The organism is Xylanimonas oleitrophica, assembly GCF_003244315.1.
Taxonomy (GTDB): domain Bacteria; phylum Actinomycetota; class Actinomycetes; order Actinomycetales; family Cellulomonadaceae; genus Xylanimonas_A; species Xylanimonas_A oleitrophica.
On the sequence record NZ_QKWH01000010.1, the window covers coordinates 57,672 to 113,892 of the forward strand.

54 protein-coding genes, 2 pseudogenes and 2 riboswitches (1 of these 58 running past the window's edge) are annotated in these 56,221 nt (G+C 70.0%); of the genes and pseudogenes, 30 read left to right on the plus strand and 26 right to left on the minus strand.

The window, feature by feature from the left end:
* Position 1 precedes the first annotated feature (1 nt).
* The 5 genes from DNL40_RS12035 to DNL40_RS12055 all read right to left on the minus strand — a co-directional run bounded on the left by DNL40_RS12035 (position 2) and on the right by DNL40_RS12055 (position 6,290).
* Complete coding sequence (locus tag DNL40_RS12035; RefSeq protein WP_146252089.1) at positions 2–430, minus strand: hypothetical protein; 429 nt, start codon at positions 428–430, stop codon at positions 2–4.
* Positions 431–487: 57 nt separating this feature from the next.
* The gene (locus DNL40_RS12040) at positions 488–2,029 is read right to left on the minus strand and encodes a plasmid pRiA4b ORF-3 family protein (RefSeq protein WP_218926058.1); all 1,542 of its coding nucleotides are present in this window, start codon (positions 2,027–2,029) and stop codon (positions 488–490) included.
* A gap of 428 nt (positions 2,030–2,457) precedes the next feature.
* Positions 2,458–3,780: a DEAD/DEAH box helicase gene (locus DNL40_RS12045; protein WP_146252090.1), complete on the minus strand. Its 1,323-nt coding sequence runs from the start codon at positions 3,778–3,780 to the stop codon at positions 2,458–2,460.
* Between the two features lie 106 nt (positions 3,781–3,886).
* Positions 3,887–5,293, minus strand: a complete 1,407-nt coding sequence (locus tag DNL40_RS16635; RefSeq protein ID WP_218926059.1) for an ArdC-like ssDNA-binding domain-containing protein — start codon at positions 5,291–5,293, stop codon at positions 3,887–3,889.
* Between the two features lie 7 nt (positions 5,294–5,300).
* Positions 5,301–6,290, minus strand: a complete 990-nt coding sequence (locus DNL40_RS12055; RefSeq protein ID WP_146252091.1) for a hypothetical protein — start codon at positions 6,288–6,290, stop codon at positions 5,301–5,303.
* Between the two features lie 85 nt (positions 6,291–6,375).
* On the opposite strand from DNL40_RS12055, the gene DNL40_RS16965 reads away from it, so the two are divergent.
* The 6 genes from DNL40_RS16965 (at position 6,376) to DNL40_RS12085 (ending at position 11,983) form a co-directional block, all read left to right on the plus strand.
* Positions 6,376–7,023 (plus strand): glutaredoxin domain-containing protein, encoded by a 648-nt coding sequence (locus DNL40_RS16965; RefSeq protein WP_111251513.1) that lies wholly within the window; start codon positions 6,376–6,378, stop codon positions 7,021–7,023.
* Complete coding sequence (locus tag DNL40_RS12065) at positions 7,020–7,361, plus strand: hypothetical protein (protein ID WP_111251514.1); 342 nt, start codon at positions 7,020–7,022, stop codon at positions 7,359–7,361. The genes DNL40_RS16965 and DNL40_RS12065 overlap by 4 nt, the downstream gene beginning before the upstream one ends.
* Entirely contained in the window at positions 7,358–9,961 is a 2,604-nt protein-coding gene (locus DNL40_RS12070) for a hypothetical protein (protein WP_111251515.1), read from the plus strand. The genes DNL40_RS12065 and DNL40_RS12070 overlap by 4 nt, the downstream gene beginning before the upstream one ends.
* Positions 9,958–10,374: a hypothetical protein gene (locus DNL40_RS12075; RefSeq protein ID WP_111251516.1), complete on the plus strand. Its 417-nt coding sequence runs from the start codon at positions 9,958–9,960 to the stop codon at positions 10,372–10,374. The genes DNL40_RS12070 and DNL40_RS12075 overlap by 4 nt, the downstream gene beginning before the upstream one ends.
* 656 nt (positions 10,375–11,030) lie before the next feature.
* Positions 11,031–11,390: a Cd(II)/Pb(II)-sensing metalloregulatory transcriptional regulator CmtR gene (gene cmtR, locus DNL40_RS12080; protein WP_028708027.1), complete on the plus strand. Its 360-nt coding sequence runs from the start codon at positions 11,031–11,033 to the stop codon at positions 11,388–11,390.
* Complete coding sequence (locus DNL40_RS12085; RefSeq protein WP_030153505.1) at positions 11,387–11,983, plus strand: cadmium resistance transporter; 597 nt, start codon at positions 11,387–11,389, stop codon at positions 11,981–11,983. The genes cmtR (DNL40_RS12080) and DNL40_RS12085 overlap by 4 nt, the downstream gene beginning before the upstream one ends.
* Positions 11,984–12,049: 66 nt before the next feature.
* Here DNL40_RS12085 and merA read toward each other — a convergent pair whose 3' ends face one another.
* Positions 12,050–13,498, minus strand: coding sequence for a mercury(II) reductase (merA, locus tag DNL40_RS12090; protein WP_111251517.1), 1,449 nt, complete (start codon positions 13,496–13,498; stop codon positions 12,050–12,052).
* A gap of 78 nt (positions 13,499–13,576) precedes the next feature.
* Between merA and DNL40_RS12095 the strand changes: the two genes are divergently transcribed.
* The gene (locus tag DNL40_RS12095) at positions 13,577–13,966 is read left to right on the plus strand and encodes a heavy metal-responsive transcriptional regulator (RefSeq protein WP_111251518.1); all 390 of its coding nucleotides are present in this window, start codon (positions 13,577–13,579) and stop codon (positions 13,964–13,966) included.
* Positions 13,967–14,467: 501 nt separating this feature from the next.
* On the opposite strand, the gene istB is transcribed toward DNL40_RS12095, so the two are convergent.
* Together istB and istA are read right to left on the minus strand one after the other, a co-directional pair.
* A complete protein-coding gene (gene istB / locus DNL40_RS12100; RefSeq protein ID WP_111251519.1) occupies positions 14,468–15,274 on the minus strand; it encodes an IS21-like element helper ATPase IstB in 807 nt (268 codons plus the stop codon).
* The gene (gene istA / locus DNL40_RS12105; RefSeq protein ID WP_111251520.1) at positions 15,274–16,506 is read right to left on the minus strand and encodes an IS21 family transposase; all 1,233 of its coding nucleotides are present in this window, start codon (positions 16,504–16,506) and stop codon (positions 15,274–15,276) included. Before istA ends, istB begins: the two co-directional genes overlap by 1 nt.
* A gap of 373 nt (positions 16,507–16,879) precedes the next feature.
* On the opposite strand from istA, the gene DNL40_RS12110 reads away from it, so the two are divergent.
* The 10 genes from DNL40_RS12110 (at position 16,880) to DNL40_RS12155 (ending at position 25,631) form a co-directional block, all read left to right on the plus strand.
* The gene (locus DNL40_RS12110; protein ID WP_111251521.1) at positions 16,880–17,479 is read left to right on the plus strand and encodes a recombinase family protein; all 600 of its coding nucleotides are present in this window, start codon (positions 16,880–16,882) and stop codon (positions 17,477–17,479) included.
* Positions 17,480–17,482: 3 nt separating this feature from the next.
* Positions 17,483–18,883, plus strand: a complete 1,401-nt coding sequence (locus DNL40_RS12115) for a Mu transposase C-terminal domain-containing protein (protein ID WP_111251522.1) — start codon at positions 17,483–17,485, stop codon at positions 18,881–18,883.
* Positions 18,880–19,698 carry an AAA family ATPase gene (locus DNL40_RS12120; protein WP_111251523.1) on the plus strand — a complete coding sequence of 273 codons (819 nt, stop codon included), beginning with the start codon at positions 18,880–18,882 and terminating at the stop codon, positions 19,696–19,698. Before DNL40_RS12115 ends, DNL40_RS12120 begins: the two co-directional genes overlap by 4 nt.
* A 171-nt stretch (positions 19,699–19,869) precedes the next feature.
* Complete coding sequence (locus tag DNL40_RS12125; RefSeq protein WP_111251524.1) at positions 19,870–20,244, plus strand: ArsR/SmtB family transcription factor; 375 nt, start codon at positions 19,870–19,872, stop codon at positions 20,242–20,244.
* Entirely contained in the window at positions 20,241–21,293 is a 1,053-nt protein-coding gene (locus DNL40_RS12130; protein ID WP_111251525.1) for a cation diffusion facilitator family transporter, read from the plus strand. Before DNL40_RS12125 ends, DNL40_RS12130 begins: the two co-directional genes overlap by 4 nt.
* The gene (locus tag DNL40_RS12135; RefSeq protein WP_111251526.1) at positions 21,290–21,832 is read left to right on the plus strand and encodes a GNAT family N-acetyltransferase; all 543 of its coding nucleotides are present in this window, start codon (positions 21,290–21,292) and stop codon (positions 21,830–21,832) included. The genes DNL40_RS12130 and DNL40_RS12135 overlap by 4 nt, the downstream gene beginning before the upstream one ends.
* Before the next feature lie 115 nt (positions 21,833–21,947).
* Positions 21,948–22,988, plus strand: coding sequence for a thioredoxin-disulfide reductase (gene trxB / locus DNL40_RS12140; RefSeq protein ID WP_111251527.1), 1,041 nt, complete (start codon positions 21,948–21,950; stop codon positions 22,986–22,988).
* Positions 22,985–24,103 carry an ACR3 family arsenite efflux transporter gene (gene arsB, locus DNL40_RS12145; RefSeq protein WP_111251528.1) on the plus strand — a complete coding sequence of 373 codons (1,119 nt, stop codon included), beginning with the start codon at positions 22,985–22,987 and terminating at the stop codon, positions 24,101–24,103. The genes trxB and arsB overlap by 4 nt, the downstream gene beginning before the upstream one ends.
* Complete coding sequence (locus DNL40_RS12150) at positions 24,100–25,167, plus strand: metalloregulator ArsR/SmtB family transcription factor (protein WP_111251529.1); 1,068 nt, start codon at positions 24,100–24,102, stop codon at positions 25,165–25,167. Before arsB ends, DNL40_RS12150 begins: the two co-directional genes overlap by 4 nt.
* Before the next feature lie 23 nt (positions 25,168–25,190).
* Positions 25,191–25,631 (plus strand): arsenate reductase ArsC, encoded by a 441-nt coding sequence (locus tag DNL40_RS12155; protein ID WP_111251558.1) that lies wholly within the window; start codon positions 25,191–25,193, stop codon positions 25,629–25,631.
* Between the two features lie 92 nt (positions 25,632–25,723).
* Here DNL40_RS12155 and DNL40_RS12160 read toward each other — a convergent pair whose 3' ends face one another.
* Genes DNL40_RS12160 through DNL40_RS12170 form a run of 3 tightly spaced genes read right to left on the minus strand, consistent with a single transcriptional unit; the run spans position 25,724 to position 28,197 of the window.
* A complete protein-coding gene (locus DNL40_RS12160; RefSeq protein WP_111251530.1) occupies positions 25,724–26,380 on the minus strand; it encodes a cation efflux transmembrane domain-containing protein in 657 nt (218 codons plus the stop codon).
* Positions 26,377–26,733: a Cd(II)/Pb(II)-sensing metalloregulatory transcriptional regulator CmtR gene (gene cmtR / locus DNL40_RS12165; protein WP_111251531.1), complete on the minus strand. Its 357-nt coding sequence runs from the start codon at positions 26,731–26,733 to the stop codon at positions 26,377–26,379. Before cmtR (DNL40_RS12165) ends, DNL40_RS12160 begins: the two co-directional genes overlap by 4 nt.
* Positions 26,734–26,778: 45 nt before the next feature.
* Positions 26,779–28,197: an FAD-dependent oxidoreductase gene (locus tag DNL40_RS12170; RefSeq protein WP_111251559.1), complete on the minus strand. Its 1,419-nt coding sequence runs from the start codon at positions 28,195–28,197 to the stop codon at positions 26,779–26,781.
* A gap of 83 nt (positions 28,198–28,280) precedes the next feature.
* Between DNL40_RS12170 and DNL40_RS12175 the strand changes: the two genes are divergently transcribed.
* Positions 28,281–28,658 carry an ArsR/SmtB family transcription factor gene (locus tag DNL40_RS12175; RefSeq protein WP_111251532.1) on the plus strand — a complete coding sequence of 126 codons (378 nt, stop codon included), beginning with the start codon at positions 28,281–28,283 and terminating at the stop codon, positions 28,656–28,658.
* A 163-nt stretch (positions 28,659–28,821) separates the two neighbouring features.
* On the opposite strand, the gene DNL40_RS12180 is transcribed toward DNL40_RS12175, so the two are convergent.
* Entirely contained in the window at positions 28,822–29,868 is a 1,047-nt protein-coding gene (locus DNL40_RS12180; protein WP_146252093.1) for a class I SAM-dependent methyltransferase, read from the minus strand.
* A gap of 165 nt (positions 29,869–30,033) precedes the next feature.
* On the opposite strand from DNL40_RS12180, the gene DNL40_RS12185 reads away from it, so the two are divergent.
* On the plus strand, positions 30,034–30,591 hold the full coding sequence (locus DNL40_RS12185) for a DUF305 domain-containing protein (protein WP_111251534.1): 558 nt from the start codon (positions 30,034–30,036) through the stop codon (positions 30,589–30,591).
* Positions 30,592–30,700: 109 nt separating this feature from the next.
* On the opposite strand, the gene DNL40_RS12190 is transcribed toward DNL40_RS12185, so the two are convergent.
* From DNL40_RS12190 to DNL40_RS12200, 3 genes are all read right to left on the minus strand, one after another.
* The gene (locus DNL40_RS12190; RefSeq protein ID WP_111251535.1) at positions 30,701–31,657 is read right to left on the minus strand and encodes a F510_1955 family glycosylhydrolase; all 957 of its coding nucleotides are present in this window, start codon (positions 31,655–31,657) and stop codon (positions 30,701–30,703) included.
* A gap of 88 nt (positions 31,658–31,745) precedes the next feature.
* A complete protein-coding gene (locus tag DNL40_RS12195) occupies positions 31,746–32,393 on the minus strand; it encodes a DUF305 domain-containing protein (RefSeq protein WP_245885886.1) in 648 nt (215 codons plus the stop codon).
* Between the two features lie 69 nt (positions 32,394–32,462).
* On the minus strand, positions 32,463–32,903 hold the full coding sequence (locus DNL40_RS12200) for a DUF6153 family protein (RefSeq protein WP_111251536.1): 441 nt from the start codon (positions 32,901–32,903) through the stop codon (positions 32,463–32,465).
* Between the two features lie 279 nt (positions 32,904–33,182).
* Positions 33,183–33,340, plus strand: a riboswitch (cyclic di-AMP (ydaO/yuaA leader).
* A 76-nt stretch (positions 33,341–33,416) separates the two neighbouring features.
* Between DNL40_RS12200 and DNL40_RS12205 the strand changes: the two genes are divergently transcribed.
* From DNL40_RS12205 to DNL40_RS12220, 4 genes are all read left to right on the plus strand, one after another.
* Positions 33,417–34,313 carry a M15 family metallopeptidase gene (locus tag DNL40_RS12205; protein WP_111251537.1) on the plus strand — a complete coding sequence of 299 codons (897 nt, stop codon included), beginning with the start codon at positions 33,417–33,419 and terminating at the stop codon, positions 34,311–34,313.
* 280 nt (positions 34,314–34,593) lie between these two features.
* Positions 34,594–34,980 carry a four-helix bundle copper-binding protein gene (locus tag DNL40_RS12210; protein WP_111251561.1) on the plus strand — a complete coding sequence of 129 codons (387 nt, stop codon included), beginning with the start codon at positions 34,594–34,596 and terminating at the stop codon, positions 34,978–34,980.
* 279 nt (positions 34,981–35,259) lie between these two features.
* Complete coding sequence (locus DNL40_RS12215) at positions 35,260–37,548, plus strand: heavy metal translocating P-type ATPase (RefSeq protein WP_425450780.1); 2,289 nt, start codon at positions 35,260–35,262, stop codon at positions 37,546–37,548.
* A gap of 125 nt (positions 37,549–37,673) precedes the next feature.
* On the plus strand, positions 37,674–38,147 hold the full coding sequence (locus DNL40_RS12220) for a hypothetical protein (RefSeq protein WP_111251538.1): 474 nt from the start codon (positions 37,674–37,676) through the stop codon (positions 38,145–38,147).
* Between the two features lie 153 nt (positions 38,148–38,300).
* Here DNL40_RS12220 and DNL40_RS12225 read toward each other — a convergent pair whose 3' ends face one another.
* Positions 38,301–39,722, minus strand: coding sequence for an MFS transporter (locus tag DNL40_RS12225; RefSeq protein WP_111251539.1), 1,422 nt, complete (start codon positions 39,720–39,722; stop codon positions 38,301–38,303).
* A gap of 86 nt (positions 39,723–39,808) precedes the next feature.
* Between DNL40_RS12225 and DNL40_RS12230 the strand changes: the two genes are divergently transcribed.
* Entirely contained in the window at positions 39,809–40,444 is a 636-nt protein-coding gene (locus DNL40_RS12230) for a TetR/AcrR family transcriptional regulator (protein ID WP_111251540.1), read from the plus strand.
* 562 nt (positions 40,445–41,006) lie between these two features.
* Here DNL40_RS12230 and mobF read toward each other — a convergent pair.
* From mobF to DNL40_RS16640, 4 genes and pseudogenes are all read right to left on the minus strand, one after another.
* Positions 41,007–46,100: a MobF family relaxase gene (gene mobF, locus DNL40_RS12240; protein WP_146252094.1), complete on the minus strand. Its 5,094-nt coding sequence runs from the start codon at positions 46,098–46,100 to the stop codon at positions 41,007–41,009.
* Between the two features lie 5 nt (positions 46,101–46,105).
* Entirely contained in the window at positions 46,106–46,564 is a 459-nt protein-coding gene (locus tag DNL40_RS16800) for a hypothetical protein (RefSeq protein WP_245885887.1), read from the minus strand.
* Positions 46,565–46,702: 138 nt separating this feature from the next.
* Positions 46,703–46,858, minus strand: a pseudogene (locus DNL40_RS17025) (CGNR zinc finger domain-containing protein); the annotation flags it as partial.
* Positions 46,859–47,167: 309 nt separating this feature from the next.
* Positions 47,168–47,560 (minus strand): annotated as a pseudogene (locus DNL40_RS16640) (class I SAM-dependent methyltransferase); the annotation flags it as partial.
* A 238-nt stretch (positions 47,561–47,798) separates the two neighbouring features.
* On the opposite strand from DNL40_RS16640, the gene DNL40_RS12255 reads away from it, so the two are divergent.
* The 5 genes from DNL40_RS12255 (at position 47,799) to DNL40_RS12275 (ending at position 51,058) form a co-directional block, all read left to right on the plus strand.
* Positions 47,799–48,275: a hypothetical protein gene (locus tag DNL40_RS12255; RefSeq protein ID WP_111251543.1), complete on the plus strand. Its 477-nt coding sequence runs from the start codon at positions 47,799–47,801 to the stop codon at positions 48,273–48,275.
* The gene (locus tag DNL40_RS12260) at positions 48,272–49,039 is read left to right on the plus strand and encodes a DUF2637 domain-containing protein (RefSeq protein ID WP_146252096.1); all 768 of its coding nucleotides are present in this window, start codon (positions 48,272–48,274) and stop codon (positions 49,037–49,039) included. Before DNL40_RS12255 ends, DNL40_RS12260 begins: the two co-directional genes overlap by 4 nt.
* Positions 49,036–49,908, plus strand: a complete 873-nt coding sequence (locus DNL40_RS12265; protein WP_111251545.1) for a hypothetical protein — start codon at positions 49,036–49,038, stop codon at positions 49,906–49,908. Before DNL40_RS12260 ends, DNL40_RS12265 begins: the two co-directional genes overlap by 4 nt.
* 107 nt (positions 49,909–50,015) lie before the next feature.
* Positions 50,016–50,363, plus strand: coding sequence for an ArsR/SmtB family transcription factor (locus tag DNL40_RS12270; RefSeq protein ID WP_111251563.1), 348 nt, complete (start codon positions 50,016–50,018; stop codon positions 50,361–50,363).
* Positions 50,360–51,058, plus strand: a complete 699-nt coding sequence (locus DNL40_RS12275) for a cation efflux transmembrane domain-containing protein (protein WP_111251564.1) — start codon at positions 50,360–50,362, stop codon at positions 51,056–51,058. Before DNL40_RS12270 ends, DNL40_RS12275 begins: the two co-directional genes overlap by 4 nt.
* Positions 51,059–51,200: 142 nt before the next feature.
* On the opposite strand, the gene DNL40_RS12280 is transcribed toward DNL40_RS12275, so the two are convergent.
* The 3 genes from DNL40_RS12280 to DNL40_RS12290 form a co-directional block, all read right to left on the minus strand.
* Positions 51,201–51,734 carry a M15 family metallopeptidase gene (locus DNL40_RS12280; RefSeq protein WP_245885889.1) on the minus strand — a complete coding sequence of 178 codons (534 nt, stop codon included), beginning with the start codon at positions 51,732–51,734 and terminating at the stop codon, positions 51,201–51,203.
* A 38-nt stretch (positions 51,735–51,772) separates the two neighbouring features.
* Positions 51,773–52,297 (minus strand): M15 family metallopeptidase, encoded by a 525-nt coding sequence (locus tag DNL40_RS12285; RefSeq protein WP_179951068.1) that lies wholly within the window; start codon positions 52,295–52,297, stop codon positions 51,773–51,775.
* A gap of 384 nt (positions 52,298–52,681) precedes the next feature.
* Positions 52,682–53,377, minus strand: a complete 696-nt coding sequence (locus DNL40_RS12290) for a C40 family peptidase (protein WP_245885890.1) — start codon at positions 53,375–53,377, stop codon at positions 52,682–52,684.
* An 86-nt stretch (positions 53,378–53,463) separates the two neighbouring features.
* Positions 53,464–53,619: riboswitch (cyclic di-AMP (ydaO/yuaA leader) on the minus strand.
* A 453-nt stretch (positions 53,620–54,072) separates the two neighbouring features.
* Between DNL40_RS12290 and DNL40_RS12295 the strand changes: the two genes are divergently transcribed.
* On the plus strand, positions 54,073–54,474 hold the full coding sequence (locus tag DNL40_RS12295; protein WP_111251549.1) for a four-helix bundle copper-binding protein: 402 nt from the start codon (positions 54,073–54,075) through the stop codon (positions 54,472–54,474).
* A 150-nt stretch (positions 54,475–54,624) separates the two neighbouring features.
* Here the strand turns inward: DNL40_RS12295 and DNL40_RS16485 are convergent, their stop codons facing one another.
* The 3 genes in view from DNL40_RS16485 to DNL40_RS12305 are tightly spaced (at most 60 nt apart) and all read right to left on the minus strand, a layout consistent with a single transcriptional unit that may run on beyond the window.
* Complete coding sequence (locus tag DNL40_RS16485) at positions 54,625–54,774, minus strand: hypothetical protein (protein WP_179951058.1); 150 nt, start codon at positions 54,772–54,774, stop codon at positions 54,625–54,627.
* Positions 54,775–54,834: 60 nt separating this feature from the next.
* The gene (locus tag DNL40_RS12300; protein WP_111251550.1) at positions 54,835–55,110 is read right to left on the minus strand and encodes a metal-sensitive transcriptional regulator; all 276 of its coding nucleotides are present in this window, start codon (positions 55,108–55,110) and stop codon (positions 54,835–54,837) included.
* Positions 55,107–56,221, minus strand: partial view of an FAD-dependent oxidoreductase gene (locus DNL40_RS12305; RefSeq protein ID WP_111251551.1) — the 3' portion only. It continues 574 nt past the right edge of the window; the window shows 1,115 of its 1,689 coding nt (coding positions 575–1,689); the start codon falls outside the window, past its right edge; the stop codon is at positions 55,107–55,109. The genes DNL40_RS12300 and DNL40_RS12305 overlap by 4 nt, the downstream gene beginning before the upstream one ends.

The following is a 56,221-nucleotide window of genomic DNA, read 5'->3' on the forward strand; positions in this document are numbered from 1 at the left end:
GCTAGAGGTCGACGACGGTGACGACTGAGTCGACAGCGGCGCGGAGCTTTCCTCCGCGCGCCCAGGCCCAGCCGACGGCGTCAGCGATCCACAGCAGCGGTTCCTCGTGGCGCTTCTGGTGGTGGTAGGCAAACGGTGGAGCCGGGCGCCCCGCCTCGCGGGCACCCTGGATGAGCCAGGAGCGGTCGCGGTCGACGACCGAGTCGATCGGATCGAGCACGACTCGGGCGATGTCCATGGCGATGGCGTCCTGCGCCAGGCGGCGCACGCACCGGCCGCGGGCCTGCATCGCGGTCCGAGCGCGGTTGACGTCCTTGACTGCGACGACGGCGCACATCAGCAGGTAGTCGCCCGAGGTCGACTCGTCGACGAACATCTGCCCACCGCGCATCATCGAGGGCGCGCTCGACGGCGTCGGGTTGGTAGGCATGGCGACGATTGTGCCCGACCGTGGCGGGGAGGTCGGACGGCGGCACGTCCGAGCGGGCTACCGGAGGTGGAGGACGGCTCGTGCGGTGGCGCCGATGCCCGGGGCGAGCTCGTCGGTGTCGCGCCACCCTGCGCGAGCCTGGCCGCCCAGGAAGCCGAGGACCTCGAGGGTGGGGTTGTCGGCGCGCGGATCGGCGTTCGGGCGATGTGTACTGCGCCATCCGCGAAGGCCGAGCAGGACGCTCGTCTCGGCGCGCCATTCCGATGGGGGTGCGTCGCTGGCGACGACCGCGAGGGTCAGCCAGCCGGCGTCGATCTCCCGCTCCTTGGAACCCAGGGGGAGCCGGGTGACGATGTGCCGCCACAATGCGACCGGGTCGCATTTGGCCTTCCTGACGGCCGACGTCAGGGCGATCCGTCCCTTGCGTACCGAGAGCAGTCCGAGTGCTCGGGCCGAGTCGCGGAGCATCGCTACGGGGTAGGTCTGGTCCTCGCGGCTGTTCTTCCCGATGTGCCACCCGGCGATACCGGTGGCCTCGGCGACCTGGGCGACGATGCGCGGCGGGAGCCAGCCAGCGGCGGTGAGATCGACTCCGTCACCGAGCGCGTCGAGGAGGATCCGATACGCCTCGGTGAGGCGCGCCGCCTCGTCGGGCGCAACCTCGGAGGTGCCGTGCGAGCCGGGCCGCGCCAGGACCTCCCGCAGGAGTGTGATTCCGTGGCGGTCGAACTCCTCGGCGATCTCAACGAGGTGACCCGAGACGGCGACCGGCTCGGCCGTGATGAGCGCGAGCTCGTCGTTGACGTCCTCGGGACCGAACCGGTCGGGGTCCCAGCCGTCGGGAAGCCACCGGTGGGCGTCTGCCGCGGTGTCGAAAAGGCAAGGGAGCAGGGCGTCGTCGTGACCGCTGCGGACCCAGGCCGCGAGGTCGGCATACCCGCCCACCCCGCCGCAGTCCTCCGGCGGACAGGCGAGTCGGACGCCGATGCAGCGCACGAAGTCGGGGGCGGTGTCGAGCACCTTCTCGACCTTGAGCGAGTGCCGCCAGCCATCGCCAAAGTCGTACTCGTACCGCAGCGCATCGCCCTTGGTCGCGACGACCTGGTCGAGGCGAACATCATCCTCGAGCACGCCGTCCTCGCCCTCCATCTCGACGTCGTACCGGGTGACGAAGCACGGCGAGTCGTACCCGGGGCCGACTTGGAAGCGGTGCAGGTGGGAGTTGGTCCAACCCATCGAGCGCTGCACGACCTCGTGGAGCTCGTTCAACGTCAGATCCCCAGGAACCTCGATCCGCCGCCACACCGGTGGCTGGGTGTCGCGCAGATCGATCCGGAGTTGGGAACCGCGCGTCACCTCGGGAACCGGAGTGACCTCAGGGTGGGCGGGCTTGTCGAGTCGGTCGAAGATGCTCGTGACCTTGCCGCTCGCCAGCCCTTCGACTAGCGCAAGTGCCTCGGCTGGGCTCGCCGTGGCGAGCAATTGTTCGACCAGGGCGTTGATGTCCGGCGCATCAAGCGAGGCGACGAGGACGGGTTGCGAGGCACGGCCACAAGTCTTCCACGGGGGCTGGCCGCGCCGACGGCCCGACTGACCCACGGGCGAGTGCGAAGGAGTCGCCGCGGCGCGGTTCAGGCGATGACCTGCGGGAATGGTCGCCCAGGGGCTCTCTGCCGACTCTGCTGGGGGTTTGTGTTCCGCCCCCGGATAAACCCCCAGGCGAGCAAGAGGTCGCTCAGCGCACGAGCAAAAGGCCCTCCGACTTCAGCGTTTCCGCTGGTCAGAGGGCCTTTCAGCTGGTCGGGGTGACAGGATTTGAACCTGCGACCTCTTCGTCCCGAAGGGCTGTAACGGGTTCTTCGACCTGGGGAAACGCGCGAGATTCCGCGCTTCGTCGTCGTTGGCTGTCGGTCGCTGTCGGGACCGTGGGGATGCCGTAGATGCCCATTTAGATGCCCAGGCCGCCAGACGGCCCTCGCCACGCGAAAGCGTCGCTCGCGGCCGGGGGCGCCACTGATTCGGCATCGTCATTGGGGTGCCGCCGAGAATATCGTCGCCAACGGCGCAACGGCGCCAGGTAGCCGCCGTGCGTCCCCGACGAGCAGGACGACGATGCGCTGCCTCGCTCGGGAGAAGACGACGTACAAGAGTCTGCTTGTGTTCGGGTAGGGCTCTCGCTCGCTGCCCATGAAGTCGCTGTCGCGCAGGACGACGACCGTCGCGTCGGCTTCGCGTCCCTTGGTCTGGTAAAGGTTCATGAGTTCGACGGCGTGCGGCTCGCCGGCCAAGTCTGTGAGCGCGGACACGGTGGCTTCTCGGGCACTCGCCGCGATTGCGGCGACAAGCGCACGCTCGTCCCCGAGGCGGGTGTTGCGTCGCACAGCCCTCGCGCGTATCGAACCGAGCAGTTGCGCGGCGTGCTCCCACGCGCTCGACTTGGCCGGCAGGCCGAGTGCGGCGTGGGCCCTCGCCGCGGTAGCCAGCGCAGTCTCGACGTCCGGCGCCTCGTCGAGCTCGCTCCAGACATCCAGTAGGCGCGCCTGCAGAGTCGTGGCGCCATTCCCCGCCATGATGTCTTTCGCCAGTGGAGGGATCGCTGTTCCACGGACCGAACTGGTTACGAAGACGGCCAGTTCCTGCAGAACATCACGCCACTCGGCCTCGTTGAAGGCGAACCTCAGCATCGCGACCTGGGCGTCGAGCGCAGCGGCGAGGGCATCGCTCAGGCCGGCGATCTCGTGGTTGATGCCGGCCTCGTCCAGTCCATCGGACAGCGCGGCGAGCATGTCGTTGTGGTGTGTAAACACAGCGACCCCCAATCCATCGGCTCGCAGTGCCTGTACGGTCGCCGAGACGGCCTCTACCTCGTCTGCGAGCGGAATCCCTAGCCGGACCTCGAAGCGCCTCTGATTGATAGCCTCGGTGATCGCGTCCGAGTAGAAGTCCCTCCTTTGGATTGCGCGTGCGACGCCCGGGATCACGCCGGATGGGTCGCGGTGCGAAACGTCCGGCAGGACTAGCGTGTTCTCTGCGCCGGCCGCCGCAGCGGCATCCGTGATGCGCTCGACACGCACTCCGTCTCGTACGCGGAAGGTGTAGATGCATTGGTCGGCGTCGCCCAGAAGGATTTTGCGGGCTGTACATCCGACCAGGACGAGGCGCGAGGTCCACGCGAAGGCCGCAGTTTCGAGGTACTCCTCCCCATCGCGCTCCCACACGAGCCGGGCGCGGACGTCGATCCAGCCCGAGGCCTGTGTGCGGCGCGGCGGGATCTCGTGGGCGTTGAGGATCGCCTGCCAGGCCGTGACGTCGTAGGCGGCGGCGAGGTTTGCCGTCGCGGCGTCGTGCACGGACACGGTGCCGCGCGCCGAGCAGAGAGCGGAGCGCGGTCGGGCGAGGGGGGGTCACGGCGGAAATGTTCACGCTCGCCACTGACATCACCCCTGGCCGCTAGAGCTAGAATCCGAGGCCGGGTCCCGGCGGCTCAGAAGGCCGATTGAGCGGTTCGACGTCGGCAGGCTCGGGTTGCCAGTCGGTGTCGATGCCGGCGGTGCGGGCGAGCGCGCCGTAGTAGGCGTGGTGCTCGCTGTCCGGGCCGGTGGAGCCGAACGGCGGCAGGCCAGCGTCGAGTGCCGCGCGCTGGATCGGGCCGGCGAGGGCCTCGACGGTCTCTGAGTCCCACTCGCTATGCGCGCCGAGGTAGACGATCGCTTCCATGAGGTCGGTGGCGTGGCGGGGCATCTGCGCCATGAGAGCGTCGGCGGCGGCCTCGATCGTCGCGGGCGGCGGGGGTTCATTGTCGGGCTCGGGCGGGCGCGCCGACGCCGACGCGGGCACGTCGGCCATCGCGGTCACGGCGTCGGGCCGGGAGATGCTCGCCGCAGCAACCACTTGCGGGGCGGGGGCCGAGGTCGGGAGTTCGGTTCCTTTCGCCTCCGTGGTCGGGCGTTCGACGTCGATCCGCGCTGTGTGCGCCGCACCGTCGGTAGCGTCAGGCTCCGTCGTTGTGAGCGCGTCGGCGAGGTCGCGCGAGCAGCGCAGCACACGCTCGGCGGTGTCCTTGATGATCTGCGGGTCGCAGTCGGACCAGCTTGCGACGTAGCCGAACGAGTACTCGGCCGTACTGAGTCCGAGCAAGCCGGCGGTGACGTACGCGACCGACTCCGCCTCGGTTTCCTTGACGCCGCGGTGGACGACGTACTCCCCAGGCGCGTCGGAGGCGTGTAGGAGCGCGTGAGCAGCCTCGTGCAGCGCCGTCTTCGCCATTTGCGCTGGTGAGAGCCTTGAGTCGATGACGATGCGCTTGGTGTCGTCCAAGGTCGTGTAGCCGTTGGCCTCGCCGGGGATCGGCTCGCGGGTCACCGTCCAGCCTTGCGCGGTGAGGTAGTCGACGGTGGCGTCGTAGATCCCAGCCGGGTCGTCGCCGGTGAGACGGTTGACGACGATCGGGATGACGGCGGCGTCGGGGTCGATGGGATCACATTGACTGATGTCGAACACCGGGACTGCGAAGTAGAGCATCCGCCGCTTGTCGGCCTCCTCACCGGTGGCCGGGTCTTCGACGGCCTCGGTGACGGACCGGCCGCCGAAGATGCGGATGGCCTTCTCGCCCTTGCGGACCTGGTAGCCGCGTCCCTGCCAGGTCTGGTAGCCGGCCACCGCGGTCGCCTCGGGGTTGGCCGCGAGGATCAGCAGCAGGTTGTTCAGCGAATAGCGGTTCATGTGGCGGGAGAAGTCGAGGAAGCGGGTCCAGTTCGTCTCCGTGCGCAGGTTCTCGACCTCGGCGGCGATGGTCGCGTGGAGCCCTTCGGCCTCGGCCTTGCGCTGCTCGGGGGTCTTGCTGGTGCGGACCTTGCGGGCCATCGTCGCCTCACCACCCGAGCTCGGGACTGGGCACCGCGACGCCGGCCGGGCCGCCGTCAGGCACCACGTACGACGGCGGCGCTTGGCTGGTCGGCGCGGGAGACGGTGCGTCAGTGAGCTCGAACGTCCAGCCGAGGATGCTGAGGTCGTAGGTGCCATCGGCGCTCGGGGCGAGGGAGTCGCGGTCGGTGACCAAGCCGTTCTCGAGGTGGGCGAGGTGGAGGACGTCGTCGCCGTTGACCCAGCCGCGCAGCCATTGCGGGTCCAGGCGGCTCAGGAGGGCTTCGAGGGTGGACCGGTCGACGACGGGGGTCGCCCAGCCGTTCCACGGCTGGCGGTAGGCGACGGCGTCGAAGACGGCGCCGTCGAACGCCGGATGCGTGAACTTCGTCAGGTCTGACGGCGTGACGGCCGCTCGCGTGCGGTGCTCGGGAACCTCGGGGAAGACCGCGGCGATCGCGTCGGTCAGGTCGAGCTCGGCGGCAGTGCGCAGGTCCAGGCGGTTGATGCGCTCGGCGTCCCCGGATGTGGAGGTCAGCAGCCACGGGTATGGCGGGGTCGTCTGCCGGGTCTCGTAGTCGTAGGTGAAGTCGTCGGGCAGGTCGGTCAGCGGCCCGTTGTGCGATCCCATGACGGCGTCCCACCTTTCGGCGAGGTCTGCCGGGGTGCCGAAAGAGTCGTCGGCGATCACGGCGCCGTTGGCGTCGAGGATCGCACCGGGGGAGGAGTTCGAGCCTTCCTGGTCGGAGGGGTTGAGCTCGATGTTTGCGGCGGTGGGGAACTCCGCGAGGATCGCCAGCGCCGCGGCCTTCGCGGTCGCCTGGTGGTACAGGGCCTCGCCGACGGTCGTCGTGTGCCGCAGTCGGTGCTGCGCGACGTCGCGCAGTGTCCGGACGTCTCCGGCCGCGGCTGCGGCATAGGGATCGAACACGCTCACGGGGACCTCCAGCGTGACGGGGAGCCGCACCGTCTGCCCGGCTCCGTTCACCCGTGACATCGCCGCCCGCCTGGCAAGTGCGCCCTCGATATCGGGGCCGCGGTTGACCTCCGCCCGGTGATGTACCGGGCGAAAGGAGGTCGCGATGACCGACATCGAACGCGGCCCAGACCCCGGCTCGCGGCCCACTGGCCCGCCGAGCGACCAGCAGCCGACTGGTGCGCGGCTCGCCGCCGCGCGAGAGCGCAACGCCGGGGTCTACACCCTCGGTGAGCAGGACCATCTGCGGACCTTGGCCGACGACTCCTCGGCGCGCGTGATCGAAGGTCGCGACTCGTTGACCGGCGCTGGCACCGGCTACCGGGTCGCCACACAAGACGCCGCCCGTCCCAACACCAAGCTGACGCACGCCGAAGCGCGCCTGGTCGGCGCCTTGGCCGCTTCCGACGGCACGCTGCGCGAACTGGCCGACGCCGCGGGCCTGGCCGTCGATGACGTCGCCCAGGTGCTTGGCCGCGACAAGGTCACCGTCCTGTCCAAGCCCGGATGCGTCCAGTGCGACGCCACCGCCCGCGCGCTGACGACGAAGGGCATCGACTTCGTCAAGGTCGACGTCACAGACGACGACCAGGCCCTCGACCTCGCGCGTGGGCTGGGCTACCTGTCCGTGCCGGTCGTCGTCATGCCCGACGGCGAGCACTGGGCAGGATTCCGACCCGACCGCATCGCAGACCTCGACGGTCCTGGCCCGGAGCCGCCGGCCGCACCCGCGCTCGTGGGGCCGCGATTATGAGCGCCCACCGCGACACCGGTCCACGCGAAGACCGGCGCCGGGAGGCCTACCGGACCGCCCGGTCGACCCTCGCCGCGTTGCAGGCGACGCTGCCGGAGTTCTCGACGCTGTCGTACACCGAGGTGCTCCTGGCCCTCGAAGCAGCGACTGACCTCGCGGTTCCCGCGGTCGTGCCGGTCGAGACCTATGACCACGGCTCGCTGTACGTGCAGGCCCGGACCGCCGTCGAGCGGCTCGCCGAGCACGGCAACCGGCTGGGGCTCGAACTCGTGCTCGCCGACCTCGACGCCGTCTGGTTGGACGACGTCCGCACCGGCGGGGCAGGGGACCTGCCGTGACGTACGGGCAGAGCGCCGCGGCCCTGCGCGACGCGCTGGGCCGGCTGCTCGCGGCCCAGCGGGTGCGCGCAGCCCTGGACGGGCGTGACCCGCGCCGCGAGCTGGCAGGCAAGCTGTTCACCGCGGGCTACTCGTGGGACGAGATCCAACGGGCACTCGGCATTGGTCGGGAGCTGCTGCGCGAGTACCACGCCGCCTTCCGCGACGACGGACGCCTGTCGGAGGGGCCACGCCGCACCGCGAGCGAGGCACTGGAAGACGGCGGCTTCGACGTCCGTCCCTTCGCCGACCGCGAGGCGAACCGGCAACGCGCGATGCGTGACGCTGTCGCGCTCCTGGTCGAGCGAGGCTACGAGCACCAGCAGATCGCCAGAGCCATCGGCGCCAACGACCACACCGTCCTGCGCTACCGCCGGCTACTGGAGGCCGACGGCTGGAGGCCGACCGTTGTCACCGCCGCCCACGCGCTGGAAGAGGCGGGACTCGAGGTGCCCGATCGGGCCACGACACCACGCGGGGCCGAGCGCTCATCCGCCTACCGGCGCCTGATCGCGTTCCTGCGAGGCCGTGGCCACGAGCAGCAGGAGATCGCCGACACCCTGGGCCTGAACGTCGCCACGGTCCGCACCTACCAGCGGCGCCTCGAAGTCGCCGGCTGGACACCCGACCCTCGACCCGACCCGCGCGAGGCGCTCGCCGCCCACGGCATTGAGATCGGCCCCGACCCCGGCGAGCTCGGCGATGAGAACCGCGAGATGGTCACGTTCCTCACCACACGCGGCTACACCCAAGACGAGATCGCCGGAGCCATCAGCCTGGACCGCTCCTCGGTCGCCTACCACCAGTCCGTGCTGCGCTCGGGTGGCGAGCTCCCCCCGCGCGACGCCGCTCCCCGGGTGCCGATCGAGCAGGCCATCGCGAACCTGGCGATCGAGACCCCCGACCGCGCGACGCCCACCCAGCGCGTCGCCACCGCCGAGCTGATCATGCGCTACCGCGCCGAGGTGATCGCCTACCTCGCCGCAGTCGTCGACCACAGTGTCGAGCACCGCTTCGCGAGCCTTGCGGCCGGTGCGACAGACCCCACCTACCGGCTCCGTGCCGCGTTGCTCGAACTGCGCGACACCGGTCCTCGCGCTACGGCCGCGGACCTTGGCACCGTGCAACCGATCCGCGCCGTCGACCTGTGGCGACAAGCCGCCGTCGCAGCACTGGCCGGGCGCGAGCGTGACCTGCCGACGACCCTGACCGCCGACCAGCAGGCCGCGGCGCTGGGCGACGCGGTCGCCGTCTTGCGCGCCCTGGTCGGCCTCGACGAGCGGTACGCCGCCGCCCGCGGCTGGCAACGCCTGCCCTTGACCGTCAGCCCGGGGACCGAGACCTGGGCGCTGCCCGCCGTCGTCCTTGACGCGGCCGCGTGGGTGACCGACCACGAAGGGGCGGACTTCTCGATCGACCGGCACGGACCGCTGGCCGACGACCGGCGTCCGGGCCCGCCACCGGCCACCCTCGCGGCAGCCGCGGGCGCGATGACCCAGGCCGCCGCCTACCTGGCCGGTGAGTCGGAACCGGTCAAGGCCTCCGTGATGCGCTGGCTCGTGGATGCCCAACGCCGCATCGCCGCCTACGCCTGCCACCACGCCCGCACCCTCGGCCTCGACGATGCCGTCGCCGTCCACGAGGAGCGCTACGGCCGGTACGCCGACATCGACGCCGCGCTCACCGACGTCGCCGGCACCGCTGGACGCGAGACGATGGCCGTCGTAGAGATTGCCGGCGCCGTCCGCATCCTGCATCACGCTCGCCGGGCGAGCGAACCCGCGCTAGCCGACCTCACGACTGCCTGTCAGGACCTCGACCGCACCATCGCGCAGATGCTGCGTGTCGGGGCGGCCGGCTACTACTTCCAGCGCACCGAACGCCTCGCCCTCGACAACCTCACCGGCACCGTGACCAGGCGGACCGTCCCCGTCCACGACCCCATCAGCGGTGAGAACAACCCCGGATACGCGCCGGGTTGGATCGAGCTCGAACGGCTGGCCGCGCCCCGCGAGGTGGCGCGGTCGCCCGAGCGCGAAGCGTTCACCGCACGCGTGCACGCCCTGGCGGCGGACTCCCTGGCTGTGGCCCAAGCACGGAACCTTGCCCTCTATCCAAGCGACGAGAACCGGCGCGTGCTCGCCGACCACACCTCGGCGAAGGTGATCGCTGGACTCGACGAGTTGGACGTCGCCGGTACGGCGTTCGCCGAGGCCCGCGCACGGCTGGTTGGCGCATTGGCCGCGACCAACGGCACCCTCGCCGAGCTCGGTCAGCGCTGTGGCCTGGAGCCCGGGGAGATCGCTTGGCTCATTGAGCCCGCATGCGGCATCGACGCCGAAGCCCTGACCACTGTCGGGGTTGACCGCGACGGCGGTGAACTCGCGTCCGACGGCGGCGTCAGTGGCTCGGAGCGGACCGACGGAGTCGACGTCCCGGTGTTCGCCGTGAGGTCGGCCGACGGCGGGTTCGACGGACTCGAGGCCGGATGGGACGACCTGGCAGAGCCGCCGGCTTTCGTCGGCGGCAGTGTGGCAGATGTGGAAGGACCAGGACTATGAGCGATCGCCGACGATGGACCACGGCTGCCGACGTCGTGCTAGCGACCTGCGGCCCGGTCTGGCTGCTCGGCATGGGCGCCGACGAGCCATCAGGCGACGTGGTCTCGCTGGTGGCCGCGTGGGTGTTCCTCCTGGTCGGGGCGCCGTGGGCCGTCGTGCGAATCGGCCGCTTGCACCGCCGGTGGCTCAACGACAGCCGCCCGTTCGCCCAATCGCCCCGCACGATCGTCCTGGCGGTGTGCCTCGCCGTCGCCCTCGTCCTGGCCGGCAAGACGATCGAGGGCCCTATCGGCGGATCCGTCGTCAACCTCGCGGGCCTCGCGTTGCTCGCCTTCGGCGTCCTCGCCGTGCTCATGGCGTTCACGCCGCTTGGCGGAGCGCTTGCCGCGCGCAGGCGGACCCGGTCGCGGTGAGTCTCAACATCCCCGTGACAGGTGGAGGGGTTCCCGGGTAGTCGGGGACCCAGACGACGGGAAGTCCCGGTCGAGTTCTACTCGGTCGGGACTTTCGTCGTTCCAGGTCTGACGGCGGCCTGCCGAGCTGCTCGTGTCGATCTGCTCGGACAGCGACCGCATGGCGACGTCGCGGCGCTCCAGCTCGTCGACGATGCGCACCAGGCGGACACGCTTGGCCCGAGGCGGTCGAGCTTCGTCACGACGACGGAGTCGCCCTCGTCGGGCTCGGAGCGAGGACCGGCCGTTATCGCGGCGGCCAGACGCAGTCTCGACCCGCAGGCACCGCGCATCGACGCCGGCAGCGAGGAGCGCGTCGCGCTGCCCGTCGAGGTCTTGTGTTCGACGTCGAAACGCGCGCGTAGCCGAAGGTGATCGCCATGCCGCGACCGTCGCGAAAACCCCTGCAGGGGGTTCTGAACCGGCACAGGTTGTGAACCAGGTTTTTGTGTGGCCTTGGCCGTTATGTGGCGGGGTTCTGTCGCCGCTTCGTGAGTTCCCTGATGATCGGGCGAATCGTCCCGTGGGTCGATCCCCAACTGACACAGCCTCGTTCGCACGCTTAGCGACTCCGGGTTGCGTAAAACCACTTCAGTCCTCGCTGTATAGTTCAGCGCATGCTGACCATTGCTTCTCGCCTGGACGTGATGAACCGGTTGGGCCGCGCGCTGGCCGACCCGACCAGGTCCCGGATCATCCTGACGCTGCTCGACCGGCCGGCCTACCCGGCAGAGCTGGCCCGCGATCTGGACCTCACACGCTCCAACGTGTCCAATCATCTGGCGTGCCTGCGCGACTGCGGCATCGTTGCTGCCGAACCCGAGGGCCGCAAGACGCGCTACGAGATCGCCGATCCCCACCTGACGCAGGCGCTGACCGCCCTGGTTGACGTCACCCTCGCGGTTGACGAGAACGCCCCGTGCATCGATCCTGCCTGCTCGGTGCACGGATGCGACGCAGCAGAGGCGGGCGCGTGATCCTGGCTGCGGTCCTGCAGGCAATCGGCCTGTTCATCGCGACCAACATCGACGACATCATCGTGCTCTCCTTGTTCTTCGCCCGCGGCGCGGGCCAACGCGGGACGACCACCCGCATCTTGGTCGGCCAGTACGTGGGGTTCGCCTGCATCCTCGGTGCCGCTGTGCTGGTGACTATCGGAGCCGGAGCATTCCTGCCCTCAGCAGCTATCCCGTACTTCGGGCTCATCCCCCTGGCCCTCGGTCTCTGGGCTGCATGGCAAGCCTGGCGCGGAGACGATGACGACGATGACGCCAAGGTCACGGGCACGAAGGTCAGCGCGTGGACCGTCGCAGGAGTCACCTTCGCCAACGGCGGAGACAACATCGGCGTCTATGTCCCCGTCTTCCTCAGCGTGGAACCCATCGCAGTGGTCGCCTACTGCCTCGTCTTCCTCGCGCTCGTCGCGGTCCTGGTCGTAGTCGCCAAGTTCGTTGCCACCCGGCCGCCGATCGCTGAAGTCCTCGAGCGCTGGGAACACATCCTGTTCCCCATCGTCCTGATCGGCCTCGGCATCGTCATCCTCGTCAGCGGAGGAGCGTTCGGTCTCTGACGGAGCCAAAGCGAACGAGAGAGGTCGCCAGGCTCGACGCTCCGGTATAGGGATCCCTGTGCGGGTTCATGCTGCGCAGCAGGAGAGTTTGGTGATGTCGGTGGTGAAGGTTTGGGCGGTGAGTTTGAGGCCTTCGGCCATGGTCAGGTAGGGGCTCCAGAGGTTGGCGACCTGGTCGGTGGTCATGCCGGCCTCGAGGATGTAGACGCTGGCGGCGGCGAGGTCACCGGCGTCCTGGGCGAGGGCGGTGATGCCGATGATGCGGCCGGTGTCGGCGTCGGTGACGATCTTGATGAGCCCGCGGGTGTCACGGTTGACGATGGCGCGCGGGACGTGCGCCAGGGGCAGGACGCGGCTGTCGCAGCGGATCCCGGCAGTGCGGGCCTGCTGGTCGGTCATTCCGACGGAGGCCAGGGCGGGGCTGGTGAACACGACCCGGGGCAGGTGGCGGTAGTCGACCTCCCGGCCGGCTCCGGTGAGGGCGTTGTCGGCGACCAGGGCGCCGTGGGCCGCGGCGACGTACACGAACTGCGGGTGGGCGGTGACGTCACCCGCGGCCCAGATCCGCGGGTTCGTGGTGCGCAGGTGGCTGTCGATGATGACCTCGCCGCGCTTGCCGGCGCGCACGCCGATGGTGTCGAGGCCGAGCGTGCCGGTGACCGGGCGGCGGCCGGTGGCAACGAGGAGCTCGGCCGCGCGGAGCTCGTGTGAGCCGTCGGCGGTGGTGGCGGTGACCGTGACCTCGCCGGTGGCCGGGTCGCGGCGCACCGCGGTGGGCACCGCGCCGCGGATGATCTCGATGCCTTCGTCGGCGAGGATTTCTTCCAGGGCGGTGGCGGCCTCGGGTTCCTCGTGGGAGGCCAGCCGTGAGCGGACGAGCATGGTGACCTGGGCACCGAGGCGGGAGAAGAGCTGGGCCTGCTCCATGGCGACGTAGCCGCCGCCGATGACCAGCAGCGACTCCGGGACGTGGTCCAGCTCCATCGCGGTCGTCGAGGTCAGATAACCGGCCTCCTGCAGGCCGGGGACCGGCGGCGCCCAGGGCGTGGAGCCGGTAGCGATGAGGTGGTGCGCGGCCCGGACGGTTTCCGCCGTGCCGTCCGGGCCGGTCACGCGGAGTGCCGGCTCAGTCGGTGTGCCGACGAAGGTGGCCTCGCCGGGGTGGAGGGCCCACCCGTACTCGGCGGCCAGGGCCGCGTACTTCTCGCTGCGCAGCGATCCGACGAGCTTGTCCTTGCCGGCGACCATGGCGGGCATGTCGACCGGTGGGGCGTCGGGGAGTGGCAGACCGGGGAACCGGGCGGCGTCGAGTGTGACGTGGCGGGCCTCGGCGGCCGCGAGCAGGGCTTTGGAGGGCACACACCCGGTGTTCACGCAGGTACCGCCGATGGTGCCGCGCTCGATCATCACCACCCGCTTGCCCAGGGTGGTGGCGCGGATCGCGGCCGCGAACGCCGCCCCACCGGACCCGATCACTGCCAGGTCATACGACCTGCCCTTGTCCGTTGCCGTCATAAGTCCTCCCTTGTTGCCGCGCCTCAGGACCAGGATCGACCTTCCAGTGCACTGGAAGGTCAAGGCAGAATGAGTGGCATGCGGATCGGTGAGGTGGCTCAGGCGTCGGGCACGACAGCTAAGACCCTGCGGTACTACGAGGACGTCGGACTCCTCCCCGACCCCGACCGCAGCCCGGCGGGGTACCGGGACTACGGCCCCGAGGTGCTCGACCGGCTGCACTTCATCCGCCGGGGCCAAGCCGCCGGGCTGACCCTGGCCCAGATCGGCCAGGTGCTGGCCATCCGAGACCGGGGCCAGGCCCCCTGCCAGCACGTCACCGACCTGCTCGGCACCCGCCTCGCGGTCATCGACCGGCAGCTCGCCGAGCTCGCGCAGCTACGCACCACGATCGCCATCCTGCGCGAGCACGCCACCACCGGCGACCCGGCCACATGCTCCCCCGAGGACGTCTGCCGCTACCTGTGACCCGCGAAGGTCACCGGCCCGTGGCACCATCGCGACATGGCCGATGACACCCAGCAACGATGCTCGTGCTGCGGCCGCCAGCGGCCACGAAGGTCGCTCCACGCACTCGGGAGCGAACCGGCCTACATCTGCCGAAGGTGCGCGCTCTGGGTCGCCCTTCGCATCGCTCGCGACTGAACGACTCCGCCCGCAACGCGGGCACGCCGCCGGCCGCGGCGAACATCGTCGGATGGTGCGCGAAGGAACCAAAGGGCGCGAATGACGACCAATCATCACGCCGCCAGCGCGATCGCGGGCGCCCGTTGCCGCACTCCTCATCCGACGGTCTGAGCTCCACCGCCTGGCAGTGGTCCGAAGCCTGGAGAGGGCATCGGAGCCGGACGGGACCCCCTAACGCTCAGTGGTCCGCCCTCGCAGCGGTTGCGGTCGGTCCAGTTGTCAACGACGGCTGAAAATGGACCCCCTGGCGGCGGGTGAATGTGGACCCCTTCCTGGTGGTGTTCAGTCGGTGGTGGCCGCGGGTGGGCGGCCGAGGTCTCGGTTCTTGAGTCGGTAGGAGTCGCCCTTGAGCGCGATGACGTCGGCGTGGTGGACGAGGCGGTCGATCATCGCGGCGGCGACGGTGTCGTCGCCGAAGACTTCGCCCCAGCGGCCGAAGGGCTTGTTCGAGGTCACGATCAGTGAGGCGCGTTCATAGCGGGCCGAGACCAGTTGGAAGAACAGGTTCGCTGCTTCGGGTTCGAACGGGATGTAGCCGACCTCGTCGATGACGATCAGGGGGTAGCGGCCCAGGCGGCGTAGCTCGTCTTGCAGGCGCCCGTCGTGGTGGGCGGTCGCGAGCCGGTCGACCCACTGGGAGGCGGTCGCGAACAAGACCCGGTGGCCGGCCTGGCAGGCGCGGATCGCGATCCCGGTCGCGAGGTGGGTCTTGCCGGTGCCGGGTGGCCCGAGGAAGACGACGTTCTCGCGGGCGGTCACGAAGTCGAGGGTGCCCAGGTGTGCGATCTGCTCGCGTTTGAGCCCGCGGGCGTGGTCGAAGTCGAAGTCCTCGAGGGACTTGCGGCCCGGGAACCGGGCGGCGCGGATGCGTCCCTCGCCGCCGTGGGTCTCACGGGCTGCGACCTCGCGTTGCAGGCAAGCGGTCAGGAACTCCTCGAAGGTCCAGGACTCGGCTCGTGCCCGTTCGGCGAGGCGGCCCGCGGCCTCGCGCAGGCTCGGGGCCTTGAGCGCGCGGGTGAGGAACGCGAGCTCCGCGGTGACGTCTCTGCTGGCGTCCCTGCTGACAGTCTTCGTCTTGGCGGGTGCCATCAGGCCACGTCCGTCAGGCCGAGCATGGTGTCGTAGTCGGCCAGGTCACGCTGCTCGACCTCCTGCTGCTCGTCACTGGGTGCCTGGACGGGCCGGTGGGCTGCCGCCGCGGCCATCGCCAACGCCGCCTTGCGGTGGCCGGGGGCGGTGATGGTCTGTGCGCGTGCCCAGCACCGCTCGTGGGTGGCCACGACCTTGTCACCAAGCCGGACGGTGACGCGTTCGAGATCGGCGACCACGTCGACGAACCGGCCGACCGCGACCGGGTCGACGGAGTAGTCGTTGGACCCCAGCCGCACGTAGTGATCACGCGGCAGCCGGACCCTGGTGCGCCACCCCAGCTGCGGGGCCACCGGCGGCAGGGGCAACATCGCGGCCCGGTCCGCCTCCCATCGCTCGATCGGACGGCACCCCAGCCGGCGATGATGCCGCCCGTTAGCCAGGACGAGCCAGCCGGCGAGCTGGGCGTTGAAGTCGTCCGGGCCGGTGAACGCACGCCCTGGCAGGAACGAGGTCTCCAGATACCCGTTCGCGCGTTCGACCAGACCCTTGGCCTCCGGGTCACGTGGGCGGCATTGGTGCACCCCGATCCCGAGGATCCCGCGGAACGCCTCGAAGTCGTCCGTCAGGCGCGGCCGCCCGGCCCGCCAGGACCCGACCGCCGCCTCGTTGTCCCAGACCAGCTCACGCGCCACGGCGCCCATGCGCCCCAGCAGCGCCCAGTGTCCCGCGATCAGATCCGGCGCCTGACGCGAGGGCAGCATCATCGCGAAGATCATCCGCGAGTACCCGGCGACCATCACCAACACCGGCGGAGAACCGACCTGCCCGGCCCCGAGCGGGATCTCGACCGGCGGGAACCACAGATCGCATTGCACCCGGGCGCCCGGGTCATACGTCGTGCGCGTCGCAGGGTCCGGCGGCAGATAGAACGGGCGCAGCACCCGCACCCTGTCCTTGAGGATCGTCAACGAGTGCGACCAGCCGATCCGCTCCGCGATCACCGTCGCCGGCATCGTCGGACAGCCCCCGAGGAGCTCACGAACCCGCGGCTCGACCGCGTCGACCAGCGACCCGCGCGCCGGCCGCTCGTACTTCGGCGGTGAATCTCGCGCCAACGCCCGCCGCACCGCGTTCCGCGAGATCCCCAACCGGCGAACGATCGCCTTGATCGGCATCCGCTCGACCCGATGCAACCGCCGGATCTCCGCCCAGTCCTCCACGGTCATCACCCTCCTCAGCGTCGCGGAGGGGGTCCGTTTCCACCCGTCGCCACGGGGTCAGTTTTCACGCGTCGTCGACACCAGTTGTCCGTCCCGTAGGAGGAACCCGTTGCGGAGGCGGTGCAGGTCATCGGCGGAAACCCACGCCCGAATGTTCGCAAGACCGCCCGAGGAGGGTTGTCCGGTGACGGTGCGTCATATGGGACGGCCTGTCGTCCCGTAAACGAACGATTCCGCTACAGCGATGACGAGGGTGCGTTGCCCTGTCCAGGATGCTTGACGCTTCGCGGCTCTCAACCCACGGCGTTTGTAGCGGAACTCAGTGCCGGATTCTATGGCTCGATACTTCCAGTGCTGGATGAGTATCGCTACAGTCAGTACCGTGGGGCATCTGCTGGGTTATGCGCGTGTGTCGACGACTGATCAGGACGCTGCGCTGCAGGTCGATGCGCTGACTGCCGCGGGGTGTTACCGGGTCTTCGTCGACACGATCTCTGGCTCCCTGGATCACCGTCCCGAGCTGACGAAGCTGATGGACCAGTTGCGCCCGGGGGACACGCTGGTGGTGTGGCGGCTGGACCGGTTGGGTCGCTCGATCCGGCATCTTATCGACCAGCTGCAGATCTTGTCCGAGCAGGGCGTGGGGTTCCGCTCCTTGCAGGAGACGATCGACACGACCTCCTCGGGCGGGCGGCTGGTGTTCCACGTCTTCGCCGCGCTGGCCGAGTTCGAACGTGACCTGATCCGTGAGCGCACCAACGCAGGACTGGCCGCCGCCCGGGCCCGTGGCCGCAAAGGCGGGCGACCGCCCGCACTGTCGCCGGACCAGGTCAAGGCGGCCCGTCGGATGTATGAGCAGAATGAGATGACGGTGGCGAAGATCGGTGCGGTCCTGGGCGTCAGCCGCGCCACCATCTACCGCGCGCTCAACCGCCAAAGTGTCCCAGTGGTCGAACCACGACAGTCGAGAAGCGCCGTGTAGGTCATGGACGCGGCCGGGCGCTGGCAGATCCTCAGGCTTCACGTCGAGGACCAGATCCCGCTCGCCGCCCTGGCCCGGGACACCGGTGTCGGGCTGCGCACCCTGGAGCGCTGGCACGCCCGCTACCGCACCGAGGGGTACACGGGCCTCGGTACGCGAAGACGCGCTGATGCCGGCAGCCATCACCTGCCCTCCGAGCTCGTGTCCTTGATCGAGGGGCTGGCATTGAGCAAGCCCCGCCCGACGATCATCACCATCCACCGCAAGATCAGCGCCATCTGCGAGGAGGGGGGATGGCCGGCGCCCTCCTATGGCGTGGTGCGCGCGATCATCGCCGACCTCGACCCGGGCATGGTCACCCTTGCCCTGGAAGGGCCGACGTCGTATCGCGACAAGTACGAACTGGCGCTGCGACGGCAGGCCGAGCACCCCAATGCGATGTGGCAGGCCGACCACACGATGCTCGACATCCTCGTGGTGGGCACCGACGGCAAGCCTGCCCGGCCATGGCTGACCACGATCATCGATGACCACTCCCGGGCGATCTGCGGTTACGCCGTCTTCCTCGGCGCGCCCTCGGCGATGAACACCGCCTTGGCGCTGCGCCAGGCGATCTGGCACAAGGCCGTCCTCTCCTGGCCGATGTGCGGCCTGCCCGATGTGCTCTACGTCGATCACGGCAGTGACTTCATCAGCAACCAACTCACCGGCACAGCCGTGGACCTGCATATCCGGCTCATCCACTCTGCTGTCGCTCGTCCTCAGGGTCGCGGCAAGGTGGAGAGGATCTTCGGGACCGTGAACACCGAGCTGCTGGCTGGTCTGCCTGGGTACATCGCCGAGGGCCACCCCTGGCCAACGCCAAAGCTGTCCCTGGCTGAGCTCGACGCTGCGCTGGAGGAGTTCGTGATCACCTACAACGACCGGACTCACAGCGAGCTCGGCACCTCCCCGCGCGCTGCCTGGATCGCCGATGGCTGGCTACCGCGCATGCCGGAGAGCCTGGAGGACCTCGACGGGCTGCTGCTCACCGTCGCCCAGACCAGGGTGGTGCGCCGCGATGGCATCCACTTCCAGGGCCTGCGCTACATCTCCCCGACCCTGGCTGGCTATGTCGGCCGGGCGGTCGTGATCCGTTACGACCCCAGGGACATCACCGAGATCCGCGTGTTCGACCACGAGGAGTTCGTCTGTAAGGCCATCAACCAGGACCACCACGACCAGAAGGTCAGCCTCAAGGAGGTCCAGGCCTCCCGCAACGCCCGGCGCCGGGCGTTGCGGGAGGGCATCAACGAGCGGATCGCCGTCGTGGCCACCCACACCACCGAAACGCCACCAGCGACCGAGGCGCCGCCACCGGCGCCACGGCGGAAGTTGAAGGTTTACAGAGAGGACCTAAGGTGAGTCAGCGCTTCATCGTGACCAAAGAACACCGCCGCTTCACCGAGTTCGCCGACGCCGTGCGGCGCGGGCACACCATCGGCCTGTGCTTTGGCCCAGCCGGCGTGGGCAAGACGCTCTCCGCGCGCCGCTACGCCCGCTGGGACAAGGTCCACGACCTGCTGACCTACTGGGGACCGCGCTCCGACAGTGACGCGCAGGTCTACGCTGCGCTGGCCAAGAGCCGCACCGTGCTCTACACCCCCAGCGTGCTGACCACGCCACGAGCCTTGAAGGACGAACTCGACCAGGTCATCACCCGCACCAACATCTGCATCGAGCAGCACCTCGCGCCGGCCGGGCAGGTCACGCCAGAGACGCGCGGATGGCGCCACAGCAGGAACTACGTGGAGCTGGTCATCGTCGATGAGTCCGAACGCCTCCGCCCCACCGCACTGGAACTGCTGCGCGATCGCTACGACCGAGAAAACCTTGCCCTCATCCTGATCGGCATGCCCGGTCTGGAGAAGCAGTTCAGCCACTATCCCCAGTTCTACAGCCGCGTCGGCTTCGCCCACCAGTACCGGCCCCTGGGCAAGGAGGAACTGCTCTTCGTCCTGCAACGGCATTGGCGCGCCCTCGGTAAGATCCTCGACCCAGAGGACTTCACCGACGCCCAAGCCATCGCCGCCATCGCCCGGATCACCCGAGGTAACTTCCGGCTTCTGGAACGACTCTTCCCCCAGATCGAGCGCGTCCTGAAGATCAACGAACTCGACACCATCACCAACGACGTCATCGAAGCCGCCGCCAGCACTCTCGTCATCGGCGTCAGTTGACCGGGCCCGCCACATATCACCTACAGAACCCCGCCATTTAACGGCGCAAGCCACAAGGGGTTTTTGAGCGGCGTGTCGCCGGCGCGCCGAAGGGGCGGCGCTGCTGCGTCAAAAACGGTCGGTTCTGACACGTGATTGCTGCCCGCTGAGCGGCATGGTTACTATCTGCGCATGAGTGAAGATGCGAAGGCGTGTTCCTTCGGTGTCGAGTCGCAGTACGTCGACCTGGCTGTCGAGGTGTTCTCCCTGCTTGCCGACCCCACCCGGGTGCGGATCATCTTGGCGCTGCGCGACGAGGAGATGTCGGTCAACCACCTGGCCGACGTCGTCGACAAGTCTCCGACCGCCGTGTCTCAGCACCTGGCCAAGCTGCGCTGGGGCCGCATCGTGCGAGCACGCCAGGACGGCAACCGCGTCTTCTACTCGCTCATGGACGAGCACGCGCGCAAGCTCGTCACGCAAGCGGTGTTCCAGGCCCAGCACGCCGTCGACGAACAGCCCGCCCATCACGGCGGCCACCCCGACGAGCACGGAACCCTGTCGTGACCACCCACAGACCGCCCGCCGAGCTCCACGACCACCCGCACGACCACGATCACGGTCATGAGCACGAGCACGGCCACGAGCACCCGACCGGCTTCAAGGGCTGGCTGCACGAGGTGTTCGTGCCGCACTCGCACGACGCGGCCGACTCCATCGACGACGCGCTCGAGGCCAGTGGGCAGGGCATCCGCGCGGTCAAGATCAGCCTCGTCGTCCTCGGCCTCACCGCGGTCGCGCAACTCGCGATCGTCGCCATCAGCGGCTCGGTCGCCCTGCTCGCCGACACGATCCACAACTTCTCCGACGCGCTGACCGCCGTCCCGCTATGGATCGCTTTTCTGCTCGGGCGCCGTGTCGCGAACGACCGCTACACCCACGGGTACGGACGCGCCGAGGACCTCGCCGGCCTGTTCATCGTCGCGATGATCGCCCTGTCCGCCGTTGTCGCCGGCGTCGAGTCCGTCCGCCGCCTGGCCGAACCCCAGCCGCTGGACAACCTCGGCTGGGTCCTGGCCGCCGGCATCATCGGGTTCGCCGGCAACGAGGCCGTCGCGATCTACCGCATCCGGGTCGGACGGCGCATCGGCTCGGCCGCCCTCGTCGCCGACGGCGTGCATGCCCGCACCGACGGCTTCACCTCCCTCGCCGTCGTCCTCGGCGTCATCGGAGTCTGGGCCGGCTTCCCGCTGGCCGACCCGATCGTCGGCCTGCTCATCACCGCCGCGATCCTCGTCCTGCTGTGGGGCACCGCCCGCGACGTCGGCCGCAGGCTCCTCGACGGCGTCGACCCCGACCTGACACGGCAGGCCCGCCACGCGCTCGAGCACCTCGACGGGACCAGCCAAGCCTCCGACGTCCGCCTGCGCTGGTCCGGGCATCGGCTCGCCGTCCAGGCCCGGCTGCACCTGGCACCTGGTACCACGGTCGCGGCCGCGGACCAGGAGGCCGCGGCCGCGGAGCATGCCATCCGCCACGCACTGCCTGCGGTCGGGACCGTCGACCTCACCATGACAGCGGACGCACCCGCCACCGCCGGCCAGGAGCGCACGTGACGAGCGCCGGGCCCACCCTCACCCAGCTCGCCGATCCCAGCGACGTCACCACTGACGTACGCCAAGCGCTCACCGCATGCTGGGTCGAAGTGACCAACGCCGGCGGCGCGGCAGGGTTCCCCTTCCCACCGGTGGAGATCGCCGACGTGATGCCGTTCCTCGACGCCATCATCAAGACCCTGAACCCGGCGACCAGTCGCCTGCTGGTCGCCGAGTACGACGGGCAGCTCGCCGGCTGGCTCAACCTGCGGCGTGACCCCGGACCTCTCACCTCCCACTGGGGCACGATCCACCACCTCCAGGCCCGGACAACCTTGCAAGGACGAGGCCTCGGCACCGCACTGATGAACGAGGCCCGCCGGGTCGCCCGAGACGAGATGGACCTCGAACAGCTCCACCTCGCCGCCCGTGGTGGTACCGGGCTGGAAGCCTTCTACACCGGCCTTGGCTGGAAAGAAGTCGGGCGTTGGCCCAACGCCCTCCGTCTTGCCGGCGGGCAGGACCGGGACGAGGTACTCATGCTCCTCATGCCGCTCTGAGCAGAGCGCTACGCAAGCCAGACGAACCAGGTTTCGAAGCGTCTGATGCCCTTCAGAATCGGTTGGTCCTGACGCGGGTGCGACAGGCTGCATCGGTCTATGTCAATATAGAGGCATGTCGATACAGCAGGTCCACGAGGTTGTCATCGTCGGGTCCGGCCCGGCCGGCTACACCGCGGCCGTCTACGCCGCGCGGGCTGGTCTGGCGCCCGTCGTGATCGCGGGCTCCGTCACCGCGGGCGGCGCGCTCATGAACACCACGGAGGTCGAGAACTTCCCTGGCTTCCCCACCGGCATCCAGGGCCCGGACCTCATGGAGGCCATGCGCGAGCAGGCCGAGAAGTTCGGCGCCCGCGTGCTGTGGGACGACGCCGAGCAGGTCGAGCTCACCGACGACGTCAAGACCGTCGTCACCGGCGGCGGCGAGACGTTCAAGGCCCGTGCCGTGATCCTCGCGACCGGCTCCGCGTACCGCGAGCTGGGCCTGCCTGAGGAGAAGCAGCTGTCGGGGCGCGGGGTCTCGTGGTGCGCCACCTGCGACGGGTTCTTCTTCCGCGACCAGCACATCGCGGTCGTCGGCGGCGGCGACTCGGCGATGGAGGAGGCCACCTTCCTCACGCGCTTCGCCTCCAAGGTGACGATCGTGCACCGTCGCGACTCCCTGCGTGCCTCGAAGATCATGGCCGACCGCGCCCAGGCTGACCCGAAGATCGAGTTCGCCTGGAACAGCGAGGTCGCCGGCATCTCCGGCGACGACAAGGTCGCCGGCGTCACGCTGCGCGACACCGTCACCGGTGAGGAGCGCGAGCTCGACACCACCGGGCTGTTCGTCGCCATCGGGCACGACCCGCGCACCGACCTGATCAAGGGCCAGGTCGACCTGGACGACGAGGGCTACATCCTCGTCCAGGGGCGGACCACCCGCACCAACCTCCCCGGCGTCTTCGCCTGCGGCGACGCCGTCGACCACACCTACCGCCAGGCGATCACCGCCGCCGGCTCGGGGTGCTCCGCCGCGCTCGACGCCCAGTCGTACCTCACCGAGGTCGCCGACGCGGAGGGCGAGAAGGCCCTGGCCGGCACCCCGGCGGCGCCCAACCCTGACGGGCTCCCCGCCGCCCTCGCTGACGCCGACGCGCGGGAGGTGGCTCGGTGAGCGACGCCACGACGACCGCCCGCGCGGACGCGACCCGCCGCCTGTCCACTCTGGACCGCTGGCTCCCGGCGTGGATCGGCCTGGCCATGATCGGTGGCCTGCTGGTGGGCCGGTTCGTCCCGGGCCTGTCGGACGTGCTGGCCTCGATGGAGGTCGGCGGCATCTCGGTCCCGATCGCCCTCGGGCTGCTGGTGATGATGTACCCGGTGCTGGCCAAGGTGCGCTACGACAAGGTCGCCGCCGTCACCGGTGACAAGAAGCTGCTGGTCAGCTCGTTGCTGCTGAACTGGATCGTCGGCCCGGCGCTGATGTTCGCCCTGGCCTGGACGTTCCTGCCCGACCTGCCCGAGTACCGCACCGGGCTGATCATCGTGGGCCTGGCCCGCTGCATCGCCATGGTCGTGATCTGGAACGATCTCGCCTGCGGGGACCGGGAGGCCGCCGCCGTCCTGGTGGCGATCAACTCCGTGTTCCAGGTGGTCGCGTTCTCGCTGCTCGGCTACTTCTACCTGACCGTGCTGCCCGGCTGGCTCGGCCTGGACACCCAGGGCCTGGACGTCTCGATCGGGCAGATCGCGCTCAACGTGCTGGTCTTCCTCGGCATCCCGCTGGTGGCCGGGTTCGCGTCCCGCTGGATCGGCGAGCGGACCAAGGGTCGCGACTGGTACGAGGAGCGGTTCGTCCCTCGCATCGGTCCGTGGGCGCTGTACGGGTTGCTGTTCACGATCGTGCTGCTGTTCGCCCTCCAGGGCGACGCCGTGACCTCGAACCCGCTCGACGTCGTGCGCATCGCGCTGCCGCTGCTGGTGTACTTCGCCGTCATGTGGGGCCTGGGCATGGTGCTCGGCAAGCTGCTGGGTCTCGGCTACGCCCGCACCACCACGCTGGCGTTCACCGCGGCGGGCAACAACTTCGAGCTCGCCATCGCCGTGGCCATCGGCACCTTCGGCGCCACCTCCGGCGAGGCGCTGGCCGGGGTCGTCGGGCCGCTCATCGAGGTCCCCGTCCTGGTGGGCCTCGTCTACGTGTCCCTGTGGGCCGCCCGGCGCTGGTTCGCCGTCGACCCCTACTCCATCGAGCCGCCCGCACGAGAGCTGGACGAGGTGAGGTCATGACCACCACCGACACGACCGAGGCGAGCCTGCCGCTGACGGTGCGTGACCCGGACTGCGGGCCCCGCATCGAGGCGCACGCGATCGGCACCGAGGCTGCCGGCGTGGTCGCGGCCACGCTCAAGGCGCTGGCCGAGCCGCTGCGGCTGCGGATGCTGTCCTTCATCGCCACCGCGCCCGCCGGGGAGGCGTGCGTGTGCGACCTGGCCGAGCTGACCGATGTCTCCCAGCCCACGGTGAGCCACCACCTCAAGGTGCTGCGCGACGTCGGCGTCCTCGCGTCCGAACGGCGCGGCACCTGGGTCTGGTACCGCATCACCCCCGGCTACAAGTCCGCGATCAGCACCCTGCTCGAGTCGTTCGCGCCGGCGGCCCTGGACGCCTTGGGCCCCCACCCGCACCTGACGGGGCTCGAGGACGCCGACGCCGCGCTCGACCGGCTCGCCGCTGACCTCGCGGCCACGCATCCCGACCTGGCCCGCGAGGTCGTGCTGCGCACCGTGCGCGAGTCGTACACGGCACTGGCCCGCTCGGCGAAGGTCTCGGCGCACCTGCTCACCCTCACCGACCGGTTCGCCCGCCAGCGCCTGGCGGACCTGTCGCACGACGCGTCCAGGAGCGCCGACGCCGCGGACGCCGCCGACGCCGGCGCGCCGACGGCGCCCCGGGTGCTGTTCGTGTGCGTCGCGAACGCCGGCCGCTCCCAGCTCGCCGCCGCGCTCGTGCGCCACTACGCGGGCGACCGGGTCGTGGTCCGGTCCGCAGGGTCCACCCCGGCCGCGGACGTGCACCCTGCCGTGCGTCCCGAGCTCGCCGCCCTGGGCACCGACGAGCCATTCCCGAAGCCGCTGACCGACGACGCCGTCCGCGCCGCCGACGTCGTGATCACCATGGGCTGCGGCGACGTGTGCCCCGTCCTGCCCGGCAAGCGGTACGAGGACTGGCTCGTCGGCGACCCCGCACTGGCCTCCCCGGCCGGAGTCGCGGCCATCCGCGACGAGCTCGACACCCGCGTGCGCGCCCTCCTGGCCGACCTGCTGCCCGACCTCGACTTGCCCACCCCGTGAACGACCGAACCCCGGAGACCACCGTGACCGACACCCCCGCCACCACGAAGCCGTCCGCCCTGTTCGTCTGCGTGCACAACGCCGGCCGCTCCCAGATGGCGGCGGGCTTCCTGCGCGCCCTGTCGGGCGGCGCCGTCGAGGTCCGCTCGGCCGGGTCGATGCCCGCCGAGCGGATCAACCCCGTCGCCGTCGAGGCCATGGCCGAGGTGGGTGTCGACATCACCGCCGAGCAGCCCAAGGTGCTCACCACCGACGCCGTGCAGGCGTCCGACGTCGTGATCACCATGGGCTGCGGCGACGCCTGCCCGATCTTCCCCGGCAAGCGCTACGAGGACTGGCAGCTCGACGACCCCGCCGGCCAGGGCCTCGGGGCCGTGCGGCCCATCCGCGACGAGATCGAGCGCCGCGTGCGCGACCTGCTCACCTCGCTCAACGTCGAGCCCGTCGCCATGCCCACCGCGTGAGCCGCTAGCTCGTCGGGCGAGGATGCCGGCCACACCGCGATGGTGTGGCCGGCATCAGTGCACATGCCCCGGGTAGTGCCGCGCGGATCCGTTCAGTGAGTGTCGTCCTCTTCGGCCAGTTCCTCGAGAACTTCGAACGGCGACTCGACGTCGCCCCGCCAGGCTTCGACTCCCTCACGGATCGCCAGAACCGCAACGACCAACGCAGCGACCGAGTCGGCCCACATCCAGCCGAACAGCGAGTTCGCGAGCAGTCCGATCAGGACGGTGCCGGACAGGTAGATGCACAGCAGGAGCTGCTTGGCGTCGGCCTGGACGCTGCGCGATCCGAGCTCGCGGCCGGTGCGGAACTCGAACCAGGCCAGGACCGGCATGATGATCAGGCTCGCCACGGCGATACCGATGCCGAGCGGGCTGTGGTCGACGTCGGCCTGGCCGGTGAGGCTCAGCACGGCGTCGATGGTGACGTAGGCGGCCAGGGCGAAGAACGCGATCGCGATGGCGCGGACGGTCGCCTTCTCCCACCGCTCGGGGTCCTTGCGGGTGAACTGCCAGGCGACCGCTGCGGCCGAGGCGACCTCGATGACCGAGTCCAGGCCGAACCCGATCAGCGCCGCCGAGGACGCCTGCGCGCCGGCGGTGATCGCGACGACGGCCTCGATCACGTTGTAGGTGATCGTGAACCCGACGATGAACCGCACCCGCCGATGCAGGCGGACGCGCCGCTCTTCGGTGAGGGTCGAGTTCATCGCACGCACGCTCCTGCGCACTCGGGTGTCGGGCAGCCGCCGTCGATGCATGGCGCGTCCTCGTCCACAGCGAGGGTCACGTCGATCAGCATCACCAGCGCCCGCGCCAGGCGCGGCTCGGCGATCTCATACCGCGTCTGACGGCCCTCGGGCTCGGCGACGACGATGCCGCAGTCCCGCAGGCACGTCAGGTGGTTCGAGACGTTGGAGCGCGTGAGCTCCAGCTCACGCGCGAGCACAGCCGGGTAGCTCGGCCCGTGCAGCAGGGACATCAGGATGCGTGAGCGTGTCGGGTCGGCCATGGCGCGCCCGAGGCGGTTCATCACGTCGAGCCGTGAGGCTATGGTCAGCATGCGCTGACCATACAGCGCATGCTGACCTATTGTCACGGCTGTGAGTCAGGCGTCCTCGCGGTCGCCCGAGCGGCCGTGCACGATGCCTGACGCGAAACCGACGCCCGCCGGGGCGCCGGCGCCGAGCGTGACGAGTTGCGGCTCGGCCGGTGCACTCCCGCAGCACGACCCGGCCGCGGACTCTCCGTCCGCATCCAGCGCCAGGTCCGTGGAGCACACCCCCGTGGCCGGCAGGTTCAGCTCGACGGCGTCCGCGGCCGCGCGGTCGCCGGCCAGCGCGGCCGCGACGGAGCGCACCTGCTCGTACCCGGTGGCCAGCAGGAACGTCGGCGCACGGCCGTAGGACTTCATGCCCACGAGGTAGAAGCCGTCGTCCGGGTGGGACAGCACCTGCTCGCCGTGCGGCGGCACGGTGCCGCAGGAGTGCTGGTTGGGGTCGATGAGCGGCGCGAGCGCGCTCGGGGCCTCGACGACCGGGTCGAGGTCGAGGCGCACCTCGCGCAGCATGTCGAGGTCGGGGCGGAAACCAGTCGCGTTCACGATCGCGTGCACGTCCAGGGTCAGCGGCTCGTCCTTGGCCGTACCGAGCACCTGGACCGACCCGGCCCTCGGGACGAGCTGCTCGATCGAGACGCGCGTCAGCAGGCGAAGGCGGCCGGCGTCCACGGCCTCGCGCAGCCGAGTGCCGAGCAGGCCGCGCGCGGGCAGCTCGTCGTCGGTGCCGCCGCCGAACAAGCGCCGGGCCGAGCCGCCGCGGATCGCCCACGTGATCGTCGTGCCCGGCGCCGTCTCGGACAGCTCCACGAGGCTCAGCAGCGTGTTCGCGGCCGAGTGTCCCATGCCGACCACGAGCGTGTGCTTCCCCGCGAACCGGTCGCGCGCCGCACCGAGGACGTCGGGTAGTGGACCGGTCACGAACCCGGCTGCCTCGACCTCGCCCGCGGCGGGAAGGCCGGAGACGCCGAGCGGGTTCGAGGTGTCGTACGTCCCGGAGGCGTCGATCACCGCGCGGGCGAGGACGTCGGCGACACGACCGTAGGCGTCGACCGTGCGGACCCGGTACCCCCGACGCTCACGACCGAGCGAACGCGTCTTATCCGCACCGTCGCGCGCCACCGCGAGCACCCGGGTGCCCGTGCGCAGCCGAGAGGAGATCTCCGGCGTGGCCGCCAGCGGGGCGAGGTACCCGTCCACGAGCTCGTGGCCCGTCGGCAACGTATCCAGGTCCGGTTCGGTCCAGCCCGTGGGCTCCAGCAGACGGCGAGCCGCGGCGTCGATGTCGTACCGCCAGGGCGAGAACAGCCGGACGTGGCCCCACGACGCGATCGCCGCACCGGCCTGCTCGCCGGCCTCCAGCACCAGCGGCTCCAGGCCACGCTCAAGCAGGTGCGCCGCGGCCGCCAGCCCCACCGGGCCGCCGCCGATCACGACCACCGGCAGCTCGTTTCGAGCAACCTCGCTCATCACCACTCCTCACATCGAGAATCATCGATACGGCGATCCTGGACCACCTATCGATGGATGTCAATCTATGGGAGGATGGGGCCATGACCACGACCGCGCCAGCACCCCTGCCTCTCGCCGCGCCCGCGGACGGCGGCTGCTGCGCGCCCGCGCTGACCCAGGCTGTCGAGCCTGAGGTCGCCCAGGGGCTTGCCCGGTCGTTCAAGGCACTCGCCGACCCCGCCCGCGTCCAGCTGCTCGCGATCGTGGCCACCCAGCCCGGCGCCGAGGCGTGCGTCTGCGACCTCACCGAGCCTGTCGGCCTCTCACAGCCCACCGTCAGCCACCACCTCAAGATCCTCGTCGAGGCAGGCCTGCTCGAGCGCGAACAGCGCGGCCGCTGGGCCTACTTCTCCCTCGCACCCGGAGCCCTCGCCGGACTCGTGGCATCACTGTCGGCCGCAACGCAGGTCAGCGCGTAGTCCCCGAACCTTGAGGTTTTGAAACCTCCAGAACCCGTTTCTGGCGCGCCTCAGAATCGGTCAGTTTTGAAAGCATCCCGGTGGTTTGTCGAGAACCGACAGAACCTCGTGTTCGCGGCTACGCAATTGCGCGGCGCACCTTCGCCGAGGACGACCAGCGCAGCTATCGGGTAGTTCGGCTGCCGTTCGGCTTCTTCTTCCCGTGGTACATGAGCGTGAAGCCCCAACCGGCCCACTCCATGGGCCAGGCCCAGGCGCGGGCCCACGCCGGCCCGAGATACTTCTCCAGGCCCCGCCGGATCCACCAAGCGGTGGGGATGTGGCGGTAGCCCTTGTGGGCGAGCGGGGTCGCGGAGTGCAGGCGGACGGTGGAGAAGTACTCGCCGGTGAGATCGGTCAGTTCGTCGCGGGAGAACCAGCGGCGACGCTGGTCCGGGTGCGGCGGGGCGATGATGCAGTGGTTCTGCAGCACGGGCCGGTTCTGGGTAGCGAGCATCAGGTGACCGCCATCAGCCAGGAGGTCGTGCACGCGGGCGATGAATGCCTGGTGGTCCTCGACATGGGACAGGACTTCGAGTCCCACGATGACGTCGAAGGATCCGAGGGGAAGGTCGACGTCGAGGACGTCGCCGGTGAAGAACGTCGCCTGCGGGACGCGCTCACGCGCACGTTCGAGGACGGTCGGACTGAGGTCGACTCCGGTAACGGTTCCGTACTCGACGAGTTGGTCGACGAACCAACCTGCGCCGCACCCGACCTCGAGGATTCGCAGGTCGCGGCGGCTGCTCTGGTCGAGCCACTTCCTGACGAAGTAGGCCTGCCGGTGAGAGACCTCCGACTGGCCGCGCTCCCGGTTCTCCGCGTTCCACTGGTCCCAGTAGGCGGCTTCGCGCGACTCTGATGTCTGCACCATGCTTGAGCATCCCAGGCCGGGCCCAATGCAGTCACGGGTGAACCTGAGCCTGAGCCCAGCGATGCGCCCCCACGTGATCTCTCCGGCCGGATCGCCGAAGGTCTCGGCCAGGGCGAGGCCCTTGGTCATCTCCGTGGGGGCGACCCAGGCATAGGTCTCCACGGCGCGCTGGGCCACGTGGGCCAGGACGGCGCAGGCGCCACGGATGAGGGGCGTGGGCCGTCGTCGGTGGTGGGAGCTCGGCGCACGGCGATGAGGTGGGGTGCGTACCGGGTGCACGAGCCAGCCGAGGATCACGGCGCCGAGGATCACGAGCGGGAAGGGGGGCGGCGAGCACGATCCGCGGCTGCCTGCCGAGCCGGCGCGCGATCCTTACTACTCGGCGCCGGAGCCCGGCGGCGAGCAAACCGCGGGGTGTCTACCGTCGGGAAGCCGAAGCCATGGATGAAGGGACGGTGCCGGATGTCTGCCCAGGAGCACAAGGAGGGCGGCCGCGGAAGAGGGCGGACGTACGCGCGGTTCGCCGCCATGATCGCGACTTCCACCGTCGTGATGTTCGGGCTCACCTACACGAACGTCTTCGCGCTCGACCACGTTCGGTTCAGTGAGGAACGGGTCTACATGGCCGTCCTGATGGGCTCGGCGATGGCGCTCATCATGCTCGGATTCATGTGGGGACACATGTACCGCGACGTACGCGCGAACGTCGCGGTCGTCCTGGTCGCGGTAGTTGTCGGCACGGGTGCGCTCGCCTTGTCACGGTCGCAGGCACTCGTCGATGACCGCGCCTACATGAAGGGGATGATCCCGCACCACTCGATCGCGATCCTCACGAGCGAACGTGCCGACATCGACGACGTCCGGGTCCGTCAGCTCGCTGACGAGATCAGCGCCACCCAGCATCGCGAGATCGTGGAGATGGAGTGGCTGATCGAGGACATCGCACGCAATGGCACCGCGTCCACGGCTGAGGAGGCTGCCGCCAGGCCGGTGCCGAGCTTCTCTCCTTCGGACGACTGAGGCGAGGCCCGCACCGCGCACGGCCGAGAGTCACACCGCCTGCTCGCCGGCGTCTACCCGATCTCACACGTTGCGAACTCCCCGCGCTTGAACACCTCACATGGTTGCCTCATGAGATCTCCGCCATCGAGATCCACGTGATTCCGAGATCGGTGCTGATCATGAGGCGCTGATCGGTGGCGACGACGAGGTGCGATGTGGCATCGGGGCCGACCGCCACGGTCATCGCCTCAAGGGGTTCCCCGTCGGCGGTGCCGTGGGCCTCCCAGTTGGTCGCGGACGCTGTGGCTGTCCACACGAGGCCGCTGGTGTCGATCCCGACGATATCTCCGGTTGTCGTCGCTTCCACGAAGACCAGCAGCGGGGCGTTCGCGAGTACCGAGAAGCTCTGCCCGAAGTCCTGGCTGATCTGGACGCCGTCGGGCGTCGTGGCAATGATCTGGTTGGGGTCGTCAGGAAGGAACGCCAGGTCGTGGGCTGCGACCGTGGCGCCGTGCTTCCAGGTGCGGCCGGCGTCGTTGCTGGTCAGGAGAGTAGAGCTGGCCGAATCCAGGCCGACGATTCGTTCGGCGCCGGCGTTGTCCGTCGCGGCGAGGGCATGGAAGTCGACTTCGCCCGCAAGGGACACGGGTTCCCACGTCTGTGCCCGGTCGGTGGAGCGGATCAGGCCGAGGTTTGGTGCGGCAAGGTCGGTGGCCTCGCCGGGCCCAGGGTGCCCGGAGGCCAGCAGCGAGCCATCCGGGGCGAGGGTCATGCCCATCGTGTCTTGAGTGCCCGAGCCGAGGCGCTGCGCAGTGGCCCGGTCGGCCTCGGCGGGTGCTGTGGGATCTGGTAGGGCCCACACCCCGGCGTGTGTGGCTGCGTACAAGGCACGGTCTTGCTCGTCGAAGACGAGGGAGTGCAGGTGGGAGAACTCGGCCCGGTTCAGCGTGGCGCCGGACGGGTTTGCGGATCCCTCGCTGGGTGACTCGCCGGGCGGCTCGGGGGATGCGGAGCACGCGGTCAGGATGAGCATCAGCGCGGCGGCCGTGGGGATGCGGAGGCGTGCGAGGGCAGGGGGGATCATGGAATGTCCTAGGGCGGGAAGGTGAGGCGGGCGGGCAGGGCGAGCCGGTGGTGCGCCGGGCTCGGATGGCCGGCGCACCACCGTCGGGTCACTGCTGGGCGAGCAGGTCTGTCATCGTCGAGATCTCTGCCTGCTGGGTGTCAACGATGCTCTCCGCCATGGCGATCGCGTCCGGGTTCTGCCCTTCGTCGACCTCGGTCTGTGCCATCGCGATGGCGCCCTGGTGGTGGGAGATCATCTGCGACAGGAACAGGCGTCCGGCCTCGGCTCCGCTAGCGTCCTCGAGGGCCTCCATATCGTCTGCACTCATCATCCCGTTCATGGACCCGTGGTCCATCGATCCCATCGAGTCCATCGACCCGGACTCAGGGACGGGTGCTCCCCACTGCTCGAGCCACTGGGTGAGCTGCTCGATCTCCGGGGCCTGCGCCTCCTTGATCTGGGCAGCGAGGTCCAAGACCCGCGGGTCGATCCCCGATTTGTCGGTGATCAGGTCCGACATCTCAACCGCCTGCTGGTGGTGCGGGATCATCATCTGCGCGAACTCGACGTCCGCGTCGTTGAACTGGGTCGATGCGTCCGGCGATTGCTCGGCCGCCGGACTCGACATCGTGGACATGTCGTGGGCGGGCTCCTGCGTGTTCGAGCAGGCGCCAAGCACCGCCACGCCGACGATCAGGAGAGCGGGCACAAGGGTGCGCTTCATCAGGATGGGGCCTTTCTTGGGTAGATCCACTGGCGGACGGGAACGTCCTGGCACTAGAAGCCGGCGACGCGTCAAGGCTCGACGCGTCGCCTCAGGGATCTACGTCCGAGAAATGCTCAACGCATGCAGTGATGGGGCGCGGGCGACGAGTGCCCGCGCGAGCTGCGCGGGCCGTGGCCCTGCCCGCGTCTCACTGACCATGAAGAAGAGGCGCCGCACCGGCACCGCAAGGGTCAGCAGCACGACGAGCACCATCAGACACATCGCGGTCATCAGCTCGCTTCCGCCACAACTGTGGTCACAGGATGGCGAGCCGTCGTCCTCGTGGTCGATGGCATCCACGACCGTTCCCGCCGCGTGAGGAGACACAGCAGTCTGCGCCGCCTCAGCCATCACGGATGGGGCTGCGTGAGCGCTCGAGGAGCCACTCATCGCGTGCATCGTCACGACGCCAAGGATCAGCAGGACGACCATGAGCGCAGCACCGAGCCGCCGACGAGGATCGGCCAACAGTAGGCGAAGGGTGCGCAGCGCGAGCATGACTCGCACGAGCGTAACGAATCCCGCGCTCGTGCGAGCGACGCCCTGTTGGTCCCGCCCCGAACTCGGCATTGCAGCGGCGATGCCCGTGGCCTGATTGCCAGCCGACGACCATCGCGCGCGCCGACCGGGCGGGGGCCGAGGGGCCTTGCTCGCGTGGGGGCTACGCGCAGGGGTGTCATGGCGTCGTTATCTTTTCGTGACTTTCGGCGAGGCCTCGGGTACATTCGGCCCACCTCACATCGTGGGGTGCACGGGCGGGCGCCGAGCCCTGCCGCCGCCGCGTGCACGTCAACACCCGGCAGGGACGGGGGAACCACTTTCGGGCGCCGCTGTTCGGCGTCCTCGGGGTGAAGCCATGCGAGCAACGCTCGCTGGCCGGGTCAGTCTCCGACCCGAATCCGACAGCTAACCTCGCAGGCGCCAGGAGATACCGATGCTCGTTCACCTGCGCTCTACCCGCCTGTGCCACACTGCGGCACCCGCGAGCCGCCTCCGTTTCGGGGGCCTCGCATGAAGCACGGCACCACCGATCCAGCCCGCCGGCCCCGCCCGAACCGCAACCGCGCCACAGGCGGCCGCCACGCCCAGGACCGCCGGCCGGGCCCACGGTCGGGCGCCCGTGTTCTCGGCGGAAGCATCGGCCTTGCCGCCATGGTCGCCACGACGGCGGCCTTCGCGATCACCTCGAGCGAGAGCCAGGACGCCCACGCCGAGCCGCTCAGACAACCCGCGGATGTCCGAGCACAGGAGGCGAGCGAAGCCTCACGGGCGGTGACTGCCGCCCCGCCCATCGTGGTCGACCGGTCCGCCAAGATTTCCAGGGCCGAGGAGCGGCTAAAGATCGAGATCGAGCCGGCACCCCCCGAGCCGAAGCCGACCCCGCCGCCGGAAACACGGCCGGAATCAGAGTCGGAAGCGGGGGCGGACGCACCGCGGGAAGATGCGGCCGGCAGCGCACCCGCAGGCTCACTGCCCGGCTGCGCCGTCGCGGTCGAGCAGGGGTGGGAGAACGGCCAGGTCCCGGACGACCAGCTGTGCTCACCCTGGGACGGGGCACAGCAGGTCCGTGCGGATGCCGCCCAGGCGTTGGCGGAGCTGAACGAGGCCTACACGGTCCGGTTCGGTGAGTCGATGTGCCTCACGGACGGCTACCGCTCCTACGACCAGCAGGTCGCGACAAAGGCAGCCAAGGGATACCTCGCCGCCACTCCAGGCACGTCGAACCATGGTTGGGGCCTCGCGGTCGACCTGTGCGCGGAGTCCTACTCCGGGGAGCGATGGGACTGGCTTGCTGACCAGGCACAGACCTCCGGCTGGGACAACCCCGACTGGGCACGGCCCGGCGGCTCCAAGTACGAGCCGTGGCACTGGGAGTACGTCGACGCCGTCGCCGCTCAGTCATCTTGAGCTTCACCCGCGCAGTGACCGCGCGAGGCGGGAGCTGCACGCGATGCGTCCGGCCCTGCGACCAGCGTGATCCGTGCCAGGGCGTCCTGCTGGCGTGCGTGGTCGCGCCCAGGATCGGTGAGCGTGCACCGGATCAATCCCGCGCCGTGAGGCCGGGGTGCTCGGATGTGTCGGGCGTGCGGTCGGCGCGGTTCGTACGGTGGGATCGGTGCTCACCGTCGGGGGTCGGGCAGGTCGGCCGCGGTGGGTCGAGGAGGTCGTCGTGAGCGTGACGCGAGAGATGGTCGAGACGTTTCCGGGCGAGGGGTTCGCGCCCTCGTCGGAGCTGGTGGCCTGTATCGAAGCGTGCCTCGGGTGTGCTCAGTCATGCACGGCGTGCGCGGACGCGTGCTTGAGCGAGGAGCACGTGGGCGAGCTGCGCCGGTGCATCCGGCTCAACGCCGACTGCGCCGACGTGTGCTCGACCACCGCGGCGGTGCTGAGCCGGCAGACGTCGCCGGACCTGGAACTCGTGCGTGCGGTGTTGCAGGCGTGCATGACGGCTTGCGCTGCGTGCGGGACCGAGTGCGAGCAGCACGCACAGATGCACGAGCACTGCGCGGTGTGCGCGCGAGCGTGCAGGGCGTGCGAGCAGGCATGCCGGGCACTGCTGGCTGAGCTGGGCTGAGCTGGGCTGAGCCGCGTAGAGCTCAGCTCGGGGAGCTGTTTCTGGACAGTGGTTGGGTCGACGGGGATGCCACCCGATGACTGCCCGCCGTCACTTCGCTGTTCGCCGGTCGCCGGTCAGACTTCGAGGGCCTGCTCATCGCGGCGCTGCTGCTGGCATTCGGGACGAGGCGCGCGGTGAGCGCATCGGCCACGGCACGCGGGCCTCGCCGACGAAATACCCTGCCGGGGTATTCTGTTGTGCTGGTCGCGCCGTCGCATCTCGAGAGGAAGTTCGGTCATGAAGCCTCACGGTCATGAAGAGCACGAACCGAACCTGGCCGGCCAGCTCCATCGGAGGCAGGCTGGGGTCGAGACGACAAGCGGCGAGAGCGACACGCCGCACGGCTCGCCCGAGCATGTCCACCACGAGGAGTCCCACACCGGGCACCACGGGGCGCAGGGCACCGTCTCTGAACAACCTTCGAACCATGCCGATCACCAGGATCACGCTGGACACGACCAGCATTCAGAACATGGCGGTCACGGCGGTCATGGCGGTCACGGGAACCACGGGGACCACGTCGGGCAGTTCCGCCGGCTGTTCTGGATCATGTTGGTTCTCGCGGTCCCGGTCGTTGCGACCTCGAGCATGTTCGCGATGGTTCTCGGGTACGAGCTGCCCGACGTGCCGGGGCTGGGGCTGATCTCTCCGGTGCTCGGCACCGTCATGTATGTGTGGGGTGGGCGGCCCTTCTTGACGGGCGCGGTGTCGGAGATCCGGGCGGGTAAGCCCGGGATGATGCTGCTCATCGGCCTGGCGATCACCGTCGCGTTCGTCGCGTCGTGGGGCGCGAGCCTGGGCCTGCTCGACCACCAGCTCGACTTCTGGTGGGAGCTGGCGCTGCTGATCGTGATCATGCTGCTGGGGCACTGGATCGAGATGCGGTCCCTCGCGCAGACGACCTCGGCCCTGGATTCCCTGGCCGCGTTGCTGCCGGACGAGGCCGAGCGGGTCGAAGGCGACGAGGTCGTCACCGTGGCGCCAGCGGACCTTCGCGTGGGTGACGTCGTCGTGGTCCGCCCTGGCGGAAGGGTCTCGGCGGACGGCAGGATCGTGGACGGCGCCGCGAGTATGGACGAGTCGATGATCACCGGAGAGTCGCGCACCGTGCGGCGTGGCAGCGGTGACGTCGTCGTGGCCGGCACCGTCGCGACGGACTCGGGTCTGCGGGTGGAGGTCACTGCGGTCGGGCAGGACACTGCCCTGGCGGGCATCCAGCGCCTGGTCACCGAGGCGCAGAGCTCCAGCTCACGCGCCCAGCGCCTGGCCGACACCGCAGCCGGGTGGTTGTTCTGGTTCGCCCTCGGCGCCGCGGTGCTCACAGCCGCGGCGTGGACCGTCCTCGGCATGCCTGACGCCGCGGTGATCCGGACGGTGACCGTCCTCGTCATCGCATGCCCGCACGCCCTGGGCCTGGCCATCCCGCTCGTGGTGTCCATCGCGACCGAACGTGCCGCGCGCGGTGGCGTCCTGATCAAGGACCGGCTCGCACTGGAGAGCATGCGCACCGTCGACGCAGTGCTGTTCGACAAGACCGGCACCCTGACCAAGGGCGAGCCCACCGTGACCGCGATCGAGGCCACCGGCGACCACGACGAGGACACCGTCCTCACCCTGGCCGCGGCCGCGGAGTCCGACTCCGAGCACCCGCTCGCCCGGGCCATCGTCCGCGCAGCACGCGAGAAGAAGCTGTCTGTCCCGCCCGCTCGAGACTTCGAGTCGTCGCCGGCGGTCGGGGTCCGGGCCACCGTCGAGGGCCGGCAGGTCGAGGTCGGGGGGCCCAATCTGCTGCACGAGCGATCGGCGCAGGAGCTGACGGTCACCGACCGGTGGCGCGAGTCGGGCGCCATCATCCTGCACGTCCTGATCGACGGACACGTCGCCGGGGCCCTTCGCCTGGCTGACGAGATCCGCCCTGAGTCCCGCGAGGCGGTTACCGCGCTGCACCGGCGCGGTGTGCAGGTCGTGATGATCACCGGCGACGCCGAAGCGGTGGCCGCGTCCGTGGCCCGCGAGCTCGGCGTCGAACGCTACTTCGCCGGTGTGCGGCCCGAGGACAAGTCCGCCAAGGTCCAGCAGCTGCAGCACGAAGGTCGCAAGGTCGCCATGGTCGGGGACGGCGTGAACGATGCGCCCGCGCTCGCCCAGGCGGACGTCGGCATCGCGATCGGCGCCGGCACCGACGTCGCCATCGCGTCCGCCGGGGTCATCCTGGCCAGCGACGACCCCCGATCGGTGCTGTCCGTGATCGAGCTGTCACGGGCGAGCTACCGCAAGATGAAGCAGAACCTGTGGTGGGCCGCGGGCTACAACCTCATCTCCGTCCCGCTCGCCGCCGGCGTGCTAGCTCCCATCGGGTTCGTCATGCCGATGTCCGTCGGAGCCCTACTCATGTCCGCCTCGACCGTCGTCGTCGCCCTCAACGCCCAGCTCCTACGCCGCCTGGACCTGCACCCTGAGACCAGCACCCAGGCCATCCTCGGAGAACCAAGCCACGACGCCGAACGAAAGGACGTGCACGCATGACCACCCCGCCTTCTGGCGCCCGTGCACAGCGTCTCCAGCCCTGAACGGCCTGCTGACGAACCCGCCGCCGTCGACGTCAGCATCAGGACGTAGCGCAGCCGGTTGCACGGTGGAAGGCTGCTGGCGTGATGGAACCCGCATGGGACGAGATCGACCTGGTAGGGGCGCGCGAATGCGCCCGCACCGCCGCCGACGGCGCACCGCCGGACGGGAGGGTCATCGCGCTCCGCCATCACGGCCGGGCTTCAGTAGTTCTCGTTCGAGCCGACCCTCACGGTGACTGGGCCCTGGTCTATGTGTGCACCGACCGTGCGGGTGTACGGGTGGAGGACTCGAGCGCTCTGCTGGACCTGACCGCCGAGCACACGTTTCAGGTCGGCAGCGCGGCCGCACGATACGGTCAGCCGCCGCGGCTGCATTTCGCCGCGATCCGCTCTCCGGGCGTCACCACCGCGCGAACCCGGTGGCCCGGGAAACCCTGGCGCATCCTCACCGCCGACCCTGACAGGTGGATCCTCGACGTTCTCGCGACCGACGACTTCGAGGCGCCCGCGTACGAGTTCGAGGCTCCCGACGGGACCTGGCACCGCATCGGATGATCACCCGCGGTCCGCCGGGAAGCATGGAAGGAAGGTGCACAGCCGGAGGACGGCTCTTGGAGGCGCGCTTCGGCGGCCGCGGCCATCGCGTCGAGATGTCGTGGCCGTAATCCGCCCAGCAGAAACACAAGGCGGGGGAGTCTCCCCGAACCCCTAAGGGGTATCACTCGAAGAGTGGGGCGCCGGTGATGCCTGCCGTGCACGCCCGGGGATCGCGATGCTGGCGATGATGGTGGCCGCGACCGCGCCGATGGCGACGGCGAGGAACGCCCGCTGGAAGCCGGCGTCGCCGCCTGCGGTGAGGCTGACGACCGCGATGCTGGAGACGGTGGCAACGCCCACGGATGCGCCGATCTCGTGGAAGGTGCTCAGCAGACCCGAGGCGATACCGGCCTCCTCAGGGGCAACCTGGCCGAGGGCGGTCACCGAAGCGACGACGAACAGCATGCCGATGCCGAGCGCGCCGAAGCTGATCCCGACGGTCGTGGTGAGGGTGGTCGACCACAGGGCGGGGACCAGGAGTCCGATGGCGCCCACGATCATTCCGATCGCGCCGAGCTTGCGGGCACCGAGCTTGCCGACGAGCTTTCCCGCCATCTGGGCGCCGGCCATCGTGGCCAGGGCGATGGGCAGGAACAGCAGGCCGGTGACCAGTGGCCCGTAGCCGGCGTACTGCTGGAAGTAGAACGTGCCGAGGAAGAACACCGCGACCATCAGGGCGGTGGCGGTCGCGAGGACGAACGCTCCGGCGAACACCGGCCGCCGGCCGAGCAGGGAAAGGTTCATCAGCGGAGAGCGGGTGGTGTTCTGCCACCAGCCGAACAGCAGGTAGAGCACGACCGCGATCCCGGCGAACACGAGCGTGCGCGGAGCGGTCCAGCCGGTCTCGCCGGCGATCGTCAGCGCGTAGATTGTCAGTCCTGTCGCACCGGTGACCAGGATGGCCCCGAGCACGTCCAGGCGAGGGCGGGCACCGGGCTGGGGTGGCAGCGGCGGCAGCACGCGCAGCAGGCCAATCAGGACGATCACGCCGACGGGCACGTTGACGAAGAACACCCACGGCCAGCCAGGACCGGCGGAGATCAGGCCACCGAGCAGCACCCCGACGGCGGCTCCGCCACCGCCGAGGGCGGACCAGATGCCCAGTGCGCGGTTGCGCTCGTCACCGTCGAACAAGCGAACGACCACCGACAGCGCTGCCGGGGAGAGCATGGCTGCGCCTATACCTTGAGCGATGCGCCCGGCGAGCAGCACGGTCCCGCTGTCGGCGAAGCCCGCGGCCAGAGAACCGGCGACGAAGACGGTCAGGCCGGTGTAGACGATGGGCTTTGCACCGAACAGGTCCGCGCTCCTGCCGCCAAGGAGCATGAGGCCACCGAAGGCGACGGTGTATGCGGTAACGACCCAGGTCAGCGCCTCGCGCGAGAGCGACAAGTCGGCTTCCATCTGGGGCAGGGCGATCGCCACGACGGTGACATCGAGGATCAGCATGAACTGGGCCGCGCCCAGCAGGCCGAGCGCCAGCCAGCGCTTCGGGTAGGCGCCCACGGTGCCGGGTGGTGAAGGGGTAGTCATCACGAATCTCCTAACTAGAACAGCGATGTACGAGATACAACGGGTACGCTATCTCATACATTCCCGTACGACTTGTGAGGTGACGCGTGCCGACGAAGAAGGGGACAGCGTCCGGCGGCACCCGGCGCACCCCCGCGACGGGCAGCCGCGCGGCCAACCAACGGGCGGACGCCCAGCGCAACCGGGCGAAGATTCTGGCGGGCACCGTGACAGCGATCAGCAGGAACCCTGACGCCTCCGTCGCGGACATCGCCGCCGAAGCAGGAGTCGGCCGCGTGACCCTGTACGGGCACTTTCAGAACCGCGCCGAACTCATCGAAGCCGCTCTCATGGACAGCCTCGAACGCGGCGAAGATGTCCTCAGCGAAGTGCCCCTGGACGGGGAGGCAGCTGCGGCGTTCCAGCGACTGGTGGCCTCCAGCTGGGTACTCGTCGACCAATCCCGTGCCCTGCTGGCTGCAGCACAGAAGGAGCTGCCCGCCGCGCGTATCCGCGAACTCCACGAGAACGCCGAAGCCCGCATGCGCGGCCTGCTGCTGCGAGGCCAGCGCGAGGGCGCCTTCCGCGTCGACCTGCCGGTGTCCTGGCTGCTGACCACCACGCACGTGGTGATGAACGGAGCCAGCGAGGAAGTGCGCATCGGCCGGCTCGATCCCGAAGACGCGCCACGGTTCATCGACGCGATCCTGCTGCCCGCCTTCACACAGAAGCGAGATCGATGAGCGCCGCGAAGACCCTGCACACCTCCCATGCTGACGTCGACGTCGAGCTCTTCACCCTCACGCGCGAACTGGCCTGCAACCGGATGTTTTGGTCAACAAGAGCGCGGCCACCGGCCTCTTTTCCCCGATCAAGCTGAGACACTCGTCCACACAAGCGCCGATACCACCCCTGGCACCGACCCGCGCCAGCACCAGCGCGTCCGTCGCGGTCGCTGACTACAAGGGCTTGCCCGAAGACGCTTATCGTGTGCTGCCCAGCGCAGCCGAGCTCGAAGCCGTCATCGAGGATGAGCTCACCCGCTGCTCCTGAGCAAGACCACTTCTGACCAGCGCAAACACCACGCCGATAGCCCGGATTGTGACATAGATGGCCCGACGCCAGAGAGACCGCCAAGGAACCGCATGGGCGGCATTTCGACACGACCGGAGAAGCCCTAGGGCGGGCGTGCCTGGTGGGACTCCCGAGCTGTGCCCAGCGCACCTTGGTTCCGCCCGTAGGTGCAGGCCAGCGGATTCCCGGAATCACCCGTGGAGCAGCCGTAGCTGCCGGGCGTTGAGTCGTCTACCCCAGCTCTATCAGCGCAGAGGGGGCCGAGGGTGTCCCTGCTTCGGAAGCGGGGTGCTCGCTGTCGATGCGGGCGAGCGCGTCGGTGAACTCGTAGGCGATCGTGTCGGAATGGGTCCGCGGGTCCGGGTCGAAGGCGGCGATCAGGGCTTCCTGGGCCGCGGCGATGGACTCGGCGTCGAGGGTCGGGACGATTGCCCTCGCCACCCGCCGTGTGACGCCAACCTGGCCCTCGATCGTGTCCAGGGCGAACGCCGTCGCGATCTCGTGATCGACGAGCGCGGCAGCGAGCGGGCGCGGATGGGCAAGAGGTTGGGCAAGAGTCTCTGTCTTGCCCGATTGGACGAGCTCGCCGGGGTCCTTCGCTCCTGACCAGGTCGCTTGCCGCACGCGGCCAGCATCGGCGGGCCCGAGCAGCGACCACAGGCGGACGGCCGCCGCGCGCCCTGCGGGGTCGGCGTCGAACGCGAGAACGAGGCCGTCGAGGCTTCCGGCGTCGCGGGCGATGGCCGAGAGGTGGTTCGCAGTGACGGCCGTGCCACAGGTAGCCAGGGGCACGAGGTCGTCGCGGCCGATGGCGTCGATGGCCGCGGCGTCCATAGGGCCTTCGACGAGGACGGGCGTGGCGCCATCCGCCAGGCGCTGCCGGGCTTCGGGAGTGAGCCCGTAGAGCAATCGGCGCTTGTCGTATGCCGCGGTGGCGGCGGTATTGAGGTACTTCGGGGTATCCGGCCGGGTGATGGTCTCGGCGGGGTTGGCTCGGGCGGTGAAGCCAGCGATGTGCCCGGCGTCGTCGTAGACGGGCATGGGGACACGGTCGCGGAACCGGTCGACAAGCCGGCCTGTGCGCGCGAGGGTCGCAAGCCCGGCGTCGAGGATGTCGTCGTCGGTGAAGCCCGTGCTGCGCAGGTGGTCGATGGTCGTGGTCCAGCCCGCGGGAGCGTGCGCGGCCGGGACGACGCTGGCGAGGCCGCGCTCGGTCAGGTAGGCGGGCACCCATGACGACGGGTGGGCGGCGCAGGTCTGCCAGTAGTCCCAGGCGGCGGCGTTGGCCTCGGCGATCCGGTCGAGGACCGAGGGTTCCGCGGTGTGGGGTTCGCGGACGTCGTCGCGCCAGGAGGGCGTGCTCGGCGGAGGTGAGTAGTCGGCGTCGTCCGGCCAGCCGTCGGAGTCTGACCACGGCTCGCCATCCGCGCCGAGGAACCGTGCGTCCGCGGGAACGTCGGCGTCGTAGTCGCCGGGGTCGAGCGCGTCCCAGTCGATGTCGGCGTAGGGGTCGACCTCGATAGGTCGGGACAGGTCGGGGTAGTGGCGTGTGCCGCCGTCGTGCCAGTGCTCGAATTCATCCCGCACCTGCTCGTAGTGCCGCAGGCGACGGCGGTCGCCGACGGGCTCGGGGCCGAGCGGGGTCGGTGCGGTGATGTGCCAGGTGTCGCGGTAGATCGCGACGGCGAGCATTGCCTGCCGCCACGCGTCGGCCAGCTCCGGTGCGGAGTCTGGGTCGGGTGCGGGCGGGGCGTCGAGCACCCAGGAGGGCGGGTCATGGTCGAGTTGCCGGGCGAGGTCGGCGACGAGCCGGGCGATGAGCGCTTCGGACTGGCGGGCCAGGTCCGCCAGCGGCGCGTCGTCGGTATCGATGCGAACGACGAGGCCGGCGACGTAGGTGGGGTTGTCGGCGGTGACGGGTGCGGGGTCGACGAGGGCTGCGGCCAGACGCCACTGCATGATCGCCGTCGGGTCGACGTGGCTGGTGGCCTCGTTGTTGGCCCCGCCGTCACCGGCGAGTGGCACTTCCTCGGGGTCGGCGTCCCATAGCCCGAGCGTCCCCTGAGAAGCGCCGCGTGCTTCGCGAGTGGGCGGGATGCGCAGGAGCCGCTGGGCGCGGTCGGGGTTGACGGCGTAGGCGTGGCGGAAGGTGGACACGAGCGCGTCCCATGCCGGGGAGCCAGTGAAGTCGATGTCGGGGTGGAGCCGGGCGAGGTGCGCCGCGAGGCGGGGTGCTTCGGCGTGGGAGGCGAGCACGTCGTGCTCGGCGACCAGGCGCCCGATGTTGGTGTGCGCGGCGACCTCGGCGTCGCGCTGCTCGTGGGCGGTCTGTTCGGCGCCGACGGCGGCCAGGGCGCGGGCGAGGATCGACGTGCCGGTGGTCATCACCAGGCGCCGTGTGCCGTCGTTGTCGGTCTCCCACGGGGAGCGGTTCTCGTGGGCGAGATCCGCGGCGTCGGGCAGCCCGACCCAGGCGGTGTTGTTGGCTCGGCCGCGGGTCATCGCGACGTAGAGCAGCTCGCGGGTCATGCGTGCGCCGTACGGGATGAACAGGTGCGCTTCGTCGACCGTGATGCCTTGGGCGCGGTGGGCCGTCAGCGCGTACCCGAGGTCGCAATGGGCTGCGAGGTAGCCGGGCGGGAGAGTGGTGCGTGCGCCGGTGGCGACGCGCCGACAGGTCGCGGAACCCTGGTCGTCGATGGCGGTGATGCGCAGCAGGTCGCCGTTGTGAATGGCCACGCCGGTGTTGTCGTGCAGGGTGCGGTAGTCGTTGAGCCGGGCGTAGATGAGGTCCCCGACGCCGGCGTCTTGCCCGGCGCGCAGCGTGGCGAGTCGGGTGGTGTCGACTTCGCCGGCCTGGCGGCGGTCGAGGGTGGTGCGCAGGTTGAGGTCGGCGACGTGGTCGTTGGTCGCGGCGACCAGGACGGCGGTGCGCCCGGCGCGTTGGGCGGTGCGGACGGCGTCGTAGGCGCTGTCGAGCATGACGTCGGTCTCGCCGTCGCGGATGCGTCCGGCGTCGGCGTACGAGGGCGGCTCGTCGCCGTCGGTGGTCAGCAGGACGGTGGCGTCACCGTCGCGCAGCCGGAGCGACGCGGCGGCCTCCCAGGCGGCGTCGAACCGGAACAGCGAGGTCAGGTGGGCGGCCTTGCCTTGCCGGTCGAGCCAGCCCAGGACGCCGCCGGCGTCGACGGAGTCGAGCTGGGCCGGGTCGCCGACGAGCGCGACCTTCGCCCCTGCCGCCACTGCAAGGTGCCCGAGCGCGGCCAAGTCGTGGGTCGAGCACATCGAGGCTTCATCGACGACGACGAGGGTGCCGGGCTTGAGGGTGAACGAGGCTTCCTCGGCGTCCAGGGCGGCCAGGCCGCGTGCGGCGGCCGCCCTCCTGCGAGGGCTCGGTGCGTGGAGTGCGGCGGCGAGGTCGCCCCGGCGCGCGGCGCGCTGGCCACGAGCGTCGGGGGAGTTGCGGGCGAGCAGCATCGCGAGGGTGTGGGCGTCGATGCCGACCGAGGCTGACAGCTCGTGCGCCGCACGCGCTGAGGGGGCGACGCCGAGCACCGAACCCGGCCCGTGAGTTGCGGTCCACACGTCGTGGAGCGCGCGCATCGTCGTCGTCTTGCCCGACCCGGCCGGGCCGACCAGCGCGGTGAGCGCGTGCGGGTCCCCGGCAAGGTGCCGGACGCCGTCGGCCTGGTCCTCGGCCAAGGGCGGTTCGGACCAGTGGGCAAGAATCTGGGCGAGACGCTCCGGCTCAACGAATACGGCGTGATGTTTGGGGAGGGAGGCGAGGAACGCTTCGGCGTCGAGCACCTCTTGGGCGGTGAACAGCCGCAGGTTGGGGTTGTCGAACACCGTGTGGCCGGCGAACGCCAGGCGCGGGTCGGCGGCTGCGTCAGTGGGTAGCTCGTAGCGGTGCGGGGTGATCGGCACGCACAACGCGAGGGCCGCCTCGGTGATCGCGTCGATCACCTGCTGGCGGTCGGCGGGCCGGAAGCGGACCAGGCGGGTGAGGCGCTCGACCTCTGCGCGGGCGTTGAATCGCGACCACGTCGCCCGACGGCGAGCGAGGGTGTCGTGGACGGCGTGCGCGAGCGAGTCGTGAACCTCGTCGTCGTGGTGATCGGCGAGCCACGTCTCGACGTCGGCGTCGGTCACACGGGCCAGGTGCTCGCGGTCGACACCCGGGCCGTCGGTCAGGTGGTGAGCGATCGCCAGGCGGGCGAGCTGCTCGACGACGTCGCCACGGACTTGCCCGGCGGCGGCCGGCGCCGGCTCATGGCCGAGGACCCGACCCAGGAGGTTCTTGATGTCGACGCCGAGCTGGCGGAGCTGCTCCCGCCAAGTGCGCGACAGGTCGGTCAGCGAGGCCGCGATCGCGTCCTTGGGCTTACGGGTCTCGCGCCACGCCTGAGCGTCGAGCGCGACGCCGACCGCTTGCGGCACGACGTCGGCCTTGGGGTGATCGGCGAGCCACACTCGCTCGAGCGCCTCGCGGCGCTGCCGTAGCGCGAACCTGCGCGAGGAGAACCGGTCGACGAGATCCGGCGGGAAGCCGGCGACGTCGGCCACGACCGAACGCCCTGAGCGCGCATCGGGCCGGTCACGTTCGACGAACACCATGCCCAAACGTTCATGGAGCAGGTCGAGCAGCGCGTTCTCGTGCAGTTCGCTCATCGCGACCGCCGACCGGTAGACGGTCCGCCCGTCGAGGGTGAGCCACTTGCCGTCGAAATCGCGCCGCACCCGGTTGGCCAGGGCCACGTGCGTGTGCAGGTGCGGGTCGCCGTCGCGCGTCTCGAAGTGGTCGTACGCGATCGCGATCACTCCGCGCACGCTCGCCGCGGCCACGCCCGCGCGTCCTGAGCGCGTGGACGCGACATCGGCCTCGAACCAGTCGAGCGCTCGCGTGATCGCGTCGTGGTGAGCGCTCATGATCGCCGCCCGCGTCTCGGGGTCGGCCACACCCCAGATGACGCTCACCGACTTCGGGATGGAGAACGTCAGATCGAACCCCGAGACCTGTTCGGGTGACTCCTGCGCACGGGCCTCGTGAAGTTGGCGTGGCGGGATGCCGAGGGGTGTGGCGGTCAAAGGGTGCGCGAAGCGGGAGAACAAGCGCTCGGCCTGCTCGCGCGTCGCCTCATCGCCGATGGTCAGACCCAGGCTCCGGACGGCCGATCCCATCCATCGGCCCGGTGGCGTGCCCGGGTGCGTGTAGTACGCGACCGCGCCGGACGCCACGGGCTCGGTGCCGTCGGCCTGGACGACCGACTTGAGCAGGTAGGCGACGCCAGCGGTCGCGGAGATCTTCGTGAGGTTCATCGTCATCGCGATCACGCTCCGTGCCCGCGAATCTCGGGCAGGTAGTGGGTCAGGATCATGCGCACGCGCTCATGGGCGACGATCTGATCGCCGTACGCGCACGCGAGCTGCCACAGCCAGCCGGCGAGATCGCGTGCGGCAGCCTCGTGACCGAGCGCGATCTCCTCGAGCTCGGCCTTCTCCCGGGCGATCGCGGCGGTGCCCGCTTCGAGCTGCTTGATGCGCGCGGTCGCATCTGCGCTGAGCGCCTCGAGCCGCGAGGCGAGCGCGCGATCACGGCGAGCGGCCGAACGCTGCCGGGCGAGCGCGCGTGATCGCTTCGAGTGCGCGGTCGAGCGCTCACGGCGAGCGAGTCGCGCGCACTGATCGGAGCAGTACCGTCCACCGTGTCGGGCGCGCTCGACGGGGACCGCGACGCCGCAGCCAACGCGTGCGCACGCATGGACTGGTGCCGGCCGCGAGTGGGCCATTCGCTCGCACTCCGACGAGCAGAATTTCGCCCGGCGGCGCAGCCGCTCCCCGTCGACCAGACGGTCACACCCAGGTCGTTCACAAGAGTGTGGGCACGGGGGTGCCCAAGCCCGGCGGCCACGCGCCCGCGACCGGTGGGAGCGTGCGGCCGCACGGTTCGTACACGTCCGCGAGCAGTACTTCGCGCGCGGGCCGCGCGCTGGTGAGACGGCCTTCTCGCAGTCGGGGTTTGCGCACCGACGAACGGCGTCAACGCTCGGCGACTCGGCAGGTATCTCCATGCCTCTCTCCATGCCCGACACTTCGCTGACCGCGTCCGAACCGGCCTGCCGGTATCGGCTGACGGCTGACGCGGCCCGCGAGGGCTGATCTACACGGGTGCAAGAGGCGCGTCGTGAAGTTTGGTGACGTAGGTCTTGGCGTTTTGGGGAGGCCGCTCGAAGGAGCTGCTTGCCGTCGTCCTGCTGTCCTGGGTCGGCGTCGTGGCGGGTCGGTGTGCCTGGGGGATTGAGGACTTTCCGAGAGGTCAGTCGCGAGCCACTTCTGCGGGTCTTGTTGTCGGATAGTCGCCGCGCTGAACGGATTGAACGGCAGCCCGGTGTTCAGGGCCGCGAACACGTCCGCGAACTGGGTGGCCAGCTCGGCCGACGGGCGGCCTCGTTCCAGAACAATGTGAGCAGCCCGCCGGGTCGCAGCACCGATGCTGCCTTCGCGGCGCCTGCCTCGGCGTCGACCCAGTGCCACGTCTGGCCGGCGATCACGCCGTCGAGGGTACGCCCGGCAGGATCCCAGTCTTCGATGCGGCCGTTCTCGACGTCGAACCCCTTGGCGCGGGCGACCGCTGCCATGTTCGGGTCCGGCTCGAGGCCGAGCACGGTGAAGCCCCGATCGGCGAACGGCTCCGCGGAGACCCCCGTGCCGATGCCGACGTCGAGCAGCGACGTGCCGGGCAACCGCTCGGCGATCGCGTCGATCAGTTCGCCTGGGTAATGGGGGCGGGTCCGGCGTAGCGTTCGGCGACGTTGCCGAACGACTGGGCGATCTCGCGGTGGCGGTGGGCGTCAGAGACCTGTGACGCGGTGGGGGCCGGGGGACACGCCAGCGAGAGTAGGCGCGCTGCCTTCACCTGGTTCGGCACTTCACCGAGGGCGTATCCGAATCCGGCTGTTACTCCGAGGCCACTTCGTGGGCATTCCCCTGGTGTACGTATCCGCCAGCGCCTAGGGAACCTCGATGGACTCGACTGATCTGCGCGAACAGATCCGCGCCTTGCTCGCCGCTGGACTCAAGCAGCGGCAGATCGCCGTCTACTTGGGTATCGGCCAGGCGACCGTATCGGACCACAAGCGCGCCCTGGTCGCCGCCGGTCGACTGCCCGCGAGCCGTCCCGCGACCGCTCGGGTGGCGAGCGGCGACGTTGTCGCGCTCGTGCCCGTACCGCGCCCGGCCGGGCGCACGCGAGCCGAGGTCCTCATCGAGCATGCAGAACTCAAGGCCGCCACGCTGCGTGCCACGGCGCGCACGTTCGCCGAGCACATCGTCGGCGCTGACGAGTGGGTCACCGACTCCAACTTCCGCGAGCAGGTCCATGCCGTCGCCGCCGAGGGGGTCGCCGAGGCGATCGAGCACCTCGAGCGCGTCGCGGCCGACCTTGGTCTTCTCAAGCGACGGCAGGGTTCGGCCGACGCGGGCCTGAAGAGGCCGCGGTGAGCCGGCGTCACCCGCTCGCAGGAGCGCTGTGGCCGGGCGTGCTGCTGTGCACCGTCGCGGCCGTCATGGCGTTCACGCTGTCGTTCACCGCGCTCCGGGCTGTCGGCATCGCCTCGGGAATCGCCCCGCGGCTGGCGTGGATGTTCCCACTGACGATCGACTCCGTCATCCTCTTTGGCACGTGGGCCGCGTTCCGGTTTCGCGCCCGGGGCGCGGCCGGCACCTGGTACGCCTGGGTGCTGCTCATCGTCTTCGCGGTGGCGTCCTGGACCGGGAACTTCCTGCACGCCGAGCCCGTGCCCGTCGGGCACATGGAACTCTCCCGGCCGGTCGCGTCCCTGTTCTCCTCGGTCCCGTCGCTGTCGTTGCTGCTGACGACCCACATGCTCGTCCTCATCGCTGTGCGCCGCGGCGAGGAACACGACCAGGACCGAGCCGTCGAACCGGTCGCCGTCGCCGTTGTCACCTCCGACGACGAGGCGACGTCGAACACGAGGGCGCAGATCGCGGCCGCCGACGTCGGCGGGCCGGCGTCTGGCGCGATCGTCGCGTCCATCGCGCCGACGCCAGATCTCGACGGCGACCGGTTCGCTGACGGAAAGGTCGACGGGTTCGGTGCGTGGGTGGCCGCTCAGAACAAGGCCGGGGTTCGCCCGACAGGACGGATGGTCGTCGAGGCCGGGTTCGCAGGCTCAGAAGCGACCGGCCGCCGATGGCTACGAGACCTACGCGGGCAGACGGGAACGGAGGAGGCGCAAGCATGACCACGGTGACCGAAGCGCCGACGCCCGGTGTAGAGGACGTCAAGACGTGCGACGAGACCGGAGCACTCATCATCACACTGGCCGCCGACGTCGAGGGCTACGTGCGCCGCCGTCTCCGTACCGCTGGCACCACGGCCGTCATGCGTGACGAGCTCGGCGACCTTGCCAGCGCGACAGGGGAACTTGTCGGTGACGTCACCGAGATCCTGTGGACGAAGCGCGCTCAGTGGGCGCCGCTGTGCGCAGAGGACCAGCGGCGCTGGACGTTCGCCGTCGCCCGCAACCTCATCGCCCAGCGCATCAAGGCCGCTCGCACCACACACGTCCGCAGAAGCGAGGTCGCTCCGATGCTGGATGGCCTCGCGGAGCCGGGCGTCGTTGACCCGCGGTTGGATGCGCTCGCCGGGCTGCGGCTTCTCGTGGAGTCCAAGCTCGGGGACGCGGCCTGGGCCACGATCAGCGCCGCCATCGAACGCAACCACTCGCCAGCTCTGCGCGCCGACGTCGCAGCCGCACTTGAAGCACGTGCCGCAGGGCGCACGCCGGTGATCCGCGCGATCGTGCGCCGCTGCCGAGTCGACTGGCGGCCGTGGGCCCTTGCCCGCATCGACGCGGGCCACCCCTTGCAGCCGAGCGTCGCCGTCTCCCTCGGCCTGTTCGCCACCCTGGTAAAAGCGACCTCGACTCTGACGACGTGGTGGGTGGAGCAGCGCACGGCGTTCGACCAGCCGCTCGATGCTGAAGCGCTAGTGTGCGCCGGCCTTGTCGAGCACCTCGGCCGAACGCAGTCGGCCCGCCGAGAGGCCGCGGCCGGCCTGCTCGTGTGGGTCTCAGCAAGCCGTGGGGCCGAGGTTGCCCGAGCTGCATAGTCCTCGTTTCGTCAAGGCAGCCCACGAGATCGGGACCGTCGCACTCAGACGTGGCCGGACGTTGCTACAGCGGTTCATGAATACAGAGCACCATGTACTGTTGGACCATGACCGTTGAGGTGCCGCGCGAGACCGTGACGTTGACCCACATAGCGGCCCTGGCGCGGCTGGGGCATGCGCTGTCGGATGAGACCCGTACTCGGATTCTGCTGACGTTGCGTGAGGCACCTGCCTATCCGTCGGACCTGGCTGATGCGCTGGGCGTGTCGCGACAGGTGATGTCGAACCAGCTGGCGTGCCTGCGCGGGTGCGGTTTGGTCGAGTCCGTCCCGGACGGTCGGCGCGTCTGGTACCGGCTCGCCGACCAGCGCCTGGCCCCCGCACTGGGCGACCTTCTCGGGTTAGTGCTCGCGGTGGACCCGGGCTGCTGCGGACCGGAGTGCACCTGCGCATGACCGTCATCGGTTTTCCTGCACCGCCTCCGATGTCGGATGCACGCCGCGCCGTCCTGGCCCGCCGCGTCCGCTGGATCGTCGCCGCGACGATCACCTACAACGTGCTCGAGGCCGTCGTGGCCATCACCGCCGGGCGCGTCGCCTCCTCCAGCGCCCTGGTCGGGTTCAGTCTGGACTCAGTCGTGGAGGTGCTGTCCGCTGCGGCGGTCGCATGGCAGTTCGCCGGACGCGACCCGCAGGCCCGGGAGAAGACCGCGATGCGGCTGATCGCGATCTCGTTCTTCGGCCTGGCAACGTTCGTGACAGTCGACGCCGCGCGGGCGCTGCTGAGCGCGAGCGCACCGGAGCACTCCACGGCGGGGATCGTGTTGGCCGCGGCCAGCCTGGCGGTCATGCCCGGGCTGTCCTGGTTCGAACGGCGCACCGGTCGCGAGCTCGGTTCGGCGTCCGCCGTCGCGGACTCCAAGCAGACCCTGATCTGCTCCTACCTGTCGGGCGTGCTACTGGTCGGGCTGCTGCTCAACTCGACCCTGGGTTGGTGGTGGACCGACCCCGTTGCCGCCATCGTCATCGCCGCCTTCGCCGTCCGGGAAGGCGGGGAAGCCTGGCACGGGGACACCTGCTGCACCCCAGTCGCCCAACTCGTCGGCCAGACCGACGACAACTGCTGCGGACCCGGCTGTGACTGCTGCTAGTTGTCCCGCCATCCGCGGACCACACACGGCCGATCACCTGGACTTCGCCAACTCGCCCCGCTGCACAACGCGGACAGAGGACTGCTCCAGTTTCGCGCGAGCTCGCACGATCGCCCGTGGAAGCGATTAGGGATTCGCGACTTCAGCCTTTGAACACCCAGTGCCACGGCTCGCGTGGGGTGTCCTCCACGAAGCCGTAGCTCCCCGCATTGACGCGCATCCACGCTTGTGCCCGCGCGTCGAGCCTCAAGTCGACGGCGACTCCCCAGCCGTGCGGACTCGTCCCTGGCGCGGCTGCAAGCCCGCCCTGGGAGTACAGACCCTTACGTGCCGCGACGTCGACTTGGGACTCATACGACCGGTAGGAGTCGGTGATTCCTATCGTGACCCCGTCGGTGCCAGCAGCCTCAATGAGCTGTTCGAGGCTTCCCGCGGCAGGCGCCCACAGCCTGTGCGCGGTGCCGTCGACCGTTTCTAGCGCGGACGCGGGGATGCGCCCGTTCCCATATCGCGCGAGGTCCGCTGGCACGCCGTCCGCCGTGCGCACCGACGCTGAGGCGGCGCCCTGCGCCATGACGGCGTCGAGCACCTGGCCGAAGCCGGCACCGTCGCTCGTCTCAGTGGGTTGCGGCCGGGAGATCGTCGACGCGCCGAGCAGGGCGCGGATCTCGCTCACGCGCTGCGAGATGGCTGTGATCCCGTCCATGCCTTCCCTTACTCCAGTCCCTGCGCCCGGAGTGCGTCAACCGCCTCGGTGTACTCCCAGTGCCAGGGCTCGTATGGGCCTTCCCCGCCACGACGGGCCCAGGGCGGGTTGTCCCACCCAAATTCCGGGCCGTGCTCCTTGAGCCAGTCCCATCGCTCGCCGGCGTAGGAGTAGTCGCAGATGTCCACCGCCAGTCCCCACCCGTGGTTGGATCTTCCCGGCGTCGCGGCGAGCGTTGGCTTCTGGCTCTTGAGCCTCACCTGCTCCTCGTACGACCTGTATCCGCCAGTAAGGCACAGCGGCTCGCCGAAGGTCTTCTCGTACGCATCGTTGAGCGGCTCTAGCCGCACGGCCGCATCGGCACGGACATGGAACGGGTCCTGCCAGATGTCACACAACTCGCTGGCCGGCACACGCCCGTTCGTGCCCGGCTCGGTGACGACGCCGTCGCAGCCCGGATAGGGCGGGAACGGGTTGGCGGGGGTGGGTTCGGGGGCCGGGGCGACCTCGACCGGCTCGGGGCTCGGATTCACAGGCTCTGGAGTGGGCTCTGGTGCCAACGACGGCGACGGCTCGGAGGCACCGCTTCCTGCGGGGTAGCGCTCCTGGGATCGTGAGGCGGTCAGCTCGGCGCGATCGGCAGCCGACGGGGCGTCTGCAGGCTCGCTTGCGCCGGGGGTCGTCGAACCGGGGACCGTGACAGCTCGTGCCTGTTCGGTGTCGGCTGCCTCAGAAGGGACCGCGAAGCCTGAAGCGGTCGCCGAGACCGTCGCAGTCCCACCCACCAGGAGGACGGCGATCGTGGCCGCTGCGGGCCACTGCCGGGTCCGCGTGGCGGAGTGTCTACCCTTGCGCTTCTGTGACGTTTCCGGCTTCGTGGCGGCCTGGATGTGCCGTGCACTGTGTCGCATCGCTCGTCAGCCGACTCGGATAAAAGTCGGATCGTCCTGCCAGATCGACCGGTACGTCACGGACTTGCCAGGAGAGGGCGCTTCGACCTGCATGCCGTCACCGGCGTAGATGCCGATGTGGCCCGGGCTCCAGATGAGGTCGCCGGGCTGCGCCTCGGCACGGGAGACGACGGTCCCCGCGTAGCGCTGAGCCGAGGAGCTACGGGGGAGGGTGATGCCGGCCTGCGCGAACACATACGACGTGAAGCCCGAGCAGTCGAACCCCGCCGGAGTGCTTCCGCCCCACTGGTAGGGCACACCGAGATAGCGCATCGCGATCGCGACGATCGCCGACCCGCTCGCGGACGGCGCTGAGGCGGGAGCGGGAGCATCGTCCTCGTCCTCGTCGATGGCCGCCGGTTCAGGAGCGAGGTGGCGCGGCGCGGCCTGAGGCTTCGGCTTCGGCGCCGGGGTCACCTCGACAGGCACGACGCCCTCGGCGGTGACCGACTCGACCGAGACCTTGGCCTCCGGGGCGACGGCCACCACGGGTGCCGCCTGCAGCGCGTCGCGCGCCACCTTCGACAGTTGATCCACAGTCGATGTGCTCAGCGCCTTCGCGTCGGCCGTACGCACCGCGGCGTCAGCCGGGGCGGCGACGATCGACAGCAGGACACCGGAGCCGGCGACTGCGACGGCACCCTTGCGGGCGATCGCGCCCACCTGGGCGGCGGCTTCCCGCGTGATCGGCGTCAGCGGTGTGACGGGCCGACGGGCAGCCCGGTGGCGCCCAGCAGCGTGCATGCTCAACGTCATCTCCTAGGCGCCTGCGAGGTTAGCTGTCGGGTTCGGGTCGGAGACTGACCCGGCCGCCAAGATGCTGCGCGGCTTCACCCCCGAGGGCATCTCGCGATGCCCAGAAGTGGGTCCCCCGTCCCTGTCATCGGATCCGTTGTGCAACCCGTGGCGGTGACAGGGTTCGGCGCCCGCCGGGTCGTCCCGCACCGGGGACCGGAGCGGGATGCGTGGACGCTATCCCGAAGCGCGGCGCGTGTCACGGAGCGATAACGGCGGCTGAGTGAGGGAACGGGTGTCCCAGAGCTGCGGCTGCCAGTGGACGGCGACCCGCCGGCACGTGCCGTGAAGTCGGGTCGGGCAGTCCCCGTGACGTGCGGATTCACCCATGGAGGCGTGTCGTTAGGGGGAGGGGCCGAGCGGCTATGCGCACGCCGCCTGACCATCCGGGCCCGTCGATCGGGTCTCGGTTGGGCCAGAACGGCTTCATCGAACCTTCATCGATGGCGTCGGTCACCGGGATGCGACTGGAACCGTCACGACTACGTTCGAAGGGGTCCGGACGGCCAGGCACCGTGGGTTGCTCGCTGCCGTCGCCACCGACCAAGGACCTGGAGCACGCCATGCAGACGACCGCAATGCTGGAGACCTACCCCGCCGAGATCAATCTCGACCGCAGGATGCTCGCCGCAGTCATCGAGGCGGCGCTCGAGTGTTCACAAACGTGTACAGCGTGCGCGGACGCATGCCTGAGCGAGGACATGATCGACCAGTTGCGTCGGTGTATCCGCACCAACCTCGACTGCGCCGACATCTGCGACACCACCGCTCGGGTCCTGTCCCGACACACCGGCTATGACGCCAACATCACTCGCGCCCAACTGCAGGCCTGCGCACAAGCGTGCCGATCGTGTGGCGACGAGTGCGAGGCGCACGCCTCAATGCACGAGCACTGCAGGATCTGCGCCGACGTTTGCCGACGCTGCGAGGCAGCGTGCCACGAGCTTCTCGCGGTCATCGGGTGAGAGCCACAGGGGCGCTTCAGCCCTCCCCGGCGCGAGTCCGGGACGCAGTTGCGACAGGGGCGGCGTGATCGCCGCGGCGTAACGCATGTCAGGCACCGATCGGCTCGCCCCGCTTTCCCCACGGGAGGTGAACGTCGGCGGCCAGAACGCTCAGCGGCCCAGGAGGCGGGCGAAGAATCCCTTCGGCGCGGGATTCTCGTGACCGCCGCACCACTGGGTGGTGGGGACGGTGCGCTTAACGTCGGCGACGTGCTGGCCGCAGCCGGCCCAGGTCGTCTTGCCGCAGGTCTTGCAGGTCACGGGGTAGCACATGGGTGTCTGGGCCCTTCGCTGGTTGGTTGGTGCGGGGGAGTGGTGGGCTCAGGCGAGCATGAGGAAGAGCTTTTGGAGTTCCTCGGTGGTGAGACCGTCTTCGGCCTCGGCGGCTTGGTCAGGATCTGCGATGCAGTCGCGCATGGCGGTGGAGACGATGGCGAAGCCGGCCTTGTCGAGCGCGCTGGAGACGGCGGCCAGCTGGGTGACGACGTCGCGGCAGCGGCCCCCGGTCTCGACGGCGGTGATGACGGCGTCGAGCTGACCGCGGGCGCGGCGCAGCCGGTTGACGATCTTCCGCTGTGCGTCGGCATCGGGCGTCATGGGACGAGAACCTCCTCGGTGACGAGCCGGTCGGCGGCCTGCTGCGGGCCGAGCGTGGCTCTGAGCGTGAGCATGCCGCCGGACAGCGATGCGGAGTCGAAGCCGGCCTGGGTGAGTACGCGGTGGGCTATGTGGGAGCGGACGCCGGAACCGCACAGCACGCGCACGGCCCGCCCGGCGGCGGCGTCGCGCACCTCGCCGAGGCGCTCGCGCAGCTCGGTGTGCGGGATGTTGAGCGCTCCGGGCACGTGGCCGGAGGCGAACTCCGCACGACTGCGCACGTCCACCACCAGGGCGGATGCCACGACGTCGTCCAGGTCTGCCGCGTGCCACACTCGCAGCGTCCCGTCCAACACGTTCGCTCCCGCCATGCCGGCGAGGTTGACCGGGTCCTTAGCCGCGCCGAACGGTGGTGCGTAGGCCAGGTCGAGATCGATGAGATCGTCCACTGTCAGCCCGCCGCGGATCGCGGTGGCCAGCACGTCGATCCGCTTGTCCACGCCGTCGGCCCCGACGGCCTGGGCGCCCAGGAGGCATCCGTCGAGGCCAAAGTGCACGACGAGGTGCACAGGGCTCGCGCCCGGGTACCAGCCGGCGTGCTGGCTGGCGTGGAGGTGCAGGGTGTGGTGCGCGATGCCCGCGTGCGCCAGCGCGGCGCGGTTGGCGCCGGTCATGGCGGTGGCCAGGGCCCCGACGCGCACGATCGCCGTCCCGAGCGAGGTCGGGATCGGCCGCGCGGTGTCGTGGCGCAGGATCGCGTCGGCGACTTGCCGCCCCGCCCGGTTGGCCGCTCCGGCCAGCGGGACGGGTCGTCGCACCCCGGTGACGGCGTCGGTGGAGACGACGGCGTCACCGGCGGCCCACACGTCCGGCAGGTTGGTGCGCCCGTGCTCGTCGACGCGGATCGCGCCACGTTCGCACTCGAGACCCGCGGCCTCGAAGATGGCGGTGTCGGGGCGCGCCCCCACCGACAGCACGACCAGGTCCGCGGGCAGCCGCGTACCGTCGCCGAGCACGACGACGTCTTCGCCCGTACCGGGTTCGACGGCCGTGGCAGCCGTACCGTTGTGGAGGGCGACACCGATCCGCTCCAGCTCCGCGGCGGCGACTG

Excerpts from the sequence above, each read along its gene's own strand:
- DNL40_RS12200 (WP_111251536.1), bottom strand. The coding sequence starts at position 32,903 with ATGCTCGCGCTGCGCACCCTTCGCCTACTGTTGGCCGATCCTCGTCGG.
- DNL40_RS16800 (WP_245885887.1), bottom strand. The coding sequence starts at position 46,564 with ATGGCCCACTCGCGGCCGGCACCAGTCCATGCGTGCGCACGCGTTGGC.
- DNL40_RS16635 (WP_218926059.1), bottom strand. The coding sequence starts at position 5,293 with ATGGCCCGCAAGGTCCGCACCAGCAAGACCCCCGAGCAGCGCAAGGCC.
- DNL40_RS12170 (WP_111251559.1), bottom strand. The coding sequence starts at position 28,197 with ATGAGCGAGGTTGCTCGAAACGAGCTGCCGGTGGTCGTGATCGGCGGC.
- DNL40_RS12125 (WP_111251524.1), top strand. The coding sequence starts at position 19,870 with ATGAGTGAAGATGCGAAGGCGTGTTCCTTCGGTGTCGAGTCGCAGTAC.
- DNL40_RS12190 (WP_111251535.1), bottom strand. The coding sequence starts at position 31,657 with ATGATCCCCCCTGCCCTCGCACGCCTCCGCATCCCCACGGCCGCCGCG.
- DNL40_RS12295 (WP_111251549.1), top strand. The coding sequence starts at position 54,073 with ATGCAGACGACCGCAATGCTGGAGACCTACCCCGCCGAGATCAATCTC.
- DNL40_RS12265 (WP_111251545.1), top strand. The coding sequence starts at position 49,036 with ATGACCACGGTGACCGAAGCGCCGACGCCCGGTGTAGAGGACGTCAAG.
- DNL40_RS12115 (WP_111251522.1), top strand. The coding sequence starts at position 17,483 with ATGGACGCGGCCGGGCGCTGGCAGATCCTCAGGCTTCACGTCGAGGAC.
- DNL40_RS12255 (WP_111251543.1), top strand. The coding sequence starts at position 47,799 with ATGGACTCGACTGATCTGCGCGAACAGATCCGCGCCTTGCTCGCCGCT.
- DNL40_RS12275 (WP_111251564.1), top strand. The coding sequence starts at position 50,360 with ATGACCGTCATCGGTTTTCCTGCACCGCCTCCGATGTCGGATGCACGC.
- trxB (WP_111251527.1), top strand. The coding sequence starts at position 21,948 with ATGTCGATACAGCAGGTCCACGAGGTTGTCATCGTCGGGTCCGGCCCG.
- DNL40_RS12205 (WP_111251537.1), top strand. The coding sequence starts at position 33,417 with ATGAAGCACGGCACCACCGATCCAGCCCGCCGGCCCCGCCCGAACCGC.
- DNL40_RS12075 (WP_111251516.1), top strand. The coding sequence starts at position 9,958 with ATGAGCGATCGCCGACGATGGACCACGGCTGCCGACGTCGTGCTAGCG.
- DNL40_RS12300 (WP_111251550.1), bottom strand. The coding sequence starts at position 55,110 with ATGACGCCCGATGCCGACGCACAGCGGAAGATCGTCAACCGGCTGCGC.
- DNL40_RS12065 (WP_111251514.1), top strand. The coding sequence starts at position 7,020 with ATGAGCGCCCACCGCGACACCGGTCCACGCGAAGACCGGCGCCGGGAG.
- DNL40_RS12185 (WP_111251534.1), top strand. The coding sequence starts at position 30,034 with ATGTCTGCCCAGGAGCACAAGGAGGGCGGCCGCGGAAGAGGGCGGACG.
- DNL40_RS12210 (WP_111251561.1), top strand. The coding sequence starts at position 34,594 with ATGGTCGAGACGTTTCCGGGCGAGGGGTTCGCGCCCTCGTCGGAGCTG.
- DNL40_RS12175 (WP_111251532.1), top strand. The coding sequence starts at position 28,281 with ATGACCACGACCGCGCCAGCACCCCTGCCTCTCGCCGCGCCCGCGGAC.
- DNL40_RS12035 (WP_146252089.1), bottom strand. The coding sequence starts at position 430 with ATGCCTACCAACCCGACGCCGTCGAGCGCGCCCTCGATGATGCGCGGT.
- DNL40_RS12055 (WP_146252091.1), bottom strand. The coding sequence starts at position 6,290 with ATGTCACGGGTGAACGGAGCCGGGCAGACGGTGCGGCTCCCCGTCACG.
- cmtR (WP_028708027.1), top strand. The coding sequence starts at position 11,031 with ATGCTGACCATTGCTTCTCGCCTGGACGTGATGAACCGGTTGGGCCGC.
- merA (WP_111251517.1), bottom strand. The coding sequence starts at position 13,498 with ATGACGGCAACGGACAAGGGCAGGTCGTATGACCTGGCAGTGATCGGG.
- DNL40_RS12150 (WP_111251529.1), top strand. The coding sequence starts at position 24,100 with ATGACCACCACCGACACGACCGAGGCGAGCCTGCCGCTGACGGTGCGT.
- DNL40_RS16965 (WP_111251513.1), top strand. The coding sequence starts at position 6,376 with ATGACCGACATCGAACGCGGCCCAGACCCCGGCTCGCGGCCCACTGGC.
- DNL40_RS12095 (WP_111251518.1), top strand. The coding sequence starts at position 13,577 with ATGCGGATCGGTGAGGTGGCTCAGGCGTCGGGCACGACAGCTAAGACC.
- cmtR (WP_111251531.1), bottom strand. The coding sequence starts at position 26,733 with ATGCTGACCATAGCCTCACGGCTCGACGTGATGAACCGCCTCGGGCGC.
- DNL40_RS12160 (WP_111251530.1), bottom strand. The coding sequence starts at position 26,380 with ATGAACTCGACCCTCACCGAAGAGCGGCGCGTCCGCCTGCATCGGCGG.
- DNL40_RS12215 (WP_425450780.1), top strand. The coding sequence starts at position 35,260 with ATGAAGCCTCACGGTCATGAAGAGCACGAACCGAACCTGGCCGGCCAG.
- DNL40_RS12225 (WP_111251539.1), bottom strand. The coding sequence starts at position 39,722 with ATGACTACCCCTTCACCACCCGGCACCGTGGGCGCCTACCCGAAGCGC.
- mobF (WP_146252094.1), bottom strand. The coding sequence starts at position 46,100 with ATGACGATGAACCTCACGAAGATCTCCGCGACCGCTGGCGTCGCCTAC.
- istB (WP_111251519.1), bottom strand. The coding sequence starts at position 15,274 with ATGGCACCCGCCAAGACGAAGACTGTCAGCAGGGACGCCAGCAGAGAC.
- DNL40_RS12270 (WP_111251563.1), top strand. The coding sequence starts at position 50,016 with ATGACCGTTGAGGTGCCGCGCGAGACCGTGACGTTGACCCACATAGCG.